This is a genomic window from Nocardioides sp. Root151 (assembly GCF_001427925.1).
Taxonomy (GTDB): domain Bacteria; phylum Actinomycetota; class Actinomycetes; order Propionibacteriales; family Nocardioidaceae; genus Nocardioides.
On sequence record NZ_LMGG01000001.1, the window covers coordinates 165531 to 222542 of the forward strand.

Genomic DNA, 57012 nt, shown 5'->3' on the forward strand with positions numbered 1-57012 from the left:
GCCGAGGTGGAGGCGGTTGGCGGACGAGCCGTCGCGATGCAGTGCGACGTCACCTCCCACGAGCAGGTCGCCGCCCTCGTCACGACCGCGCACGACACCTTCGGTCGGCTCGACGTCCTCTTCAACCACGCCGGCGGCTCCCCCACGGGTCCGCTGCACGAGATCTCGGTCGAGGGCTTCCACCACATCGTCGACCTCAACCTCGGTTCGATGTTCTACGGAGTGCAGGCCGCGCTGCCGATCATGATCGAGCAGGGCGGCGGCACCATCGTGTCCACCACGTCCGGCGCCGGGCTCGGCGCCGTGCGCGGCCTCTCCGTCTACGGCGCCGCCAAGGCGGGCATGATCGCGCTCACCAAGAGCATCGCGGCCGAGTACGGCGGCCAGGGCATCCGCGCCAACGTCATCTCCCCCGGCTCGATGGACACCGCAGGGTTCCGCGGCTGGCTCGACTCGCTGCCCGGGTCAGACCAGGACTACTTCGAGCAGATCCCCTCGGGCCGACTCGGGGCGGCCGAGGACATCGCGAAGGTCGCATGCTTCCTGGCCAGCGACTACTCGGCGTACGTCAACGGCGTGACCGTGCCCGTCGACGGCGGCATCGTCGGGCTGCTGGCGGTCCCCCGCGTCTGACCCGCAGCTCGACTGACCCACAACACACCGCGGGCCGCGTGCCACCCGATACCGGCCGCATCCCTTGGCGATCCACCGCGCTGCAAAGTGAGTCGCCGCACGCGCCATCGAGGCCCTGCCCACCCGGAACAGGCAGGATGGATCAGGCGGTGATGCGGCGCTGGAGGATCAGAGTACGAATCCTGTGCAGGCGCGGCATCAAGGCGTAGATCACGATCGGTACGGCAACGGTCGTCAGGACAAATGTGCGCAGAACGCCAGGCAGGTCGGCGAGGGTGTCGCCCAGCATCAGGTTGATCACCGTCAGCGTCGGGAAGACGGCGACCCAGATCATCAGCGCCAATTGATGCTTGGTGGGCGGCGGGACCGGATTGACTCGATGGGCAGTCCGTGGGTTGGACATGGTGATGCTCCTCGGGTGGACGTGACGCGGCCAGAAGGCCGCTCGGGGCGGAAGGTCGCGACGGCGATCGGCAAGTCCTCATCGACCAGGTCGTTGTTGATCGCGATCGCTGCTGTCGAGCCTTCGCCGGCGGCAGTGATGACCTGGGCGCGCGGGTTGACGGCGTTTCCGGCGGCCCAGACGCCGGACACGCTGGTGCGGCCGGTCGCATCGGTGGCTACCCAACCATTGTCGTGGGTGGCGCACCCCAGGCTCACCAGCAGGTCGTCGTTGGGTAGGAAGTGGGGTCGGACGAACACGGCGGCACGCCGTACGACGTGGCCGGACTCGAGTTCGACCCCGGTCAGCTGGTCGTTCTCGACCACCAACCGGGTGACGGGCTCGTCGACGATGCCGATGGCGCGGGCGACGAACTGCTCACGCTGGTCGACGCTCAGCGCGGAGCCGTTGGCGAAGAACACGACGTCGGCAGACCATTCGCGGATCAGGTGCGCGTGGGCAACCGACTCGGTTGTGCCGCCGAGCACGCCAAGAGGTTGGTCGCGGACCTCCCAGCCGTGGCAGTACGGGCAGTGAAGCAGGTCGCGGCCCCACCGTTCACGTACGCCGGGGATGTCCGGGATCTCGTCGCGCAGCCCGGTCGTGACGAGCACACGCCTCGTGCGCAGCGTGCTTCCGCCCTCGAGCCTGACGTCGAACCAGCGCCGGTGGCCGTTGGCAGCTGACTTCCGACCAATGACGGCGATGTCGGTGACCCGATCCCGGATGAGATCTCCTCCGTAGCCAGTTACCTCCTCACGTCCTGCGCTCAGCAACTCCACGGGTGGGAGGCCGTCGGAGCCGAGGAAGCCCTGCATGTGCGCGGCGGGGGCGTTGCGCGGCTCGCCCGCGTCGACCACTGCGACGCGGCGGCGCGCGCGAGTGAGGACCAGGGCTGCTGAGAGGCCGGCGGCGCCTCCGCCGACCACCGCCACGTCGTATTCGTTCATACCAAGACAGTGAGCGCCCGGGACGCTCTGGGCAACGGTTGTTGCTGTTTCTGGGAACAGCGCGGTGCAATGGGACGGTGGCAGCGCCTCGGAACAACCCCACCAACGACGTCCCGGCCCGCACGGACCCGGGCGGCCCCGTTGCTGCGGCCCTTGACCTGGTCGGGCGCCGATTGCGACGGGTGCGTGAGCAGCGTGGCGTCACCCTCACCGAGGTCGCGCACGTGACCGGTATCTCCAAGAGCACGTTGTCGCGGCTGGAGAACGGGCAGCGGCGACCGAGCCTGGAGTTGCTCCTGCCGCTCGCACAGGCCTACCGGGTGCCGATCGACGACCTCGTCGGTGCACCGGATGTCGGCGACCCGCGTATCCGCTTGAAGCCGCGGCGCGTCAACGGCCGCACCGTGCTGCCCTTGACTCGGCCCGGCGGAATCCAGGCGTGGAAGATCGTGATCGCGACGTCCCAGTCGGAACCGAAGCTGCGCACACACGACGGCTTCGAGTGGCTCTACGTGTTGTCGGGGCGGATGCGGCTCGTGATGGGTGACCAGGACGTCATCCTGGGCGTCGGTGAAGCAGCCGAGTTCGACACGCTGGTGCCGCACTGGTTCGGCAGCACCGGGGAAGGTCCCGCGGAGGTGCTCAGCATCTTCGGTCGCCCCGGAGAGCGGGTGCACACGCACGGACAGCCCGGAACAGCCGAACCGGCGCACTAAGGGCTCGCGCGGCCGGTGCCGAACGGCGCTCTCTCGACTGGCAGCCAGTTCCGTTTTCCCCAGAAACAGGGCTGGCGTCCGGAGCAGGAGGCGAGGACGGTGGGGCGTATGAGCGACCGCACGGTCTGAACCATCGCTCCTCGGGAAGTCCTCGCTTGATCGGGGCAGCGCTTGGGCGCCGAACAGCTCGCATGGCGCGAGATTGCCCTTCACCCGTCCAGATCCTCTGGAGCTCATCATGCTGATTCGCCTCGCCGACCTCTGCTACCGAAGGCGTCGCCTGGTGGTGGTCGTGTGGCTCGCAGCGCTGCTCGGCGCGTTCGCCCTCGCCAGCGCCTTCTCGGGCGAGCTCAAGCAGGACTACCTGCAGCCAGGCTCGGAGTCCAAGGCCGCGTCCGACACACTGGCCCAAAGCTTCCCCCAGGCATCGGGCGACACGATCCAGGTCGTCGTCCATTCCGACTCCGGGGTGTCCTCGCCGGACGTCATGGCCCAGGCGGGGGCAATCTTCGCCACGGTCGCGACCAAGAAGCACGTGGTCGGCGTGGTCAGTCCATTCGCGGCCCAAGGCGCGCGCCAGATCTCCGCCGACGGGACGACGGCGTACGCCGAGGTCGCCCTCGACAAGACCCACTCGGACTTCACGATTCAAGAGGCCAAGGACCTGGTCGAACCGATCCTCGCCAGCGGCGACGACGACCTACAGGTCGAGGTGGGCGGCCAGGTCGCCCTCCTGTCCCAGACGGCCTCGGTCGGGACCGAGGCCATCGGCCTCATCGCCGCGGCCATCATCCTGCTGCTGGTCTTCGGCTCAGCCGTGGCCATGGGACTACCCCTGCTCACCGCACTGTTCGGCCTCGGCACCGCTCTGATGCTCGGCGAGATCCTCCGCCGGGTCGTCGACGTCCCTGACTGGGCCCCACCCACCGCCGCCATGGTCGCCCTCGGTGTCGGCATCGACTACGCGCTGCTCATCGTCACCCGGTTCCGATCCAGCCTCGCCGAGGGACAGGAGCCGCGCCGGGCCACGCTCAACGCCATAGCGACGGCCGGACGAGCCGTCGTCTTCGCCGGACTGGTCGTCATCGTCTCGATGCTCGGCATCCTTCTCGTCGGCCAAGCGGCACTGGACGGCTTCGCCTTCACCGTCTCCCTGGCCGTAATGATCACCATGGCGGCCTCACTCACCTTGCTGCCGGCGATGCTCGGTTTCGCCGGACGCAACATCGAACGCCTCCACGTCCCCTTCGTCGGCAGGAGCCCACGGACGGACGCCCTCTCACGTTGGCACCGCTGGAGCCGGTTCATCCAGCGACGCCCCTGGATCGCCGCCATCGGATCGCTGGCGGTCCTGCTCGCGCTCGCCGCACCGTTCCTCGGCATCCGCTTCGCCTTCCCCGACGCGCAGAACGACCCAGCCTCCTTCACCACGCACAAGGCCTACAACCTCCTCGCCGAAGGCTTTGGCCCGGGCTTCTCGGCACCCCTTCTCCTCACCGTCCAGGGAGCTTCTGGCGATCAGCTGCTGAGCGAGACCGGCGCACTGGCCGACGATCTCGCCGAGGTGGCGGGCGTGGCCCAGGTCTCCCCTGCGTCCATCAACGAAGCGGGTGACACCGCTGTGCTCGGTGTGGTCGCCACCACCTCGCCCCAGGACAAAGCCACCGAAGACCTCGTCGACACCCTCCGCGACACGGCCATTCCGGACGCAACCGCGGGCACCGACCTCGCCGTCGAGGTCGGTGGCCCGACGGCAGTGAACCTCGACGTCACTCGCGGCGTCGCCGACCGGCTCCCCCTCTTCTTCGGCGGCGTCCTGTTGGTCTCGTTCCTGCTCCTGATGCTGGTCTTCCGCTCCCTCGTGGTCCCGCTCAAGGCCGTCGTCATGAACCTGCTCGCCAGCGCGGCGGCCTTCGGCGTGCTGACACTCGCGGTCAGCGGCGGACCGCTCGGCGACCTGGTCGGCATCCCCGAGCGGACGCCGGTTCCGATCCTGCTGCCCCTCGGGATCTTCGCGATCCTCTTCGGCCTCTCGATGGACTATGAGGTCTTCCTGATCTCGCGGATCAAGGAGGAGTACGACAAACACGGCGACAACGCGCTTGCCGTGGCCGACGGACTCGCCAAGTCCGCACGAGTCATCACTGCCGGCGCCGCCGTCATGGTCTCGGTGTTTCTCTCCTTCGTCCTGGGCAAGGACGTCTTTGGGAAGATGTTCGGCATCGGCCTCGCCTCCGCGGTCCTCATCGACGCCACGATCGTCCGCATGGTGCTTGTCCCGGCAACCATGGAGCTGCTCGGCGATCGCAACTGGTGGCTACCCGGCTGGCTCGACCGGCTACTCCCCCATGTCCACGCCGAGGGCCACGACGTCACCGACGACGAAGTCCAGATTCCCGACGACATCGACCGAGAGCCCCCAGTCGCGGCAGGAGCCGGCGCATGAGGACCATCGAGCACACGATCGACACCCCACACCGACAACCGAGCTCTGGGACGTACTGGTCGCGACCGACCGTTTTTGCGAGTGGAACCCCTCGATTCCCCGGCGCGCGCGTCGAGATCGAAGGTCGTGATGATCACGATGGCCAGGGGGTTCTCGGCGCCTGGGCCAGCGAGCTGGCGGGTGGCCTCGACGCCGTCGATGCCGGGCATCCGAATGTCGAAGAGGCAGACGTCGGGACGCAGCTCGCGTGCGAGCTCACCGCGTTCGAGCGTCTCCCGGGCGCGACGCCGGGTGCCGGGCCGCGTCGTTGACCATCGTTCGATAGACGATGTCGGACAGCCGTCGTGTGAGCAGACGCACGGACCCACTCGAGGTCTTCCCGCGGGCCTTGGTGCGGTCGAAGAGCGCACGCCCTTCGTGTCGCGACGCAACTTCGCGACGGCCATGATGTGCAGGACCCGCTTGATCTGTCGGCTCCCACCGCGTGACAGCCGGTGCCGGACGTTGTCACCCGACGATGCGTCGATCGGTGCGGTCCCGGTCCACGACACGACGTGGTTCTTGTCCGGGAACCGGGACCGGGCGCCTGGACCGGGCGCCTGGACCGAGCCTCGCCAGACACCGGTCCTGAGATCAATGAACCAAGTTGCCGCAATGTGCGACGACGAAGCCGCGGCCAGGTGGACACTGACCGTGGCTTCGTCGTCTGACGGACTCAGAGTTGCTGGTCGGAGAGCTGGGGGGCGCTCTGGCTGCGAAGCCCCTCTGCCCGCGCGTTCATGATTCCAGCGCTCATCTCCGGGTGCGTGTGCAAGTAGAACTTGCCGGCGGCAGCGTGGGTGAAGATCTGCTCGGCTGCCTCGCTGGCCGGCATGGCGACTTCCTTGGAGGCAAGCATGGCCTGACGCTCTGCTGATCCGGCCTCGCTGTCTCCCGTCTCCGTGCCGCCGGCGCGATCGAAGATCTGGCTGACGACCGGGCCTGGCACGACCACGGCGACCCGAATGTCGTGTCCGGCCGCGTCGATCTCCAACTTGAGGCACTGGGTCAAGGCGAGCACGGCGTGCTTGGAGACGATGTAGGACGCCTGCCGAGGAGCGACGCCGAAACCGCCAATCGAGGAGACGTTCCAGATGTTCGCCGGCACACCGGCCGCGGCCATCCGCGGAACCAGTGCACGGATGCCGTTGAAGACCCCGGTCACGTTGATGTCCAGCAGACGCCGCCAGTTCTCCACCGGCGTCTCCCACAGGTAGCCGAACTGCTCGATGCCTGCGTTGTTGATGCCCAGCGTGACTGGCCCCAACTCCTCGTAGGCACGGGCGACGAACTCGTCCATGGAGGTGGCATCACGAACGTCGGTGTGTACCGCTATCGCCTCAGTGCCCGCACTGCGCAGGTCGGCGGCCACCGCTTCGGCAGCGGCGAGATCGATGTCGCCGATCGCAATCTTCATGCCCAAGGTGGCGCCATACCGTGCCATCCCCTCGCCCACGCCCGAGGCACCACCTGTCACCGTCATCACGCCGCCACCGAACACCGACTCGTTGTCACTCATTGCTGCTCCTTCCTCTCTGTCAACCGTCTTGCCATTTCACTGACCCATGACGTACTCGACGGTGGGACCAGCGGTCCAGCCGCCGTCCACGGCGAGCTCTGCACCCGTCGTGTACGAAGCAGCGTCGGAGAGCAGGTAGGTGACCGCTCCGACGAGTTCCTCGGGCTTTCCCACACGCCGATACGGGTTGTTGGGAAATGCCCCCTCGTCCGGGACGAGGCCGATGGAGGCGGTCATGGGTGTGAGCACCATGCCGGGGTGCACGGAGTTGACGCGGATCCTCTCGCGCCCCAACTCCACGGCGGCAACCTTGGTCAGTCCGCGGACTCCCCACTTGGCGGCCCCGTACCCGCTGGTCAAGGCCAGACCGATGAGGCCCGCCGCCGACGAGATGTTGACGATGGACCCTCCCCCCGCGCGACGCATCGCGGGCACAGCGAAGTGCATGCCGGTGTGCACGGAGACGAGGTTGAGCTGGATGATGCGCTGGAACGAGTCGAGGGGTTCATCGACGACTGGGGTGCCCGATGCGGTGACGCCGGCATTGTTGACGAGCCCGTCCAGACGGCCGAAGTGCTCCTCCGTCTGGGCCACCACCCGCTCCCAGTTGTCGGCGTCGGTGACGTCGAGGTGCAGGAAGAGCGCGTCGGGCCCGAGGTCCTTCGCCACGGCGCTGCCTTCGACGTCGAGGAGGTCGCCGATGACGACCCTGCCCCCCTCGCGCACGATCCCGCGAGCGAACGCCTCGCCGAGGCCTCTGGCTCCACCGGTGACGATGACGACCTTGTCCTTCAGATTCATGGTGTGATTCCTTCCTTCGGGGCAGCGCCCCGTGTGTTGGTCTGCTTCTCGCGCAGCAGGGGCTGTCGCCGGATCGCTTCGGCGGCCTGGTTCGCGGCGTCGGTCGCGCTGAGACCGGAGCGCACGATGCCCCGCATCGCAGTGACGGCCAACGAGGTCGCCTGGTCCGCGGCGATGCGCGCCTCGAAACTGTCCGTGGGAACGCCGAGTGCGCTGGCCAGGGGTTCGACGAGACTGGCTGCTGTGTCGTCGTTGATCTCCAGCCAGATCCTGCGGTAGGCGGGTGCCTCGACGAGGAGGCGAGCCAACTCGCCGTCGGGGGCGGAGTCCTTTGCGTACGCGACCGCGAACGCAACTGTGACAACGGCCAGCAGCGAGCTGTCCCCACCGTTGCCGCATCGAGAACTGACCTCCGACACGAAACGCCGATATCCGTCCTCGAGAAGGGGACGTATGCACTCTGCCTTGGTCTGGAAGCAGCGGAAGAACGTGCGCTCCGAGAGCCCCGATGCCGCCACGAGCGTCTTCGTGGATGCACCGGCACCATCCCGCGCGAGCACCTGCGCACAACGACGGGACACCTCGAGCAGAGTCTCCGCTGACATCGGTGGGCGTGGCATGGTTTCAACACTACCAATTGTGCGGGTTGCTGCCATTACGTTGGGCAGAGGTCGGCCGGGAACCGCAAAGAGAGCCGACCGTCGGACACCTGGGCGAGTCTGGCCGGACGCCGGCCCTCGCAAAGCGGGCACGATCCGGAACGGCTCAAATGACAAGTGGCCCTCGATCTGCGTTTCCGCAGATCGAGGGCCACTCTTTTGTAGCGGGGGCAGGATTTGAACCTGCGACCTCTGGGTTATGAGCCCAGCGAGCTACCGAGCTGCTCCACCCCGCGCCGGTGAACAGAACCTTACGCGAGGGCATGAGCAGATTCAAAATCGGCTACTCGTCGGCCTTCTTCTCGGTCTTCTGCTCCTGCTCCGACGCGCTCTGGTCGGAGAGTTCCAGGGCTTCTGCCACCAGTTCCTCGGCCCGCTTCGTCGCCGCGGCGTACTTCTGCAGGTTGCCGTCGGCCAGGGCCGCGTTGGCGTCCTTGAACTCCTGGTCGGCGTCGGTGAGCAGCTCACGGATCTGTTCGTCGACGGTGCCAGTGGGCTGCCCCGGGTCTCCTGTTCCCGGGGTCGGATCCGCGTCGAGCTCGACGTCGAGCACCTTCGCCACCGCCTCGGCGACGGTCTGCCCGATCGCGGTCTTCTCCCCGAAGGACACCAGCACCTGGCGCAGCACCGGGTAGTTGGCGGTGCTGGTTCCCTGGCGCACGGCGTAGACCGGTTGCACGTAGAGCAGGCTCTCGCCGACGGGCAATGTGAGCAGGTTGCCATTGAGGATCCGCACGTTCGAGTTGCGGGTCAGCGCCTCGAGCTGGCGCTGGATCTCGTCGTTGGAGCCGAAGCGGTTGGCGGCCAGGCCGGGTCCGTCGACAGCCTTGCCGCTCGGCAGCTCGAGGACCTGGATCTTGCCGTAGGAGTCGAGCGACGCGTCGCTGCCGACGGACACGAACGCGGCCAGGTTCTGCCGGCCGTTGGGCACGTAGGCCGACGTCAACGAGAACGTCGGGTCCGCGCCGCGGCCCGGCGTACGCACCGAGAGGCGGTACGGCGGTTGAAGGTTGCCCTGCGAGTTCGGGTCCTCCGGCACCACCCAGCGGGCCTTGCCCTCGTAGAAGGTGTCGGCGTCCTCGACGTGGTAGGCACCGAGCTGGTAGCGCTGCACCTTGAAGAGGTCCTCGGGGTAGCGCATGTGCTCGAGAAGGTCGGCCGGGATCTCGTCGCGGTCCTTGACCGTGCCGGGGAACGCCTTGCGCCAGGCCTCCAGCAGCGGGTCCTCCTCGTCCCAGGCGTAGAGCGTGACGCTGCCGTCATACGCATCGACGACGGCCTTGACCGCGTTGCGCATGTAGTTGATCTCGTCGGTCGGCAACGTGCGGAACTCGTTGCCGTCGTCGAGGGAGTCGCTGGTCATGTCCTCGAAGGAACCGCGCTCGGACTGGGGGTACTGGTCGGTCGTCGTGTAGCCGTCGAGCAGCCACACGACCTTGCCGTCCACCACGGCCGGGAACGGGTCGGCGTCCACGGTCAGCCAGGGCGCGACCTTCTCGACCATCTTTCGCGGGTCGCGGTCGTAGAGGATCTTGGAGTTCTTGTTGACCCGGCCGGAGAGCACGATGTTGGGCTCACCGAACTTCCACGCGTACATCACCTTGCGGAACGTGTTGTTGACCTTCACACCACCCTTTCCGTCGTAGGTGTTGCGCGCGCCACCGGTCTCGGAGTCGTCGGGCAGGTTGAGCTCGACGTCCTCGGAGTCGTCGCCGGCCTTGCCGACGATGGAGTACTCGGGGCTCTTCTCGCCGTAGTAGATCGCGCCGCGATAACCGCCGGGTGCCATCTTCGACAGCTCACCCGTCGGCGGCAGTGACTGCTCCACCCACTCCGGCTTGTCACCGGTGGACTGCGTGTCGTTGTCGATGCCGCGCTGGTTGCCGAACGCCGCGATCACGCCGTACCCGTGGGTGTAGACCGTGTGCAGGTTGGACCAGTTCTTGGCGTCGTCGGGCAGGCCGTCCTGGTTGAGCTCGCGCACACCGATGACGACGTCGCGCGTCTGGCCACCGATCTTGTAGCGGTCGACGTCGAGGACATCGGCCACCGTGTAGTAGCCCTTCTCCTGCTGCAGCTGCTCGAACGTGGCACGCACCAGAGCCGGGTCGAGGAGGCGGATCTCCTTGGTGTTGGCCAGCTCGGCCGCCTGCTGGGCCGGGCTCAGGTCGGTCTCGCCCTTGAAGTCCTCGACCGCCACGTCCTCCAGGTCGTACGCCGCTCGCGTGGCGTCGATGTTCTTCTGGATGTAGGGCTCTTCCTTCTGCGCCTGCGAGGGCGAGACCTGGAACTGCTGCACGATGCCGGGCCAGATCAGGCCGAGCAGGATCGCGGAGAGCGCCAGGAGGCTGATGCCCACTGTCGGCAGCAACCACGTGCGTCGTACGACGTTGGCGAAGAACAGCACCGCGCAGATCAGGGCGATGAACATCAGGATGTTCTTCGCCGGAAGCACCGCATGGTCGTCGGCGTACCCGATGCCGGTCATCAGCGACCCGGACTCGTTGAGCAGGTCAAAGCGGTCGAGGTAGTAGTCGAGGCCCTTGACCAGGACGAACAGGCCGAGCAACAGCGAGAGCTGGGCAGCGGCCGGCCCGGAGAAACGGTCCTGCGCCGACTGCAGCCGGATGCCGCCGTAGAGGTAGTGCACCACCGCGGCACCGAGCAGCGTCACCACGAGGACGGCCATGGTGAAGTCGACGACGAAGTGCAGCCACGGCAGGTCGAAGATGTAGAACCCGATGTCCTTGTGGAAGTAGGGGTCCTCCTTGCCGAAGGAGCCACCGTTGCGCCAGAGCATGTACTCGCGCCACTTGCCGGAGGCGGTGGCACCGGCGAAGGCCCCGATGGCCAGGGAGACGCCGACCAGCAGCAGGACGCGGATCGGGTTGATCGCCTCGCGGTAGCGGTCGAGGCTGACCTGCTCGGGCGAGGCGGGGCGGAAGATGGGGCGGTACCTGAACGCGGCACCGAGGTTGATCCCGACGGCGAGAGCCATCACCAGTCCGAAGACCAGGAAGAGCCCGATGCGGGTGCGCACGAGCGTGGTGAAGACCGAGCTGTAACCGGTGGAGCTGAACCAGAGGCGCTCGGTCCAGAACGCGGTGAAGCCGGTGAACGCCAGGAACAGCGCGATCACCACTGCCAGGGTGATCCACAGCGCCCGTGCCCGCGAGGGCCGGCGCGGCTCCTCGGTGCGGGTCTCTTCGTCGCCGTCGTCGTACATGTCGCTCATGACCGCATCTCCTCGTCGGGGTCGACCTCGAGGGTCGCCCGCAACAACTCCACCAGCTCAGGGACAAGTTCATTGCCGCCGACGACCGACTGGTCGTCGTCGTGTGCGCGCAGTCGCAGGGCGCAGTACGTCGCGCCGGCCCGGGTGACGCCGGCGACGATGCGCACCTCCTGGCGATCGGGGTGCTCGGCCGCGAAGGCCTGGGCCTCGGCCGCGTCGTCGGGGATCTGGCCGTCCGCGCTCGGTGGGAGGACCAGCCGCTCCACGACGGCGGCGCAGCCGTGCACGGTGTCGGGCCACACGATCGAGGAGAGCACGGTCTCGAACGGCGTGGCCCCGTCGACCTCCTGCTCGATCGGGGTGAAGGATCCTTCGGCGCTCGACTCGTCGAGCCCCATCGCCGCCGCGAGGGCCGGCTCCTTCTCGACCAGCACGGCGGTCTCGACGAGCGCGTAGAGGCGGGACTTCTGGTCCCACCCGTCGACGGCGGCATGCGACTCGATCTCGAGCACGGCCGCGGCCAGGGCCGGGTCGGGAAGCTCGCCGTCGATCTCGCTCACTTGGACTCCTTCTCGCACGAGGGCAGGTCGGCATCGGGGTCTGCGACCCACGTCTTGATCGACGCGATCGCGTCCTTGAGGGTCTTCACGCGAATCAGCTGTACGTCGCCGCGCTCGGCGCCCAACGCCTCTTCACAGTTGTCGGATGGCACCAGGAACACCTGCGCCCCCGCGTCACGCACGGCCGGGATCTTCTGCTGGATGCCGCCGATCGGACCGACCTCGCCGTCGGCCGTGATCGTGCCGGTGCCGGCGATGTGGTGCCCACCGGTCAACGAGCCGGGAGTCAGGGTGTCGTAGATCGCCAGGGAGAACATCAGCCCGGCGCTCGGTCCGCCGATCTTGGGGTCGATGTTGATCGACACGTCGAACGGGAACGTGTAGCCGGCGTTGGGCAGGATCCCGATCCGCAGCCGGCCGTCGTCCTTCACCGGAGTGATGTCGACGCTGACCTTCTTGCGATCGCGGAGCACCACGAACTTCACCGGCTCATCGGCCTTGTGCTGGTTGATCAGCTCCCCCACCTTGGCCGGGTCGCTGATCCTGGTGCCGTCGACGGACAGGATCCGGTCGCGCACCTGAAGCTTGCCCTCGGCCGGGAGGCCCTTCTCGACGGTGTAGACCTCGACGGCCGGCTTGATCGTGTAGCCCATCTCCCGCAGGGACGCGGCGATCGCGTCGTCCTGCGAGGTCGTCATCATGTACGCCGACTCCTGCTGGTTCGACTCGCTGGTCTCGTCCTCGTCGTAGACGGCGGAGTAGGGCTGCACCGCGTCGTCGCCACTGAGCCAGGCCTGGATCGCGGTGAACACGCTGACCGAGTCGCCCGCGCGGGTCACCGACACGGTGGTCATCCGCAGCTCGCCGTCGTCGTAGAACGCCTTGTGCCCGTTGACCTGGATGCGCTCCTGGCCACCGGCCTCGGAGAGCATGTCGACGCTCACGCCCGGGGTGAAGGTCACGTAGGGCACGGGCACGATGGCCGCGGTCAGCCACAACCCCACCATCAGGGGGACGGAGATCGCGATCGCGAGCGTGCGCCGGGTCATGCCGCCAACCTTCTCATCCGCGCGAAATGCGCTCGCCGCGAGGAGGGTGCTGAACGATTCGGCCGTCGCGAGCGTCGTCTGGTGCGTGCGATGGCAAGGCGGAGGAGGGAAGGCGCGGCAGCGCCGCGTTGACCGACGAGAACGCAGCCAGTGTGCGCGCCGGCGGCGCGCAGTAGGCCATGATTGTTCAGCAGTCTCCCAGGGCGTGACGCCCGAAGGATGCTGGCCACTCCTAGGCCGAACGGCGGTCGTCCCGGCTGCCCGAGGGGCGAACCGCGATCCCGGTGCTGCGATCGCGAGGCCGGGTCGAGGCCGGTCCGGGCCGGGTCATCGCGGGGTGGTCCTTGTGCAGGGCGCGGGCGAGACGCTCCACCGCGACGTCGCGGTCGACCTCACCGCGACCCTCGCGACCGAGCCAGTTCACCCAGAGCATCGCGAGCACCGTCACCACTGCCGGGGGTGCCAGCCACCACAAGATCTCCACACCCCAACTCTCGCACGCGCATGCGGATGATCCCCGAAGGCACGAGCGACCGCGGACCTTTCTACGGGGAGCCGACCCACTCCTGGTCGCCGTCGGTGAAGACCTGGTGCTTCCAGATCGGCACCTCGGCCTTGAGCTGGTCGATCAGCGCCCGCGAGGCGACGTACGCCGAGTCGCGGTGAGCGGAGGCCGCAGCCACGATGACTGCAGCATCGCCGATCGCCAGGGACCCGATCCGGTGCACCGCGGAGACCGCGATCACGTCGTGCTCGGCGGCCACGGCGGCACAGACCTCGCGCAGCCGGTCGAGGGCGCTCGGGTGTGCGGCGTACTCCAGGCGGGTCACGCCCCGGCCCCCGTCGTGGTCACGGACCCGACCGACGAAGAGGTTGAGCCCACCCGCCGCGTCGTCCTCGATGCTGGCCAGCACCTCGTCGACGTCCAGCGCTTCTTCGCGCAGTGCAACGAGGCGCACGCGTTCGCCCTCAGCAGAAGCCATGGACCAAACACTAGTAGGCCCTTGGCAGCCACCAGCGACCGAGTAGTTTGGAGGCATGACTGACGACCCCGGCGACCAGCCCGAGAACCCCTTCAAGGGCACGCCGTTCGAGCAATTCTTCGGCGCGGGCGGCATGTCCGGCATGCCTGACCTGGCCGGACTGATGAACCAGATGCAGGCGATGATGGCGCCCCACGAGGGCTCGGTGAACTGGACCCTCGCCGGCGACATCGCCCGGCGGGCGGTGGCCGAGAACCCCGACCCGACGCCCTCGCAGCGCGAGACCGATGCGGTCGCCGACGCCGTCCGGCTGGCCGACCACTGGCTCGACGAGGCGTGCGAGTTCCCCTCCGGCGTGCAGTCGACCGCCGCGTGGAGCCGCGCCGAGTGGGTCGAGTCGACCCGCGAGGTGTGGAAGGTGCTGGTCGACCCGGTCGCCGAGCACGTCGTGGCCGCCATGGGCAACGCCCTCCCGACGGAGGCCCGCGAGATGGCCGGCCCGCTGATGGGCATGCTCGGCAAGTTCGGCGGCGCCATGTTCGGCAGCCAGGTCGGTGCCGCCCTCGGTGGCCTGGCCAGCGAGGTGCTGACCGCCTCCGACATCGGGCTCCCCCTCGGGCCTCCGGGACGCGCTGCCCTCGTGCCGCTCAACATCGAGGCCTTCGCCGAAGGGTTGAACGTGCCGGCCGACGACGTACGCCTCTATCTCGCGTTGCGCGAGGCCGCCCACCAGCGGCTCTTCGCCCACGTGCCGTGGCTGCGTGAGCACCTGATCTCGGCCGTGGCCGACTACGGGCGCGGCATCGCGATCGACACCGAGGGCATCGAGGAGCAGATGCGCAACCTCAACCCCACCGACCCGACCGGCATCCAGGAAGCCCTCGAGGGCGGCCTGTTCGAGCCCAGGAAGACGCCCGCCCAGGAGGCCGCCCTGCTGCGCCTCGAGACCACGCTCGCCCTGGTCGAAGGCTGGGTCGACGAGGTCGTGGGCCAAGCCACCGCCGAGCGCATGCCGACCGCGTCGAAGATGCAGGAGGCCGTACGCCGCCGCCGCGCCGCGGGTGGTCCGGCCGAGGACACCTTCGCCGCCCTCGTGGGCCTGGAGCTGCGTCCGCGTCGCCTCCGCGATGCGTCCACCCTGTGGGGTTCGCTGCGTTCCCGACACGGCACCGACGGCCGTGACTCGGTGTGGCTGCACCCCGACCTGCTGCCCACGGCCGCCGACCTCGATGACCCGCTGGGCTTCCGCGAAGAGGTGGCCGAGCCGCTGACGCCGTCCGGCGACGACTTCGACGCCGAGCTGGCCAAGCTGCTCGACGAGGGCACGGAGGGCGACGCCAGCGGCGAGCCCGGTGCCGACGACCCCAAGGAGTGAGCCGGCTGCACGCCGACGCCGAGCGCGTGCTCGGCGGCTGGACGGCGCCCGACGATCATCAGGAGCGCCACCGCCGCAGGTTCCTGCACCACTTGGCGCAGCACCCCGACGGCATGGCACGGGAGTGCTTCCCCGACCACCTCACCGCCGGCGCACTCGTCCTCTCCGCTGACGGCACCGAGGTGCTGCTCAACCTGCACGGCAAGGCGAAGCGCTGGTTCGCCTTCGGTGGCCACTGTGAGGCCATCGACCAGACCCTGGCCGGGGTCGCGCACCGCGAGGCCCTCGAGGAGTCGGGCCTTCCCCGGCTCGACTTCGACCCGGTGCCGGTGATGCTCGACGAGCACGCAGTGCCGTTCTGCGACCCGCGCGGCACGGTTGCCCACCTCGACGTGCGGTACGTCGCGGTCGCGCCGGCGGGGGTCGGTCACGCCGCGAGTGAGGAGTCCCTCGACGTGCGGTGGTGGCCGGTCGACGCACTCCCCGACGGGCTCGAGGGCGACATGCACCGCCTGGTGGCCCTGGCCCGGGCGCGGGTGCTGGGCTGAGCGCTCAGTCCCGGCAGGTCACTCGACGACGTCGCCGGAGCTGGGTGGCGGCTCCATCTGTGCGGCGGCGGAGTAGCCGAGCAGGAAGCCCTGCGCCCGCTCCGCCTTCGGGTAGTGGGCGACCCAGCCCCAGAACTTGTCGTCGTGGCCGTGCTCGATGAGGTGCGCCAGCTCGTGGATCAACACGTAGTCGACCACCCACGCGGGCATGCCCTGGAGCCGGGTCGACAACCGGATCGACCGGTCCCCCGGCGTGCAGGAGCCCCAGCGCGCGTTCTGGTTCTCCACCCAGCGCACCGAGTCGGGCCGGGCGAGACCCCCTAGGTAGCGCGCCGAGAGGTCCTCGGCCCGCTTGGACAGCTGGGCGTCGGAGGGGCGCTTGCGCTTCTCCTGGCGGTCGAGGCGGGCCACCATCGTCTCGACCCACTCGGCCTCCTGGGCCCGGGTCATGGAGGCAGGGATGAGTACGACGACCTTCTCGCCGTCGCGGTAGGCCGACACGGTGCGACGCCGACGCTTGGAGCGCCGGACCTCGATCTCTGGATCCCCCATGACGATCACGTTATCGGCTCGCCCAGCTCAGGAGGCGCTCCGCGGGCCACGTGTTGACGATGCGCTCCGGATCGATGCTGGCCTGTTCCGCGCGCTCGCAGCCGTAGTCGAGCATGTCCAGCTGGCCCGGGGCGTGGGCGTCGCTGTCGATGGAGAAGAGGCACCCGATGTCGCGGGCCAGTTCGAGCAGCTTGGTCGGCGGGTCGCGTCGCTCGGGTCGCGAGTTGATCTCGACGGCCACGTCGTTCTCCACACAGGCCTCGAAGACCTTGCGGGCGTCGAACTTCGAGCCGGGGCGGACGCCGCGGTTGCCGGTGACCAGCCGCCCGGTGCAGTGCCCGAGCACGTTGGTGAACGGCTGGGCGACGGCGGCCACCATGCGCCGGGTCATCGCGTCGGCGTCCATGGCCAGCTTGGAGTGCACGCTGGCCACCCGCAGGTCGAGCCTGGCCAGCATCTCGTCGGTCTGGTCGAGCGACCCGTCGTCGAGGATGTCGACCTCGATGCCCTTCAACAGCCGGAAGCCCGATCCGCCCAGGTGCTCGTTGACCGCGTCGACCACACCGAGCTGCCGGGCCAGCCGCTCGGCGCTGAGCCCGCGGGCCACCTTGAGCCGCGGCGAGTGGTCGGTCAGCACCAGGTAGTCGTGGCCGACCTCGATCGCGGTGAACGCCATCTCCTCGATCGGTGATCCGCCGTCCGACCAGTCGGAGTGGGTGTGCAGGTCGCCGCGCAGCGCCGCCCGGAGCTCACGACCTCCGGGAGCCAGGGGGCCGGCGTGCTCCTCCTCGAGGACGGCGAGGCGCTCGGGCACCTCACCGTGCCACACATCGGTGATCACTCGCGCCGAGCTGGCGCCGATGCCGGGAAGGTCGGTGAGGGTCCCGGCGGTGACATGTCCGGCCAGCTCGTCGTCGGAGAGCGGCAGGATCGTGGCTGCGGCGCTGCGGAAGGCCTTGACCTTGTAGGTGTCCTCGCGGGCTCGCTCCAGCAGGAAGGCGATGCGGCGCAGTGCGGCGACGGGGGTGAGTTGCTCGCCGGTCATTCTCGTCCTCATTTCTTCTCTCCACAGGTGGTGGAGAAGCATCGTCCCTGCTCAGCGGCGGTCTGCCGGGGTTCCCGACGTGCGTCGTCCACAGGCCCGTCCCCCACCGTTCCACAGCGGCAGGGCCGGAATCCACATCTTGTCCACAGGGTTCTCCACAGGCTGTCGGAACCCGTGCCGCGCCAGGCATTGACCGCACACCCGCGTGCCCCTAGCGTCAACGCCAGATGAGGCCCCCGGTCCACCGTTTCGGCGGGGCAACTCCACACTCGCAAGGGGAAGGCACGTGTGGGACTGCCGGCCAGGGGCCTCTTCTCCCATTTCGGGTGCTGCCCGTCCGAGGTCAGCGGCCGGTGAACTTCGGGTCGCGCTTCTCCTTGGCCGCGGCGATTCCCTCCTGCAGGTCGGCGGTGGCCAGAGTGACCGGCTGGGCCAGTGCCTCCCACTGGAGGGCCGCCTCGATGTCGGGATGTCCCGCGCCGGCCAGTGCCAGTTTCGTGTAGCGACTCGCCACGGGTGCGGTGGCCGCGACCTGGGCCGCCGTACGCAGCACCTCGTCGAGGAAGCCGTCGTCGGGAATCACCCGCGAGACCAGGCCCAGACCGAGCGCCTCCTCGGCGCCGACGATCCGGCCGGTCAGCAACAGGTCCCGCGCGGCCGCGGCTCCGACGACGTCCGGGAAGAGGTACGTCGCCGCCATGCCGGGGTGCATGCCCAGCTTGACGAACGGAGCGCCGACCTTGGCGCCCGCCGCGGCGTACCGGATGTCGCAGGCCAGCGGCATGCAGAGCCCGGCGCCGATGGCGTGCCCGTTGATCGCCGCGATGGTGGGCACCTCGAGCCTCCGGATCGACAACCACGCCCGGTAGAACGCGATCATCCGATGGCGCAGGTGGTCGACGGTGGCGTCCGGCTCGCTGGCGATCCAGCCGATGTCGCCGCCGGAGCAGAACGACGTACCGGCACCGGTCACCACCACGGCCCGCAGGTCGGGGTCGGCGGCGAGGCCGTCGATCGCGTGCACCCACGAGGCGGTCATCTCGTCGGACATCACGTTGCGGCGGGCCGGGTCGTCGAGGGTGATCAGGGCGACGCCGGGGCTGGGCCGTGTGAGGCGGAGGAAGGTCAGGTCTGCGTTCTCGGACATGGCCGCAGACTAACCGTCGGGAGAAACGCCCGAAAAACCCGCTGTTGAGCGCTACGGGGCGCCTCCCGCGCGGGACTTCAGGCGTGAAGTAGGGTTTTGGACGGTTCACATGCCCTGCGTGGGAACCCCGGCGGGCTTCCCCGATCCCCCCGTCGCGACGACCGAGAATCAATTAGGCAAGGAGGCCGTCATGGCGGAGACCTGGAGCGGCGAGTTCTACTGCGTGAAGTGCAAGGCCAAGCGTGAGGCCTCGGGTGAGGTCAAGGTCAACGACAAGGGCACGCGGATGGCGAAGGCCGTTTGCCCCGAATGTGGCACCAACCTCAACCGAATCCTCGGCAAGGCGTAAGAACCCGCCCCACGAGCAGTCGCAGCGGCGTCGTCCCTCACGGGGCGTCGCCGCTGCCTGCATTTTCGGGGCCCGTGGTGCTTCTCGGCCCGTGGATCCCATCGACCTGTGGATGACGTCGGCGGGGCGGCGGCCACCTGTGTGAGAGTGCCTGCCATGTCTCGCGCACACCGTCATCCCGGCTTCCCGGCCAGGCCCCTCCTGCGCCCGGGTGTGCGCGTCTGCCGGCGCGAGGACGGCCGCCTCCAGGTCGGTCTGGTCGCTCACCTGGCGGTGACTGCACCCGACACCGAGGAGATCCGGGGCGTGCTGGCCGACCTGCGCAACGGCGTCCCGCCCGGACCGGTCGCCGGCCTCTCCCCCGCGGTGATGCGCTTCTGCACCGACCTGCTGGCCAAGTCGCTGGTGCTCGACGCCGACCCGTTCCTCCACGCCCTCGGCTCGGCGGAGGCCCCCGAGGACAGGGAGTCGCTCTCGGCGTACCTCAGCGACACGGGACCCGAGGGCCCCGACCTGCTCGATCGTCGACGGGCGACCGTGGTCCAGGTGGCCGACCAGGGCAGCCGTCGCGCCGGCCGCCGGCTGGTCGAGCTGCTGCGCACCGGCGGGGTACAGACCACCACGCACCCGGCCCCGGGCCCGGTCGACGCCGCGGTGCTCGTGGCCCGCGGGGAGCCGCTCCGCTCCGGTGTCGACGAGTGGATCCGCGGCGATGTGCCGCACCTGGTGGTCAGCACCAGCGAGGGCGTGGTGCGCGTGGGCCCGTTCGTCGTACCGGGCCAGACCGCGTGCCTGCGCTGCATCGACGCACACCACGCCGATCACGACCCGCGGAGGCCGCTGATCCTCGCGCAGTACGCCGACCCGGCCGTCGGCACCGACGCCCTCCCCGAGCCGATCCACCACGATCTCTTCGAGATGGCGATCCTGTGGGCGGCCCGCGACCTGCTGAACTGGGTCGACGGCCGACGCCCGCTCAGCTGGGGAACCACCGTCACCTTCGACCCGCACCTCGAGCTGCCACGCACTCCGTGGCGCCAGCACCCGGCCTGCGGGTGCGGGTGGGGCCGGAGCATCGCGGCCGGGTGATCCTTGCTCGTCACCACCACTCGCTGTCGAGCTTGCTCTCCATGGCACGCAGGTGCTCGCGCGAGCAGGTGTCGCAGAACGTACGCCGCCGGCCGTTCTCGACGGCGGTGGTCCAGGTCAACGGCATCGGGTCGGTCTCGGCCACTCGACCGCAGAAGTCACAGGTCGTCACGTCCACCGACCCTACGCCGCCATCCGGGATACTCCCTGACGTTTCGGCCCCGCGCGGGGCGGAAACGTCAGGGAGTATCCCAAATGCGCCGAGCCGGCGTCCGCTGACCATGGTGGTCAACGAACGCCGGCTCGACTGCTTGATCAGAGGCGTCCGAGTGCGAGACGCGCCTCTGCGGCAGCGCGCTCGGCCCGACGGCTCAGGCGGCGGGCGAGAGCAGCCTGCCGGCCCTGATGGGTGCGGTGCGCCTCTCCCAGGCGCGCGGACATTTGTTCGCGTGCCAGTTCTTCGTGCATGAGATTCATGGTGTTGCTCCAGTTCGTGTGTGTGGTCATGGCTGGGTGTCGACTTTCTGGTGCGGGCCGCGTCACGCGGCGTCGGTCTTGCGGGGACGGCCGCGCGGCCGCTTGCGGGGGATCACTACTCCTTGGAGGAAGAGCTCACCGCCCCAAACGCCCCAGGGCTCGCGCCGCTCGAGGGCGCCGGCGAGACAAAGTGCCTGGACCGGGCAGTCCGTGCACAGGGCCTTGGCGTACTCCACGTCGGTGGGTGACTCGGCGAAGAACAGCTCCGGGCTGTTGGCCCGGCAGGGCAGCAGTTCGTCGTCGACGGTGTCGGCCGCGGCATGCAGCTCACCGAGGGTCGGCTCGGCGGGCGGCTTGAGTTCGCTGATGGTCATATGTGTCACCTCCTCTGAGACCTGATCGTGTGTGTTGATCCGGGCCCTCCACCGAAAGTGGTGGAGAAACAAAAGGGCCGCGGATCCCGGTTGTCGGGTTCCGCGGCCTGGAGGCTGCCAAGTTGAGTGTCAGCTCAACAGGGCGGTGGACTCCAGACAAGGGTTCCCGGGGTGGCTCCCGTGAAGAGAGCGATGTGCTTGCGGGCCGGAACATCGGCATCAACGCATGCGGACACGCCAAAGGCGGCATAGGTGGGCATGACAATGCGCGACTGGTTCTCAGCCGGGATTCGAGTCTTGATGCTGTTCACTGGAGCCACCTCCTTCGGTGCCGTTGGGCGCTGATCTTGCCAGGACCGTATGCGCGGGTTGAATGTGCTGATGAGAAAACTATCGCGGCCTGCCTGTAATGGGCAAACGATTTAATGGGTATTTCCTGATTTTTTTCGAGATCACTTCGGGATCACTCGATGAGGGCCAGCAGCTCCTCGCCGTACCTCTCGATCTTGGTCGCCCCGACCCCGCTGATCTTCAGCAGCTGGGCGTCTGCGGTCGGCTTCACCTCGGCGATCGCCTCGAGCGTCTTGTCGGTGAAGACGACGTACGCCGGCACCCCGTCGTCGCTGGCCCGCTGGCGCCGCCACTCCTTGAGCCGGGCGAACAGGTCCTCGTCGTAGGTCGCCGGACAGTCGACGCACCGGCCGACCTTGCGCTCCCCCGCGGTCGAGAGCGGGCGCCCGCAGGTGCCGCACATCGCTGCCCTGGCTGCCTTCTTGGCACGGCGGGGCTCGGGTGCGTTGCCGGTGTCGGGGCGCAGGCCGGTCAGGAAGCGGGAGGCCTTGCGGGTACGTCGACCGCCGGGGTTGCGCGACAGGCTCCACGAGACGGACAGGTGCAGCCGGGCCCGGGTCATGCCGACGTAGAGCAGACGGCGCTCCTCCTCGACCTCGGCCGGGGTCTGGGCGAACGAGATCGGGATCGAGCCCTCCTGGGCGCCGCACACGAACACGGCGTCCCACTCGAGGCCCTTCGCGGTGTGCAGGGTGGCCAGGGTGACCCCGTCGGCCACGGGCGCGTGCTGCTCGGAGGCCCGTCGGTCGAGGTCGTCGACGAAGGACCCGAGGTCAGTGCCCGCCTGGGCGGCGTACGACTCGGCCTGGGAGACCAACGCCTGGAGCGACTCCCACCGGTCGCGGGCCGTGCCCCGGCCCGAGGGCGGCTCGGCGGTCCAGCCCATGCCGCCCAGCGTGCCGCGCACGTCGGCGGCGAGGTCGTCGCCGCCACCGCCGGAGCGGGCAGTGCCGCGCAGCAGGGTGATCGCCTGGCGCACCTCCTGCCGGTCGAAGAAGCGCGCGGCACCGCGGACCACGTAGGCGAGGTTGCGGGCCGAGAGCGCGTCTTCGAAGGCCTCGGACTGGGCGTTGATGCGGAACAGGACCGCCATCGAACCGAGCGGCACGCCGGAGTCGCGCAGGCGCAGCACCTCGGCGGCGACCGCCTCGGCCTCGGCCACCTCGTCGTCGTACTCCCGGTAGTTCACCGCCGGGCCGGAGGGACGCTGTGCGACCAGCTTGACGCCGCGCGAGCTGCTGCCGGCGAGCAGCTGGTTGGCCGAGCCGATCACCTCGGGCGTCGAGCGGTAGTTGCGGACCAGGTCGATCGCGGTGGTGCCCGGGTGCTTGCCCGGGAAGTCGCGCAGATAGTCGGCGTTGGCGCCGGCGAAGCTGTAGATGGTCTGCGCCGGGTCGCCGACCACGCAGATCTCGTCGCGCCCACCCAGCCACAGGTCGAGCAGCGCCGACTGGAGGGGCGAGACGTCCTGGAACTCGTCGACCACGAAGAACTTGTATTGACGCCGGACCTGCGCCGCGACGCGTTCGTCCTCCGCGAGGAGGGCGGCGGTGAGCAGGAGGACGTCTTCCATGTCCATGCGGCCCTGGCCGCGCTTGACGTCTTCGTAGGTGCCGAACACCCGGCCGACCGTCTCGGGGTCGACGCCGTTGACCTCGCGTCCGCGGGTGGGGGCGAGCGCGGCGTACTCCTCGGGGCGGACGTTGCTGACCTTGGACCACTCGACCTCGGAGGCGAGGTCGCGCAGGGTGCCCTGGTCGACGCCGAGCCGTTGCCGGCGGGCCGCGAGTGCCATCAACGGCAGCTTCGACTCGGTCAGGGTCGGCAGCTCGGTGCCGTGGGTGGCCGGCCAGAAGTAGCGCAGCTGCCGCAGAGCGGCGGCGTGGAAGGTGCGGGCCTGGACGCCTGGTGCCCCCAGCTCACGCAGGCGGGTGCGCATCTCGCCGGCCGCCCGCGTGGTGAACGTGACCGCCAGGACCTCGGTCGACTGGTAGACGCCGGTGGCCACTCCGTGGGCGATGCGGTGGGTGATCGCCCGGGTCTTGCCGGTGCCGGCCCCGGCCAGCACGCGCACCGGGCCGCGAAGTGCCTCGGCGACCTGTCGCTGCTCGGGGTCGAGTGAGTCGAGCAGGCTGTCAGGGCGGGCCATCGGGAACAATTCACCTCGGAGTGCAGTTGAGTCGGTCGAACACCAAGCAGCCTAGATGCCCGAGGGGACAATCCGTTGAGCGAGTTCACGATGTACACCACGCCGTGGTGCGGCTACTGCCACCGACTGAAGAGCCAGCTCGACCGGGAGGGCATCAGCTACGACATCGTCGACATCGAGCAGCAGCCGGAAGCGGCCCAGCTGGTCGAGAAGGCCAACGGTGGGAACCAGACAGTGCCGACGCTGGTCTACTCCGACGGTTCGGCGCAGACCAACCCCAGCCTTGCCCAGGTGAAGGCCAAGATCGCCGCCCTGGCCTGACGCGTCACCAGCGGCCGGGGAGCGGGCCGCCGTACCAGTGCTCGACGAGCGAGCGTGAGATCGAGATGCCGCCAGGGAGCACGATGGTGCCCGCCTCGGCCTCGGCCCTCATCTCGGCGCGCGTGAACCATCGCGCCTCGGCCATCTCGTCGCCGTCGAGCACGATGTCGGTGGTCGTGGCGCGTCCGACGAAGCCGAGCATCAGGCTGGTCGGCAACGGCCACGGCTGGTTGCCGAAGTAGTCGACCTGTCCGACCTCGACCCCGACCTCCTCGAACACCTCGCGGCGTACGGCGTCCTCGAGCGACTCCCCCGGCTCCACGAAACCGGCGAGCGTCGAGAAGCGGCCCTCGCCCCAACCGGCGCCGCGACCGAGCAGGCAGCGCTCGTCGTCGGAGCCGGGCTCGCCGATCGCGACCACCATGATCACCGCCGGGTCGGTGCGCGGGAACTGCTCGCGCTCGCACTCGGTGCAGGCCAGCAGGTGGCCGCTCTGGCGGGACTCGAGCCGGCCCCCGCACACGGGACAGTGCCGGGTGCGCCAGTGCCACTCGGCCAGGCCGATGGCGTGGAAGGCCAGCGGCGCCTCGGAGGAGTCGTGGTCCATGAAGTGCGGGGCCAGCGCCCGCAGGCCCACCCACTCCTCGCGTTCGCCGAGCGCGTGCTCGGGATCGATCAGCATCGCGAAGTGCGCGCGACCGGCGTGCTCGCCGAGCAGGATGCGGGTGCCGTCGGGAGCCTCCTCGGGGCTCACCCAGGACGGGCCCGCGCCCGCACTGCGCAACCGGGTGCCGGCCACGAGGAGCACCCGCGTCTTGGGGTCGGCCCACTTCTCGGCCAGCCAGGCGTCGTCGTCGCGTCGTTCGGCCATTCGCGCGTGCGCACCGGCGGCCAGCTCGGCGTGTGGGTAGGTCATGCCTTCGGGCTTCCGTTCATCCAGGCGCGGAACGCCTCGGCGTTGTAGGGGCGACCGAGGAAGTCGGCCACCAGGTCGGCCGCGTCACCGCTGCCGCCTGCGGCCAGCACCTTGTCCCTGTAGGCACGGGCCGGTCCGGGGGCGAGCAGGTCGTCGGGGTCGAAGGCGGAGAACAGGTCCTTCGCGATGACCTGGCTCCACATGTAGGTGTAGTACGCCGAGGTGTAGCCGCCGAGGTGGCCGAACCCGGCGTGGAAGTGGGTGCCGGGAAGCTGCGCGACGAGGTTGTACTCGCGGGCCAGCTCGGCCACCCGCGACGTGATGTCCTCGGGTCGCTCGAGGTGCAGGTAGTAGGAGACAGCGGCGTAGAACATCTGGGTGCGGGCCATGAAGCCCTTGCCGAACTCCTCACCGGCACGCATCCGGGCCACCAGGTCGGCCGGGATCGGAGTCCCCGACTCGTCGGTCGCGAAGCCGGCCAGCACCTCCGCGTCCCAGGCCCACTCCTCGAGCATCTGGCTGGGTGCCTCGACGAAGTCCCACTCGGTGGCGACGCCCGAGAACCGCACCCAGTCGTGGCGTCCGGCGAGCACGTGGTGCACCAGGTGGCCGAACTCGTGGAAGAGCGTGACCACGTCGCCGTGCTCCATCAGCCCGCGCGGGAAGTTGCAGACCAGCACACCCTCGGGGAGCTGCACCCCGCGCACACCGGGCTTCAGGTCGAACTGCGCGGCGTGGTTGTACTTGCCGTCGCGCGGGTGCAGGTCGAGTCGGATCCGGCCCAGCGGCTCACCGTCGAGGGCGACGTCGTACGTCGTGACGTCCTCGTGCCACGACGTGGCGTCGGGCACCTCGGCGTACTCCAGGCCGAACAGGCGACCGGTCACCTCGAGCAGGCCCTGGCGCACCTTCGTGAAGTCGAAGTAGCGACGCACCTCCTGGGCGTCGACGTCGTACTGCTCGCGACGGACGACCTCGGCGTAGTGCCGCCAGTTGGAGGCGTCGACCGCCTCCACCGACGGATCGTCCTGTCGTGCCCGTTCGAGGAGGACCTCGATCTCGGCCCGCCCGGCGGCCTCGGTGTCGTTGGCGATCTCGGTGATGAACGCCGGGATGGCCGGGCCGGTGCCGATCATCTTGACCTCGGCGTCGTACGACGGCCAGTCGGCGTAGCCGAGCATCGTGGCGTGCTCGTGCCGCACTGCCAGGAGGTCGGCCAGCACCCGGTCGTTGTCGGGCCAGGCGATGTCGTACTGCGTGGTCACCACGCGGCGGCGTGCGTCGCCGTCGGTCGCGAACGTCATGAAGGGCACCGTGTCGGGGTATTCGGTGGTCACCTCGAAGGTGCCGTCGTCGCCGACCGGGTGCGCCTCGACCCAGTCCTGCGGAAGACCGGCCGCGGCCTCGGCGGGCAGCTTGGTCGTACGCCGACCGTCCCTGATCCCGCGGGAGAACGCCTGGCCCAGCTCGACTTCGCGCTCGCTGATCTCGCGGAGCCGCTGGCGGGTGGCCTCGTCGCGGTCGACTCCGGCCCGGCGGAAGTCGCGCAGGCTGTGCTCGAGCATCCGGGTGGCCGCCTCGTCGAGGCCGTCCTTCGGCACCGAGTCGAGGGCGGTGAACGCCGCCACGTCGAGCATCAGGCCGGTGTGGAAGCGGTTCGCCTCGACCTCGATCTCCTCGGCCTGCTCGCGGATCGCCTTGTCGGGGTGCACCTGGGCGACCAGGCCGGCCACGGCGAACGCGTTGGCCAGCTCGATGTGCAGCCTGTTCCACACGCCTGCCACGGAGCCGGGGTCGCTCGCGGCCAGCGTGGTGCGCAACTCCTCGGCACGGGCCAGCGCCCCGCGGCAGTGGTCGTCGAGCCAAGGGGCCCAGTCCGCGTCGGCGGCGGGCAGGGACAGTGGTTGGAGCTGCTCTGGTCCGGTCACGCCTTGCAGGCTACCCACCCGGGCACAGGCCCTACGATCGGCCCATGAGCACCCACATCGGCGCCCAGCCCGGCGCGATCGCACCGCACGTCCTGATGCCCGGTGACCCGCTGCGGGCCAAGTGGATCGCAGAGAGCTTCCTCGACGACGTCACCTGCTACAACGAGGTGCGCGGCATGCTCGGCTTCACCGGCACGTGGCGCGGCGAGCGGATCAGCGTGCAGGGCTCCGGCATGGGCCAGCCCTCACTGGCGATCTACGCCACCGAGCTGTTCACCGAGTACGACGTCGCCTCGATCGTGCGGGTCGGGTCGTGCGGTGCCCTGGTCGAGAAGGTCGGGATCCGCGACGTCATCCTGGCCAGTGGCGCCTGCACCGACTCGGGCATGAACCGGGTCCGGTTCGAGGGTCTCGACTACGCGCCGGTCGCCGACTTCGGCCTGCTGCGTGCGGCGTACGACGCGGCGACCGCACGTGAGGACGTGAAGACGTGGACCGGCCTGATCTTCAGCGGCGACCAGTTCTACGCGCCCCGGCCCGAGATCATGACTGCGATGGTGGAGCACGGCGTGCTGGCCATCGAGATGGAGGCGAGTGCGCTCTACACGCTGGCCGCGAAGCACGACCGCCGGGCACTGGCGATCTGCACCGTCTCCGACCACATCGTCACCGGCGCCGAGACCACGGCGCAGGAGCGCGAGCAGACCTTCGGCGCGATGGTCGAGATCGCCCTCGAGGCCGTGCTGGCGTAGTCCCCGGGGTGTCGCGTCACTGCAGGAAATTCGGCGGAATCCGCACGATTTCCTTCATCCATCGAGCACGCTCGGCCTGCGCACGACCAACCGTCCGAGCACGCCCACGGCGAGCACACCGAGCCCGGTGAGCACCGACGCCAGGGGCAGCATCGCCGCCAGCACCAGGCACCCGGCCAGGCCCAGCACCTGGAGCGCCCGCGGCCAGCGTCGCTGCTCGGCCGGCTGGCGGAGAGCGGAGAGGTTCGCGACCGCGTAGTAGACCAGCACCCCGAAGCTGGAGAAGCCGATGGCGCCGCGCAGGTCGACGGTGAGAACGAGCACGACCACGGCGAGACCGAGCGCGACCTGCGCCCGGTCGGGCACCTGGTGCACGGGGTCGACGTGGGCCAGCGGCGTGGGCAGGTCACGCTCGCGTGCCATGGCAAGGCCCGTGCGGGTGACCCCGGCGAGAAGGGCGAGCAGGGCACCCAGGCATGCGGCGGCTGCACCGATGCGCACCACCGGCTCGGCCCAGGCGGCACCGACTGCCGTGACGGCGTCCGAGAGCGGCGCCGTGCTGGTGGCCAGGTCGGCGCCGAGGGCGCGCACGAGGGCCAGGCCGACCGCCACGTAGAGGACCACGGCCACACCGAGCGAAATCAGGATGGCGCGGCCCAGCATCTCGGGTCGGCGTACCTCCTCGGCGAGCGTCGCGATGCGCGCGTAGCCGGCGAAGGCGAAGAACAGCAGACCGGCCGCCTGCAACACGTCGCGGACGCTGTCGGGTGCGCCCAGCGGATCAGGGGCCGACGGTTCACCGACGGAGGTCACGACGAGCGCGAGCAGCAGCACGCCGAGGGTCGCGGTGAGAAGGATGCGTGCCAGCCGCGCCGTGCGGGTGATGCCGCGCATGGTGGCCAGGGTCAGCATCACGACCGCGACCGCCGCCGCAGCCTTCTGCGGCCACCCGCCGCCCGGGACGGCGTACGCCGCGAAGGTCATCGCCATGGCCGCGCACGAGGCGGTCTTGCCGATCACGAAACCCCAGCCTGCGACGAACCCCCACCACGGGCCGAGCACCTCACGACCGAAGAGGTAGGTGCCGCCGGACGACGGATGGCAGGCGGCGAGCTGCGCCGACGCAACCGCGTTGCAGAACGCGATCACCGCGGCGATGCCGAGGCCCACGAACAACGCGGACCCTGCCGCGGCGGCGGCCGGAGCGAACGCGGCGAAGACTCCGGCGCCGATCATCGCCGACAGCCCGACCACGACGGCGTCGCCGGTGCCGAGGCGCCGGGCCAACCGGTCGGAGGTCATGCGGTCATCCTTCCAGCCTGGACCCGATCTCCTGCGCAGCGGCCAGGCATTCCTCGTCGGTGGCGTTGGGGAGGACGTCCTCCCACAGCGGCAGCATCATGCCCTGGGCGTCGAGCATCCCGAGGGGCCGCGGCATCAGCCAGACATGGAAGTGCGCGCCGCCGTCGCCCCAGCGGTAGAGGTGCACCCGGCCCACGTCACCGCGAGCCAGGATCGCGCCCTCGACCTGCGCGACGAACGGCCCGAAAGCGGCTGAGGCTGCGGGCGACAGGTCGACGAAGGAGTCGACGTGCTCGCGACTGGCGATCCAGACCGTGCCGGGCAGGCTGCAGGTGCGCGGTGGGTAGACCGCGAAGTGGTCGTCGGACCACACCGCGTCCGGGGTGGTGCCGGCGCAGACGCTGCACGGCGCGCCGCCTTCCTCCCCGCGACGCGGTGGTTCGGGTACGACGGCGGGCGTGGGCTCACGGGTGGTGAGGGGTTCGAGCCAGGGCAGTTTCATCAGGTCTCCTCAGGACGGCTGGTCGAGACCTACTTTCGTCACGAGGGACAGGGCCCGCTTGATCGAGATTGCGCCGCAGCGAACCAGGTCTTCGGGTCACCGAAGCCGAGGTCGGTGATGCCGCACTCACGTAGTCGCGACAGCGCGAGGAGCCGGTGGTGGGCGGCGAAGGTCAGCACGTGCGCCACCATCGCGCCGAACGACAGCACCTGCGGTGTGGGCGAGAACGCCTCGACGAACGTCTCGTCGAAGCGGCCCTGTGCGGAGAGGAGCGCGACGTTGTCGACGAAATCGGGGCCGACCCGGGACACCCGGCGTTGCATCGAGAGCACCGACTCGTGCTCCTCGACCGAGAAGTCGTAGTCGGTCTCGTGGACCGCGGCGTTCCACATCTCCATCTGCCCGATCAGCCGGGACAGCGACCATCGCAGGGTCTCGCCGTCGATGCCGTCGACGGTGCGGTCATGCGGTTCGTCGAGCTCGGCGTCGCCGAGCAGCGCCGCGCGGCGGACGAGCTCGCCGGTGAGCCACACGTGGTGGGCGACCATCTCCTGGACCAGGTCCACGCTGTCCGTCCTTCGTCGGGCCGGCAGGCGCAGGCCGGCCGGCGGGTGGAAGTGCACGTCGTTCGAGGCGTCGATGCGGAACCCGGTCGGATTGGCGCGCCACGCCGACGGGTTCTCGCCGTACTCGCGGCGGAAGGCGTGCTTGAACGCGGCGTACGACGAGAAGCCCGAGGTGCCGGCGACGTCGCGGACCGTCTCGTCGCCGGTGAGCAGACGGTGGGCCGCACGCTCGAGCAGGACCCGCACCCGGAGCCGGGCAGGCGACTCCCCCGCCACCGCCTTGACCACCCGCTCGAAGTGGCAGCGGGACAGGCCCGCGTCGGCAGCCACCTGCTCGACGCGGTCGGGCAGCGCGTCGAGGTCGACGCCGAGGCGTTCGACGAAGGCGATGAAGTGGTCGTGCGGCGCGGACACCGGGCAGCCCTAGCCGGAGGGATGGAGCAGCTGCTCGAGCTCGGCGCGCCCCGGCAGGTCGTCGGTGTGGTCGACGGTCTCGCCGGTGCGCACGTAGTGGAACGCGGCCCGCACCTTCTCGACCGGCACGCCTGCGAGCTCGGCCCAGGCCAGTCGGTAGATCGCCAGCTGCAGAGGGTCTGCGGTGGCCCGCTGGTTGGTCTTCCAGTCGATCACCACGAAGCCGCCGTCGTCGGTCGTGTAGACCGCGTCGATGCGCCCGCGGACCACCTGCCCGGCAAGCACGAGAGCGAACGGCGGCTCGACGGCGTGCGGCTCGCGGTGCCCGAACGGACCGGCCGCGAACGACTCGGTGAGCGTCTTGAGGTCGGACTCGTCGTCGATGCCGAGGTCGGCGCGGCCGGGCAGCTCGTCGGGGTCGAAGAGGTTCTGCTGCCCGAAGCGGGCCTCGACCCAGGCGTGGAACCGGGTGCCGAACCGGGCCGCCGGCGACGGCTGTCGGGGCATCGGCCGGGCCAGGTCACGGGCGAAGCCGTCGGCGTCGTCGCGCAGCCTGGCCACCGCCGTCGCCGACAACGCGGCCGGCAACGGCACCTCGATCTCGTCGGCACGGTCGCGCCGGGCCTCGGCGAGGAGGCGCTCGATCTCCTCGTCCCAGGTGGCGATCACGGCGCCGCTGAGCGTGTCGATCTCGTCATCGGCGTCGGGGTCGACGCCGCGGACGAACTCGGCCGCCTCGAGCCGGCGCAGCGTCTCAGCGGTGTGCTCGGTGACCGGCCACGGCGCCGTGGTCGAGCCGATGCGCAGGGGATTCTGGGTGTCCTTGTCGGGCTTGTCGAGCCAGGCCTCGGCGTCCTCGCCCCACTCGCGGACCGCCTCGAGCACCACCAGCTGGTAGGGCGAGGGCCCGACCGGGGTCTTGCGCGACTCGTTCCAGAGGTACGACGACACCGACAGCAGGTGTCGGGCCCGGGTGAAGGCGACGTAGCCGAGTCGGAGCTCCTCCTGCTGCTCCTTCGCCTTGGCCGCCTGCACGAACGCGGTGAGCTCGGGCTTCTCGTAGCCACCGAGCGCAGCCAGGTCATGGCGGTCGCCGCGGAGCTCGTTGGGCAGCACGGCCGGCCCGTAGACCCACTGGGTGCGGGACCGCGTGGTCGGGAACTTCTCCTCGCAGACGCCGACCACGAAGACGGCGTCCCACTCGAGGCCCTTGGCGCGGTGCACGGTCAGCAGCTTGACCGAGTCGGCCTCGGACGGCGTCGCCACGTCGAGGCCGGTGCCCATCTCGTCCTCGGTGGCGAGGTAGGCCAGCAGTGCGGTCAGGCTGACCGCGCCGTCGATGGCCTGGAACTCGGCGACGGCCTTGACGAACAGGTCGAGGTTGTCGCGACGGGCAGCGGCCGCGGGACTGACGGACGACGCCAGCTCGATGTCGATGCCGGTGGTGTCGATGATGCGCCGAACCAGGTCGAGCAACGGCTCGCCGGCGTGTGAGCGCAGCGAACGCAGCTCGGAGCGCAGCAGGGCGAAGCGGTCGAGGGCCGCCGCGGAGTACGCCGCGTCGCCCGGGTCGTCGAGCGCGTCGCACAACGACGTGATCTCGGTGGGGTCGGCGCCCTCGACGGCGCCGGTCAGCTGCTCGTCGAGCGACTGCGTGGACGCCTGCCCCTGGTCGCCGGCCAGCTCGCGGGCCCGCTTGCCGAGCAGGGCCAGGTCACGCGGCCCGATCGACCAGCGTGGGCCGGTGAGCAGGGTGAGCAGGGCGGCGTTGGCGGTCAGGTCGTGCAGCAACGTCAGGGTGGCCACCACCTCGGCCACCTCGGGCAGCCGGAGCAGCCCCTGGAGTCCGACGATCTCGACCGGGATGTCGTGGGCTGACAGCACGTCGAACACGTCGGCGGCGTGCTTGTTGTCGCGGGTCAGCACGCCGATCTCGTTCCACCTCGGCTCGGCCATCGCGTCGTGCACGCCGGTGACCTGGCTGGCCAGCCAGGCCAGTTCGGCGGCGTACGTCTCGTGCACGGAGGTGCGCACCGCACCGGGGCCGGCGGAGTCGTCGGGCTCGAGCGCCTTGACCTGGGGGAACTCGTCGAGCAGCGGCCCGGCCAGCCGGTTGGCGACCTCGAGGATGCGCTGGTCGGAGCGACGGTTGACGGTCAGCGGGAAGGTGCGCACCTCATGGCCGTCGGCACGCGGGAAGTCGCGGCCGAAGCCGAGGATGTTGGACACCGAGGCCCCACGCCAGCCGTAGATCGCCTGGTTGGGGTCACCCACCGCGGTCACCGGGTGGCCGCCGGTGAAGAGCTTCTTCAGCATCAGGGCCTGGGCCACCGACGTGTCCTGGTATTCGTCGAGCAGCACGATGCGGAACTTGGCGCGCTCGGCCTCCCCGACCTCGGGGTGCGCGTCGGCCAGCTGGGCGGCCAGGGCGATCTGGTCGCTGAAGTCCATCAGACCCAGCTCGGCCTTGAGCCGCCGGTAGGTCTCGACGAGGCCGAGGATCTCCTCGCGCCGCTGCATCGCGTTGACCACCTTCTTGGGCTCGGTCTTGGCCTTCGCGTTGATCGCGGCGTCCTGGAACCGCGGCAGCTCCCGGGCCTGGAAGGCGCGTACGTCGGCCACCGTGACGAGGTGCTCGCTCATCGCGCCCTCGAGCCCGAGGATGTAGTTGACCACCGTCTCGGGGTGGTCGCTGAGCAGTTCGATGCCTCGGCCGTGACGACTGATCGCCCGCGCCGCCAGCTGGTAGCGCGAGGCGTCGGCCATCACCCGGGTGTCGGGCTCGTGCCCGATCCGCAGGCCGTGCTCGGTGAGCAGCGAGCTGGCGTAGGCGTTGTAGGTCGCCACGGTCGGTTCGAGGTTCTCGGGTTCGTCGGCGGCCGGGTCAGGTGCGGTCTCGACACCGTGACCGGCGCGGACCAGGGAGTCGCGGATGCGGGTGGCCAGCTCGCGGGCCGCCTTCGTGGTGAAGGTGAGGCCGAGGATCTCGTCGGGTCTGACCTGCCCGGTCGCGACGAGGTAGACCACGCGGGCCGCCATCAGGGCGGTCTTGCCGGACCCGGCACCGGCGATGACGACCGCGGGCTCGAGGTCGGCGGAGATCGCGGCCCACTGCTGTGGGCTGACCGTGAAGTCGGTGCCCATGACCCGGCGCAGGTCGTCGGGTGAGGTGATGTTGACCGGGTCGCTCATGACAGCACCGTCCCGGCACCCTGGATCGGGCAGATCGCGACGAACGCACAGCGCTCGCACTGCTTCCCGGCGATCGCGGGGAACTCCTCGGCCCGGATCCGGGCCACGGCCGACATCAACTGGACCTCCACGGGACGGTGTCCCTCGTCGTCTGCGGACTGTGGTTCCTGCGGCTGCAGGCTGACCTTGCCGTGGGCGCCGTGGCGCAGCTGCACCAGCTCGGCGCCGCCGGGCCGCGCGGGTGCGTCGTCGACCAGGTCGTCGACGGCCCCGTGCTCCACGGCGAGCTGGTAGAGCCCGAGCTGGGGGTGCACCTTGACCTCGTCGCCGGTCGGCTTGTACTTCCCGGTCTTGAGGTCGATCACCCAGACCTGGCCGTCGGCGTCGAGCTCGAGCCGGTCGGCGAAGCCGTGCAGGGTCACCTGCTGACCGTCGGGCAACGTGACCTTCGCACGCAGCTCCTTCTCGGTGGCCAGCAGCGTGCGCCCCCGCTTGGGGTCGCCGTGCCAGACCAGGAAGCGCTGGAGGGCAAGGCGCATCTCCTCGCGCTCACGGGTCGCCGACCACGGCGTGCGGAACGACAGTCGCTCCCAGACCGTGTCGACGTGGGCCATCAGCTCGTCGAGGCGCTCGGGGTCGGCGGAGAGCTCTCCCTTGGCGACGCGCTCGGCGAGGGCGTGCACGAGCAGGCCGAAGCCCTGGGCGGACGTCGCCGCCGACGAGCCGCCGGCCTCGCGCTCGAGGAACCACCGGGCCGGGCACTCCTCGATCGAGGTCAGGGCCGAGGCGGACAGCGAGATCGGCTTCTCCTCCGGCCTGACGGGTACGTCGGACAGGGTCGAGGAGCGGGTGCCCCACCAGTTGGCAGGGTCGGCGGCCGGCACCAACGCACGGTCGCCGACCCGCTCGCGGGAGAGCAGCACGAGGCGCCGAGCAGCGGCAGCGCGGAGCTGCTCGTCGGACTCCGGGTCGACCAGCGTGCGGCGCAGCTCGGCGACGAGCCCGGCGAGCGAGAGCGGACGCTTCGGCCGGCCCTGGACATGGGGCGGCGTGCGGTCGGGGACGCCGTCGGGCCCGGGTGGCAACAACTCGGTGATGAAGCGCGAGGGCTGCTCGCCGTCGTCGTCGGGCGACCGGACCGCGGTGACCACGAGCCGCGACCGGGCCCGGGTGCAGGCGACGTAGAAGAGCCGGCGCTCCTCCATCAGGAGCTCCCGTGAGGAGACCGGCGGTTGCAGCCCGTCGGTGCCGATGCGGTCGGCCTGCAGCAGGGTGGCGCGGCGGCGCAGGTCGGGCCAGCCCTCCTCCTGCACGTGGGCCACCACGACGAGGTCCCACTCGAGGCCCTTGGAACGATGGGCGGTCAGCAGCCGGACCGCCTCGCCACGGATGCCGCGGTCGGCCAGCGTGTCGCCGGGCAGGTCCTGGGCCTCGAGGGTGGCCAGGAATGCCGCGACGCCGGTGTGGCCGCGCTGCTCCTCGGCGCGGGCCGCGGACTCGAACAGGGCGCAGATGGCGTCGAGGTCGCGGTGGGCGCGACGGGCCGATGCTCCGCCGAGGTCGACCTGGGCCCGCAGTCGTCGTGGCCAGTCGGTGGACGACCACAGGTTCCACAGCACCTCTTCGGCGGTGGCACCCGCTTCGAGCAGCGCCCGCGAGGAACGGAGCAAACCGGCCAGCGCAGCGGCCCGTCGGGGTGCGCTTCCGTCGAGCCCCTCGAGGGTGGACGGGTGCACCACCGCCTCGCGCAGCAGCTCGGGCGACGGGCGCGGGGTGCCGCCGTCGCGGGCCACCACCTCCTTGTCGCGCACGCGCAACGCCCGCGCGAGACTGCGTACGTCGGTGGCGTCGAGCCCGGCCAGTGGTGAGACCAGCAGGTCGTGGGCGGCCTCGGGGTCGATGTGCCCTGATGTCTCCGGGTCGTCGTTGTCGAGGTTGACCACGGCCCGCAGCGCCGCGAGCAGGGGTGCCACGGCCGGCTCGCGCACCAGGGGCGTGTCGTCGCTGGACACCTCGACCGGCACCCCCGCGGCCCCCAGGGACCGACGCAACGCCGGGATCGACGTACGGCCGGAACGCACCAGCACCGCCATGCGCGACCAGGCCACACCGTCGGTCAGGTGGGCGCGACGCAGGATGTCGGCGAGGTGCTCGGTCTCGGCGCGGGCGGTGTCGAAGGTGAGCACGTCGACCCGGCCGTTGCCGAGGTCGCCGGCCTCGGAGACGGGCGCGAGGAACGACTCACGCGCCTCCGCGGGAATCGTGCCGGCCAGCGAGAGCCGGCGGGCGACGCGCTGGGAGGCGAGCAGGAGGTGTGGCCCGAACCGCCGGGTGGTGCGCAGCGCCACCACGTCGGCGGGCGCACCGCCGCGGTGCGGGAACTCGGTCGGGAACTCGAGGATGCCGCGCACCTCGGCGCCCCGGAAGCCGTAGATGGACTGGTGCGGGTCGCCGACCACGGTGAGGTTTCCGCCGTCGCCGATCAGGGCCCGGAGCAGGGCGACCTGGCCGGGATCGGTGTCCTGGTACTCGTCGACGAAGACATGGGTGAAGCGGGCGCGCAGCTCGTCGCGGTGCCTCTCGGCCTCCTCGACGGCGCGCCGGATCAGGTCGGGGTAGTCGATGGCGCCCTGGAAGTCGAGGACCTCGAGGTACTGGTCGAGGAAGAGCCCGGCGGCCACGAACTCCGGCAGCCCCTCGGCCAGGCCGAGCCGGCGCAGGTCGTCGCCGTCGAGGCCCTTCTCGCGGGCGCGGGCCAGCACGGCGTGCACCTCCCGGGCGAACCCGCGGGTGGCCACCGCCCGACGCAGGCCCTCGGGCCAGGCAACCGACTCGGGCGCGTCGGTCAACAGCTCCTGCAGGACGACGTCCTGCTCCGGCGCCGAGAGCAGGCGCAGCGGCGCCTCGTAGAGCTCGGCGGGTGCGTATCTGCGGATCAGCCCGTAGGCGAACGAGTGGAACGTGGCCGACATCGTGGAGGACGTCGTGCGGCCCAGCCGCGCGGTCACCCGGTCACGGAGCTGCTCGGCCGCCTTGCGCGAGAACGTCAGGGCCAGCACCGACTCCGGGCTCACGCCACGGCCCTCGATGCGCTCGACGATCGCCTCGACCAGCGTGGTGGTCTTGCCGGTGCCCGGCCCGGCCAGCACCAGCAGCGGCCCGCTCGCGTGGTCGACGACGCGCTGCTGGAACTCGTCGAGCATCGGCACCGCGCCACCCGTCTGCGGGGCGGCGAGGTGGTACGTCGGCGTGCGCGGCGTCGTGGGTGCGGTCGAGCTCATGACGACAGCCAATCACCCGGCACCGACAGGCCGGCGGGCAGATCGGGCCGGGCCACGGGATCCGGGCCCGGGCTCAGTTCCACGTGGCGCCGGGTGGGAGCGGGTCGTCCTCGTCGGCCTGCTCACGGAGCACCTGGAGCAAGGTGGTCGCGGCCCGGCTGCGCTCACGTCGCGGGTCGGTCAGGACCCCGATGTGCCGACTCACCACCGGATCGACCAGGGGGACGCTGGCCAGGCCGGCGAAGCCCATCAGGGGCAGCACGAAGGCCGGTACGGCGGATACGCCCAGGCCGGCCGCGCACAGTCCCGCAACGGTCGCGACATTGCGCGCGCTGACGCGACGTACCGGCTCGACGTCGCGCGAGGCGAAGATCGCCTCCACGATCGCGCGCACCGAGCTGGCGCCGTCGAAGGAGACGAACGCCTCGCGGCTCAGCTCCTCCCAGGCCACCGAGGTGCGGCCCGCCAGATGATGGTCGGGCGCCATCAGGCACCGGAACGTGTCCGTCGCGAGCGCGGTGAAGGGCAGCCCGTCCACGGTCGCGGGCGGTGCCACTCCCAGCACCGGCGCCGCGGTCAGGGCCAGGTCGACCTCGCCGCCCCGCACCTTCTCGACGACGTCGCCGGCCAGCACGTCCTCCACCTCGACGCGCACCTGGGGGCGCTGCCTGCGCAGGCGGATCACGGTGCCGGGCAACAGGGTGGCCGCCAGCGAGGGCAGGGCCGCGATGCGCAGCACGCCCACCGTTCCCTCCAGGTATCCGGAGAAGTGGGTCATCCCCTCGTCGTACGCCGCGAGCACCCGCTCGGCGATCGCCACGAACGCGACGCCGTCCGGAGTCACCTCCACGTGGCGGGTGGTGCGTTCGAAGAGCGCGGCACCGACCGAGCGCTCGACCTCCGCGACGGTTCGGCTCAACGACGACTGGGCCACGAGAAGCCTCTTGGCGGCCCGGCTGAAGTTGCGCTCCTCGGCCACCACGACGACCACCCGGAGCTGCGCCAACGTGGGATTCATGCTCACAGCCGATCAATATATCGGTTATTGATGTTGGACGTCGACAGGTGTTCGACCCCAGACTCGTCGAGGACTTGCTCATCGATCTTGGAGGACCTCGTGGTTGCTGCACTCGGCTTCGCCACCGTCGGACTGTTCCTGGTGCTGACCCTGACCCGCCGCGTCTCGGTGCTGCTGTGCCTCGTGCTGGTGCCGATCGGCTTCGCCCTCATCGGCGGCTACGGAGAGGACCTCGGCACCTTCATCGGCGACGGCATCCTCACCGTCGCACCGGTGGCGGTGATGATCGCCTTCGCGATCCTCTACTTCAGCCTGATGGTCGACCAGGGCCTCTTCGACCCGATGATCCGCACCGTGGTGCGCTGGGCGGGCGGCGACCCGATGAAGATCACCGTCGGCACCGCCGTGGTCACGCTGATGGTGGCCCTCGACGGCGACGGCGCCTCCACGTTCCTGATCGCCGTGTCGGCCTTCCTGCCGATCTACAAGCGGCTGGGCATGCGGCCCGTCGTACTCACCGGGGTCGTGGCGCTGGCCGCCGGCGTGATGAACATGATCCCGTGGGGCGGTCCCACCGTCCGGGCGATGGCCGCGCTCGACCTGAAGAGCTCCGACATCTTCCTGCCCGTCGTGCCGGCCATGGTCGTCGGGATCGTGTGGGTGCTGTTCGCCTCCTACGTCATCGGCCGGCGCGAGCGCGCCCGCATCGCGGTGCTCGACCCCGAGCTGGTCGGCGTGGCGGCTGCTTCGTCGGGAGGCACGGACACCGGGCACGGACACACCGACGACGGCGGCCTGGCTCCCTCGTCCGATCCGGGCGACCTGCCGACCCGCGAACGGGTCGGCCGTGAGGGCCGCTGGGTGCAGGTGTTCAACGTCGCGCTGACGCTCGCCCTCGTGGTCGTGCTGCTCTTCCAGCTGATGCCGCTCGAGGTCGCGTTCGTCGTCGCGTTCGCCTGCGCCCTGGCCGTCAACCTGCCGCGGTGGGAGGACCAGCAGGAGCTGTTCCAGCGCCACGGCGGCAACGTCGTGATGGTCGTCGCGATGATCTTCGCCGCCGGAGTCCTCACCGGAGTGCTCGGCGGGACCGGCATGATCACCGCCATGGCCGAGGGCCTGGTCTCGATCATTCCCTCCGGTGGCGGCAACTGGCTGCCGGTGCTCACCGCGATCACCGGCATGCCGTTGAGCCTGGTCTTCACCCCGGACGCCTACTACTTCGGCGTCGTACCGGTGCTGGCCGAGACGACCGCCTCCTTCGGGGGTGACCCGGCCGAGATCGGCCGGGCCGCGATCCTCGGCCAGATGACGACCGGCTTCCCGCTCAGCCCGCTCACCGCCGCCACGTTCATCCTCGTGGGGATGAGCAAGGTCGACCTGGGCGCGCACCAGCGCCACATCTTCGGGTGGGCGTTCGCGACCACCCTGGTGATGACGGCGACCGCCCTGGTCACGGGAGCGCTGAGCGTATGAGCGCGTCACCGAACACCGTCCGGATCGGGTCGGGCGCCGGGTTCGCCGGCGACCGCATCGGGCCCGCGGTCGACCTACTGCGCGACGGTGGGCTCGACGACCTCGTGCTCGAGTGCCTCGCCGAGCGCACCATCGCCCTGGGCCAGCAGCGCCGCCGCCTCGACCCCACCAGCGGGTACGACGAACGCACCCGCGAGCGGTTCGCCGCACTGCTCCCCCACGCCCTGGCCCGCGGCACCCGGCTGATCAGCAACCTCGGTGCGGCCAACCCGCTGGGCGCCGGTGAGGTCGTCCTCGAGGTGGCCCGCGGCCTCGGGCTCGCGTGCACCGTGGCCGTCGTGACCGGGGACGACGTCCTGGCCCAGCTCGACCTCGACCAGCCGTGCCTCGAGGACGGCCGCCCCCTCCACGAGCGCGGCGAGATCGTCTCCGCCAACGCCTACATCGGCGCCGAGACCCTGATGCCGGGGTTGCGGGCCGGTGCCGACGTCGTGATCACCGGACGGGTCGCGGACCCGTCGCTGTTCGTCGCCGCGCTGGCCGACCGGCACGGCTGGGACCTCGACGACACGGACGTCATCGCCGCAGGCACGCTGGTGGGTCACCTGCTCGAGTGCGGCACCCAGGTGACCGGCGGCTACTTCGCCGACCCCGGTCGCAAGGACGTGCCCGGGCTGGCCGACCTCGGCTACCCGTTCGCCGACGTCGCCGCCGACGGCAGCGTCGAGCTCGGCAAGCTGGCGGTCACCGGCGGCGTGCTCGACCGGCGCACCGTGCGCGAGCAGCTGCTCTACGAGATCAGCGATCCCGGCGCCTACCTGACGCCCGACGTCTCCCTGGGCCTGTACGACGTCCGCATCGAGGAGACCGGCGCCGATCGGGTGCGGGTGCACGGAGCCCGTGGCGCCACCCGACCGGAGCAGCTCAAGACCAGCGTCGGCTACCGCGCCGGTCACCGCGCCGAGGCAGGCATCTCCTACGCCGGCCCGGGATGCGTCGACCGCGCGCGCCTGGCCGCGTCGGTCGTGCGGGAACGGCTCGCGGCCTCCGGCACCCCGATCAGGGTCGAGCTGACCGGCAGCCTCAGCGAGGGCGACGGGCACCACGGCGAGATCGAGCATGCCCGGTTGCGGGTCGCCGGCATGGCCAGCTCGCTGGACCAGGCCCAACACATCTGCCACGAGGTGGAGTCGCTCTACACCAACGGGCCGGCCGGTGGCGGCGGCGTACGCACCAGTGCCTCCGAGGTCATCGGCATCGTCTCGACGATGGTCGACCGCGACCGGGTCACGCCCACCACCACGATCCTGGAGGCCTGATGAACGACGTACTCCTGCACGACGTCGCCCACGCCCGGGCCGGCGACAAGGGCGACACGTCGATCCTGTCGCTCTTCCCCCTCGACGACGCCGACTACGAGTGGCTGGTCCGGGAGGTCACCGCCGAGCGGGTCGAAGCCCACTTCGCCGGGGAGTTCGGCGGGCGGGTGCAGCGCTTCGAGCTGCCGAACGTGCACGGCCTCCAGTTCGTCTGCCGCCAGGCCCTGGCCGGTGGCGTCACGACGTCCCTGGCGATCGACACGCACGGCAAGTCGCTGAGCAGCCGGCTGCTGTCCCTTCGGATCGCGCGCTGACCTGCCCGACCCCTATCCGAGGTCGACGATCGCGGCGACCGGGCCGCCGCCCTCCGGGCCCTGATGTGCGGCCGACACCGACACGAACACCGCCGGGTCACCGGTCACGGCGGCCGTCACGCCACCGACGGCGGCCTTGATCTGGCGGTGCCAGTGAACGTCGGAGTCGTCGAGCATCGCGTTGCGCCGCCCGCGGACCATGCCGTCCTGCGAGGCCTCGCACTTGAGGAACAGGTTGACCAGGCGTCCGTCGAGGTCTGTGTGGTGCGGGCGCTCCGGCAGCTCGAGGCCGGCGTCCTTGATCGCCTCCCAGAGACCGTCCTGGTCGAGGGCGTCCTTCATCACCGAGTGGCCGATGCGGTAGCGGCCACCGACCCCGGGCGCGTTGCCGACCACGACCACCTGCGCCACGTCGAGCTCCACCCCCGACGAGCACGAGGCGACCGCCGAGAACAGCTCGCGGTTGTGCATCACGTCGGCGTCGGTGGGCATCTCGATCTCGCCCAACGCGAGGGCGACGCCCAGCGCCGTACAGCCGTTGGAGAGGTCCATCGACTCGTGGGTGTGCTCGGTCCAAACCGTCTTGCCGCGCGACTTCGCGTCGCGGATCGTGTGGATGGTGAGCAGGGGCGTCTTGGTCTGCACGTAGTGGACGTCGGACGGATCGGTGATGCCGGCCTTCTCCATCGCGACCTTCACGGCCGCGGCGACCTTGCTGACCATCGGCGTACGCCCGATCTCCTCGGGCAGCAACGGCTCGCTCATCGCGAACCCGACGGTGAGGCGCGGTTCGTCGGTCTGTACGGCGTCCTCGTCGGGCACCGTCGCGAAGATCGTGGCGTGCGGGCTGATCACGCCGTCAGTGCCGCCGGACCACACGATCGGGATCTGCTTGACCTGGTCGGCGGGGGCACCCTTCTCGACGAGCACCTCGCGGAACGCGCGGTCGGAGATGATGCGGGTGTAGTCGTTGACTCCCCCGTTGCCCTCGGTCTTGCCGATGATCGCGATCACCCGGTCGGCGTGCATGACGCCGTCGTCGATCAGTTTGGCCAGCTCGCTGGCGTCGGCGACGGAGTGGATCGGGACCTTGCGTACTTCGATGGCGGGCATGGCCGTCCTTTCTTTGGTGGGTGATTTCGAGACGGTCGCTGCGCGACCTCCTCAACCACCGTCTTGGGCTGGGGTCTGGTCGGGTACGACGACGGTGCCGGCGGCGCCGGCGACGGCGTCGAGGATGTGCGCGAGATCGCTGATCACGGAGTAGCGGCCGCCGTTCTCGACGAACCGGCAGGCCGCGTCGACCTTGGGGCCCATCGACCCGCTCGCGAAGTGGCCCTCGCCGGCCATCGCGCGCAGGTCGGAGACCGTGACCCGGCCGATGGGCTCGGCCTGCGGCGTACCGAACCGGAGCACGGCGTGGGTGACGTCGGTGGCGATGACCAGCACGTCGGCCTCGACAGTCGCGGCCAACAGCGCCGCGCCGAGGTCCTTGTCGATGACCGCCTCGACACCGACCAGGCCGGCTTCCGAGCGGATCACCGGGACACCTCCACCACCGTTGGCGATCACGATGAATCCGGCATCGACCAGGGCGCGTACGGCGGCGGCGTCGAGGATCTCGCGCGGCTCGGGCGAGGCGACGATGCGGCGCCAGCCCTTCTCGCCGCGGTCCTCCCAAGTCTCCCCGTGCTCGACCAGCAGCGCCGCCGCGTCGCGGTCGAGGAAACGACCGATCGGCTTGCTGGGATGCGTCAGCCCGGGATCGTCGACGTCGACGCGGGTGCGGGTCACGACCGTGGCGCTGCGCCGGTCCGCGCCCCGGCGGGCGAGCTCGTCGTCGAGCGCGTCCATCAGCACGAAGCCGAGCGTGGCCTGGGTCTGTGCGCCGCACCAGTCCAGCGGCACCGGGGGTACGACGGCCGCGGCCAGCTCGTTCTTGACGAGGAGGTTGCCGACCTGTGGCCCGTTGCCGTGGGTGATCACCACGTCCACCGGGTCCGTCGCGCGCGTGACGAGATCGGCCACGGCTGTCATCGCCACCCGGGCGGCGGCGATCTGGTCACCGGGCCGGGCGCTGCCGTCGGCGGCGGTCATCGCGTTGCCGCCCAGCGCGAGCAGGACCCTCATGGCTGTGACCCGACGAAGTCGACGTCGGCGGAGTCTGCGCCGCCGGACAGTCGCGCGTAACCGGGCCCGCGGTCGAAGAACGCGTCGCTCGGGGCCGGCCGTGCGGCGCGCTCGGTGGCCGTGGCTGCCGGGTCGTGGGCGAGGGTGTCGTCGTCGACACTGCCGGTGAGCACCACCCCGTAGTCGGCCAGCGCGGCTTCTGGCGAGACCTTCTCCCAGACCACGTCGCGCACGACCAGCTCGGGGTCCCGGTCGAGCGGGTTGCCCCAGCCACCGCCTCCCGTCGTGCGGATGCGGATCACCTCGCCGGCCTTGACCGGCTCGGCGTCGGCCAGGGCGTCGACCACCCGCTCGGCGGGCCCGCCCGGGTCGACGACCACCTCGAACGGCCTGCCGGCCAGACCGCCCTTGACTCCCCAACAGGCGAGGATCGAGCGGTCGGCGATCGACATGAAGTGGGCGTCCTTGAGCATGCGGATGTGCTTCTCGTAGCCGAGTCCACCGCGGAACTGGCCGGCCCCTCCGGAGTCCTTGGCGAGGCCCAATCGCTCGACCAGGAAGGGAAAACGGCTCTCGGTGAACTCCGAGGGCAGGTTCCGCGAGTCGGGCACGACGTGGATGGTGTCCTCTCCGTCGGCGTAGTAGCGGCCCCCGGACCCGCCGCCGAGAACCTCGCGCATGAGGTACGGCGCGCCCTGCCGGTCCTCGCCGTACACCCCGGTGTAGCGGATCGTCTCCTGGTCGGCGGGCATCCGGCCGTCGACCGCCTTGGCGAGTACGCCGGCCAGCACGCCCAGCAGCCTGAGGATCACGAAGGTGCGGGCGTTGGTCGGGGCCGGGAAGACCGGGGTCAGCAACGTGCCCGGTGGCGGGAAGCGCATCTCGATCAGGGGTACGACGCCCTCGTTGACGTCGAGCTCGGCCATCCGTTCGGGCGACTCGGCGAGGTTGCGCAGGATCGGGGCCAGCCACTTCTTGAGGAAGTTGCCGTCGCTGTAGTCGCCGCAGTGGTTGATCGGTCCCTTGGCCTGCGGCGAGGTGCCCTCGAAGTCGAGCACCAGGCGCTCGCCGTCCGGATCGTCAGCGCCGGTGCGGGTCATCGTGATCCGCTGGGCGAAGAGCCGCGGCTCGTCGACGCCGTCGTGCTCGGCGTAGTCCTCCCAGACCCACTGGCCGATCGGGATCTGCGAGAGGATCTCGCGCCGGTAGGTCTGCGTGGTCCGGTCGATGATCGCGTCGAAGCAGGACTCGACGGTCTCCTTGCCGTACCTCGCGAACAGCTCGCCCAGTCTGCGTGCGCCCATCAGGCAGGCCGAGCACTCGGCGTCGAGGTCGGCGGCGAGGCTGTCGGGCATGCGTGAGTTGCGGGTCATGATCGCCAGCGCCGACCTGTTGGGTACGCCGGCGTCCCAGAGCTTGATGGGCGGCACCATCAGGCCCTCTTCGTAGACCGAGGTGGCGCCACTGGGCATGGAGCCGGGCACGCAGCCGCCGATGTCGTCGTGGTGCCCGAAGGCCTGGACGAACGCGACGACCTGCCCGTCGTGGAAGACCGGCACCGTGACGCAGAGGTCGGGCAGGTGGCCAATGCCCCCTTCGGACCGATAGACGTCGTTGTGGAAGAACACGTCGCCCTCGCGCATCTCCGTGATCGGGAAGTCGCGCGCGACCGGGTGCACCAGTGCGGAGTAGGAGCGGCCGGTCAGCTTGCGGAGCAACCGGTCGTGGATGCCGGCGCGGAAGTCGTGGGCGTCGCGGATCATCGGGCTGCGACTGGTGCGGCCGATCGCGGTCTCGACCTCCATCTCGACGGCGGCCAGGCTGCCCTGAACGATCTCCACCACCACCTGCTCCGCGCTGGCGCCGGCGTCGTCGGTCAGGGTGCCGAACGGGAAGTCCGTCGGCGCCCGACGGCTCCCCCCAGACCCGGTCGAGGCCATCAGTCCTCCCTCGTCACGATGATGTTGAGGAACCGGTCGACGGTGGCCCGGAACCCGGGGTGCAGCGGCACCGTCGAGCCGAACTCCTCGATGATCGCCGGCCCGGTCAGGGTCTGTCCCGGCGCGAGGTCCGGTCGCCAGAAGACCGGCGTGTCGACGTACCCGTCGGACACCTCGAAGCAGACCGCCCGCCTGCTCGCCGGACGAGCCTCCGCTGGTTGAGGCGGTTGCTCTGCAAGCGTCTCGAAACCAGGTTGCCGGTGGTTTCGAGACGGGCCTTGGCGGCCCTCCTCAACCAACGGCGTGCCCCGGCCCTCCTCATCCAACCGCAGGGCGAGTGGGTGCTCACGGATCTCCGGGCGCTGGATCGGGCCCACCCCGGAGACCCGCAGGTTGACCCACTCGACCCGTTGCCGCGGGTCGCCGGCGAAGTCATAGCCGTAGAGCACCCGGTGCTCGTCGTGGAAGCGGGTCGCGACCTCGTCGAGGAGTGCGGCGTCGACCGCGCCCTCGGGCAACGGCACCCTGACCTCGAAGGCCTGCCCGAAGTAGCGCAGGTCGGCGGTCCTGAAGAACCGGTGCTGTTCCGGGCCGAAGCCCTCCTTGGTCAGCGCCGTGCGGGCCCGATCGCAGAGCTCGTCGTAGACCGTCTGCAGGTCCGCGGGCTCGAGGTCGTCGTGCATCCGGACGTGGGTCTGGACGTAGTCGTTCTTCACGTCGACGGTGAGCAGGCCGAACGCCGACACGTTGCCGGGGTTCGGCGGCACCAGCACCGACCGGAGCCCAAGGATGTCGGCCAAGCGGCACAGCAGCAGGGATCCGGACCCGCCGAACGTGGTCAGCGTGAAGTCGCGTACGTCGAGGCCTCGCTTGACGGTCACCGCCCGCAGCGCGTTGGCCTGGTTCCATGCCGAGATCTCGAGTACGCCGGCGGCACAGGCCTCCGGGGTGAGGTCGAGGTCGCCGGCCAGCTTGCGGATCCCTGCGTCAGCCGCTGCGACGTCGAGCGGGATCTCGCCGCCCAGCAGGTGCGGAGGCACCCGGCCCAGGAAGACATGGGCGTCGGTGATCGTGACCGCGTCGCCGCCCTTGGCGTAGCACAGCGGGCCGGGGTCGGCGCCTGCCGACTGGGGCCCGACCTTGAGCGCGCCCTCCGGTGAGAGCCACGCGATCGAGCCGCCTCCGGCCCCCACCGTGACCACGTCGATCATCGGGATCTTCGACGGGAAGGCGCCGACGCTGCCTTCCGTGGTGAGGGTCGGCTCGCCGTCGATCACCACGCTGACGTCGGTCGACGTACCGCCGCCGTCGCTGGTCAGCACCCGGTCGAAGCCGGCGACCTTCGCGATCAGCGCGGCGCCCAGGGCACCGGCGGCCGGGCCGGACAGGACGGTGGTGATCGGCTGGTGGACGACCTCGTCAGCGCTCAGCACGCCGCCGTTGGACTTCATCACGTAGAACGGCACGTGCCGGGCGCCGTCAGCCGACGCGTAGGCGTCGAGCCGGTCCTTGATGTTGGTGACGTAGCTGCCCAACCGCGGTTTCACTGCGGCGTCGACGAGCGTGGTCATCGCGCGTTCGTACTCGCGGTACTCGCGCAGCACCTCGCTGCTGAGGGAGACGACTGCGTCCGGGTGCTCCTCGCGGAGCACCGCGAGCATGGCCTCCTCGTGGGCGGAGTCGGCGTAGGAGTGCAGGAAGCAGACGGCCAGGGTGTTGATGTCCCGGTCCCGGAACCATCGCGCGACACGGCGGGCGCCGTCCGCGTCGAACGGCCTCACCTCGGTGCCCGTGTGGTCGAGCCGACCGCCGACCCCCTTGACGAGGTGCCGGGGCACGATGCGGTCGGGCTTCACCCAGAAGTAGGAGTTGCCGTAGCCGTCGGGCACCGACTGCCGGGCGATCTCGAGCAGCGCCTCGTAGCCCTCGGTGGTGATGAAGCCGAGCGCCTCGACCTTGCCCTCGAGGAGCTGGTTGGTGGCCACCGTCGTGCCGTGGCTGACCGAGGTCAGCGCGTCCCCGCGCCCCTGCGGCAGGCCCAGCAGTCCGAGCACCTTCTCGATGCCGGCCATGAAGCCGTCGGCCGGGTTGCCCGGCGTGGAGGGCGTCTTGGTGGTGACCAGCTCACCGGTCTCCTCGTCGAGCGCCACCACGTCGGTGAAGGTGCCGCCGGTGTCGATGCCGACCCGGATCCGACGCGCGCTCTGATCGGCCATGACCTTGATTCAACCGGTGTGCGGCCACCGGGGCGACGGCACAATCCGCCAACGGGGGCCGGGTTCGTTGGCACTTCGTGCCAGCCCGTCGCACGGCGGCATCGGCGCTGCTGCCTGCGAGCGACGTTCGGACGGCAGTCCCGTCGAGAACTGCGGCAGTTCGCTCGTACGGCGGGCGCCGGCCCGCTCAGCGGACGAGCACGAGGGGCGAACTGCCGCAGTTCCCAACCGGATCCGCTCGGAGCCGCGGTCAGTCTCTGCCGCGAGGCGAGCTCAGCTGTGCGCCCGGGCGGACTCGAACGCGGCGGCGACCTCGAGGAGGCGGCGGTCGGCTCCGTGGGGAGCCACGACCTGGATGCCGACCGGCAGGCCGTCGGCGGTGAGGCCGGCCGGGACGGAGATCGCCGGACAACCGGTGACGGTGATGAAGTACGCCGAGCGCATCCAGTCGAGGTAGCCCTCCATGGGCCTGCCGTTGATCTGCGTCGGGAACTCCTGGTCGGCCGGGAACGGCGGCACCTGGGACACCGGGAGCACCAGCACGTCGTGGTCCTCGAAGAAGAGCCGCATGCGCTCGGCCAGCGTCGTGCGCTGTGCGTAGGCACGGGCCACGTCGCCACCGGTCAGCGACTCTCCCGCCCGGATGTTGTCGGCCAGCGACTGCTTGAACGCATCGGGGTGCTCGGCGAGCAGCGCCCCGAACTTCGCCTGGAAGTGCCAGGCCCGCAGGATGCGGAACGTGTCGTCCGCCTCTGCCAGGGAGGGGTACGTCGACTCGACGCGCGCCCCCGCTCCTGTGAACGTGGCTGCCGCGGACTCGACGATCGCGGCCACCTCGGCGTCCACCTCGAAGGCGCCGCCCAGGTCGACGGACAACGCGACGCGGAGGCCGGCCAACGAGCCCGAGAGCGGCGGCGCGAAGGCGGAGCCCGGTTCGCGCAGGGCCAGCGGCGCCCGCGGGTCGGGGCCGGCCAGCACGGACAGCAGGAGCGCGAGGTCGCCGACGTTGCGCGCCAACGGTCCACCGACGGACGTCGACTCCCACTGGTTCGCGCTCGGCCACTCCGGCACCCGCCCGAGGGAGGGGCGAAGGCCGACGACACCGCAGAACGACGCGGGGTTGCGCAGGGACCCGCCCATGTCGGACCCGTCGGCCAGCGGCACCATGCCGGAGGCCAGCGCGCAGGCGGCACCACCGCTCGAGCCGCCCGCAGACCTCGATGGGTCGTGCGGGTTGAGGGTGGTGCCGAAGACCGTGTTGAACGTGTGCGATCCGGCCGCGAACTCCGGCACGTTGGTCTTGCCGATCAGCACCGCACCTGCACCGCGGATGCGTTCGACGATCAGGTCGTCACCGTCGGACACGTGGTCGGCGAAGAGCGGCGACCCGTACGTCGTACGCCATCCAGCGACTCGGTGGGTGTCCTTCACCGCGAACGGCAACCCGTGCAACGGACCGGGTGCGGCACCGGCGGCGAGCGCCTCGTCGGCGGCCGCGGCACCGGCCCGAGCCCGCTCCTCGTCGAGCGACACGATCGCGTTGAGCTGCGGGTTGCGGGCGCGGATGCGGTCGAGGTGGAGCTCGAGCAGCTCGCGCGCCGAGATTTCACGAGAGCGTACGGCGGCGGCCTGCTCGCGGGCCGTCGAGTCGACGGTCAGCGAGGTCATCGTCGGCGTCCGAACCTCGAGCCGAGGACCACCCCGAGCGCGACCAGCCCGGCACCGACCGCGATGCCCTTGACGAACTCGGAGAGGTCGCCGGACCCTCGCGTCGGAGCGGTGAAGACATTCCTCGGCGCTACCGAACGGTCAGCAGGTTCCGCGGCCAGATTTCCTGCTGACTGTTCGGTAGCGGGTGTCGAGCCGGCGAGTGGCGGCGGCACCCCCGGCACTCCCTGGGCGATCGTCCGCTCGATGTTGGTGAAGAACTCGGTGGCCATCCGCCTGCTCACCGAGGTCAGCATCCGCTGGCCCACACCACCGACCATGCCCCCGACCACGGCGTCCGCGTCGTAGAGCAACGTGGTGGTGCCGTCGTCGTTGCACTCGAAGCGGACGTCGACCGTGGCACCGATCGTGCCCGGTGCGCCGGCGCCCTGCACAACGAGGACCAGCGACTGGTGCTCGACCAGGTCGCTCAGCGTGCAGGTGCCCGTGTAGGTGCCGCGGATCGCCGCGACTCCGGCGGTCACGGTCATGTCGTAGGCGTGCTCACCGGTCTCCTCGAGCCGCTCGCAGCCGGGGATCGCGACGACCAGGACGTGTGGGTCCAGGACCGCGTTCCAGACCTTCTCGATCGGTGCGACCAGGGTGGCTTCGCCGGCGATCCTCATGACGGGTCCTTTCGGTGCTGGGCGGAGGTTTCGAGACGGCGCTGGCGCGCCTCCTCAACCACCGGGTGTCCCCTTCTGTGGTGCTCGCGCAGGTCGAAGAGCTGCGACGGCGAGATCGGCATCGCGGTGACGGCCAGGTTCCCCGGGTCGAGTCGCTCGGCGTCCTCGATGGCCGAGGCGAAGACCGCCGCCGACGGGATCACGCCCGCCTCACCCGCGCCCTTGAGGCCCAACGGGTTCAGCGGGCTCGGCGTCTCGAGGTGGTCGATCTCGATACCGTCCGGCACCTCGGTCACGTAGGGCATCAGGAAGTCCATGAAGGATGCGTTGAGCAGCTGCCCGTTCTCGTCGTACTCCATCCGCTCGTAGAGCGCGCCGCCGACACCCTGCGCCACCCCGCCGTGGATCTGCCCCTGCACGATCATCGGGTTGATCAGGTTGCCGCAGTCGTGCACCACGGCGTACCGGAGAATCTCGATCTCGGCGGTGTCGGGGTCGATCTCCACGATCACCGCGTGCATGCCGGCCGCGAAGGTCGAGCGCTCCGGCGAGTAGAAGTCCTTGCCCTCGAGTCCGGGCTCCTCCCCCTCGGCGACCGGCGGCTTGCCCGGGTCGCCGACGCTGAACTGGGTGGCCGCACCCGACGCCTCGTCGAAGGCGTAGCGCAACGGGTTGGACAGGACGGCGATCGTGCCGAGTGCGATCGAGCTGTCGGGGGCGCCCTTCACCCGCACCGACCCGTCGACGATCTCGAGGTCGTCGACCGAGGCCTCGAGCGCGTCGGCCGCGATCCGGAGCGCCTTCTCCTTCACCTTCCGGGCGGCCAGGTGGATCGCCGACCCGCTCATCACGGCCGCCCGCGAGGCGAACGTGCCCACGGCGTACGGCATCCGCCGGGTGTCGCCGGTGACCACCTCCACGCTCTCGAAGGGGACGCCGAGCTCGTCGGCGACGATCTGCGCGAACGCGGTCTGGTGCCCCTGGCCCTGGGTGGTCAGGCCGGTGGCGACCTTGACCTTGCCGCTGGTCTCGACGTGGATGTGCGCGCCCTCGTAGGGCCCCACCCCGGTGCCCTCGACGTAGCAGGCCAGGCCGAGGCCGAGTCGTCGTCCCTGCGCCGCGGCCTCGGCGCGGACCGTCTCGAAGTCGTCCCAGCCGATGAGGGCCTTGAGCTTGTCGAGCAGCTGCGGGTAGTCGCCCGAGTCGTAGACCAGCGGCCGACCGTCCTGGAAGGTCATGTGGTGGTCGAAGGGAAACTCGTCGGGTTGGATGAAGTTGACCGCGCGCACGTCGGCGCGGTCCTTGCCGAGGTACGCCGCGATCGCGTCCATGGTGCGCTCCATCGCGTAGACGCCCTGCGGACGACCGGCCCCGCGGTACGGCGTCACGATCACGGTGTTCGTGTAGAGACTCTCGAAGGTGACCCGGTAGTTGTGCGGCTTGTAGGGCCCGAGCAGCTGGGTCGAGGTGATGATCGGGACGATCAGGCCGTACGGCGTGTAGGCGCCGTTGTCGTGCCAGAACGCGACGTCGAGGCCGAGCAGCCTGCCGTCGTCGTCGAAGCCGACCTCGACGTGCTGCACCTGGGCGCGTTCGTGGGCCGAGGAGATGAAGTGCTCGCGGCGGTCCTCGATGAACTTCACCGGCTGCCCGAGCGCCCTGGCGGCCAGCGGAACCAGGAGCTCCTCCGGCCACGGGTGCACGATCTTCACGCCGAAGCCGCCGCCCACGTCGGGGGTGATCACGTCGACGTGGCCTAGGTCGAGACCGAGCTTGGCGGCGATGGCGGCACGGACGCCGGTGGAGGTCTGGGTGGAGGTCCAGACCTGCATCCGGCCCGAGTCCGTGTCCCAGCGTGCCAGGGTGCCGCGCCCCTCCATCGGGGTCGACGCGCTGCGCTCGATGTCGAGGTCGAGGCTGAGCCGGTGCGGTGCCGCGGCGATGGCGGCCGGGGCGTCACCGACGTGCTGCTCCAGGCGCGCGGCGACGTTGCCGGGCACGTCGTCGTGCACGAGCCGCTCGGCCGCGCGTGCGGCGGCCAGGCCCACCACGGGCGGCAGGAACTCGTAGGTCACCACGATCTTGTCGACGGCGTCCTCAGCGACGTAGCGGTCATCGGCCACGACGAACGCGATCGCCTCTCCGACGTGGTTCACCTCGTCCTTGGCCAGGGCGTACTGCGTGCGTCCGTGGGTGAGCGCCGGGTGCGGGATGAGCAACGGCAGCGGTTCGGCCATCGGGCCCTGCAGGTCGTCGTAGGTGAAGACGGCGTGCACTCCGTCGACGTCGAGCACGCCGGACACGTCGATGTCGACGATGCGGGCGTGGGCGTGCGGGCTGCGCAGCACCGCCGCGTGCAACGCGTCGGCACCGAGATCATCGACGTACCGCCCGGCACCGCGGAGGAACCGGTCGTCCTCGACGCGGGCGACCCGTTCGCCGAACATGCGTGTCGTCACGGCGACTCCCCCTCCCCGGCGATCAGCTCGGCGGCGCGCTCGACCGCGGAGACGATGTTCTGGTAGCCGGTGCAGCGGCACAGGTTGCCGGCGATCATCTCCTTCGCCTCGTCGTGCGTGGGGCACGGGTTGTCGCGGAGCCCGGCGGTGATCGTGGTGAGGAAGCCGGGGGTGCAGAAGCCGCACTGCAGCCCGTGGCAGTCCTTGAACGCCTGCTGCACCGGGCCGAGTGACCCGTCGGCGTTGGTGAGTCCCTCGACGGTGGTCACCTCGGAACCGGAGACGGTCACCGCGAGCAGCAGGCAGGAGCGCACGGGGGTTCCGTCGAGCAGCACCGTGCAGGAGCCGCACACGCCGTGCTCGCAGCCGACGTGGGTGCCGGTCAGCCCGAGGTCGTGGCGCAGGGCATCGCTGAGCAACCGGCGAGCGGGCACGCCGAGGTCGTGCGGCACCCCGTTGACCACGAGGCGGACGTCGTGGAGCTCCTCGCTCATGGTTCCTCCGTGCGTCGACGCGCGTCGTCGTACGCCGCCCGCAGCGTGCGGCCGGTCAGCACCCGCACCAGCTGTGCGCGGTAGGCGGCGGTGGCGTGGATGTCGCCCTGCGGGTCGAGCGCGGCCAGTGCCAGCTCGCCGGCGGCGGTGAGCGCTTCGTCCGAAGGGGCTTCGCCGCCGGCCAGCGCCGGAGCCAGGTCGACGACCGTGGGCAGGTCGCTGACCGAGAGGTAGCCGGCCCGCGCCTCGACGATCTGGCGGCCTTCGAGTCGCACGAGGACGGCCACGCCACACAGGGCGTAGTCGCCGTGCCTTCGGGCCACTTCACGGAACGCGACGCCGGAGCCCTCCGCGAGGGCCGGGAAGAACGCCTCCACGGCGATCTCGTCGTGGGCCAGTGACGACTCGAGCGGGCCGAGGAACAACGCGTCGCCAGCGACCGTACGCCGACCGCCCGGCCCCACCACGTCGACGGAGCCACCCAGCAGCGCAAGGACCACCGGCATCTCGGCGGCCGCATCGGCATGCACCAGGGAACCCACCGTCGTGCCCCGGTTGCGGATGGTGGCGTGGGCGACGTTGGCCAGGGCCATCGCCAGCAGGGGTTGGACCCGTCGGGCCTCTTCGTCGGCGAGCACCGCCGCATGCCGGGCCAACGCCCCGACCCGCACCCCCGATGCGTCACTGGTGACGTGGTCGAGGTCGGGCAGCCGGTTGATGTCCACCAGCAGGGCCGGTGCCGCGAGCCGCATGGAGAGCAGCGGCACCAGGCTCTGTCCGCCGGCCAGCACCTTCGCGTTCGTGCTCCCGGCGAGGGCCTCGACGGCAGCCGCCAGGTCGGTGGGCCGGGCGTACGCGAACGGCGCGGGCTTCACCGGTGGCCACCGCCTGAGGTGCGTCGGGGGTGACCGGCGCTCCGGGTGCGTGCTGGGCCAGGCGGAGAAGCGATGGCGGGCCGGAGGCCCGTCGAGTCTTCGAGAACGCGGGCCAGCGCGTGCCCGGGGTGTCGGGCACACGACGGACCTCCGGCGGTGGCCACCTAGTCCCGGTGCCTTCCCGGGGCTGCGCCGGAGTCCGTCTCGTCGCCCTCGGGGCTCGCATGGGTGCCGGTGCCGCCGACCGCGATGATCGTGCCGTCGTCGTTGACGCGGGGCGCCACGAGGCGGGCCAGGTGGTAGCCGATCACGGTGACCAGCGTGCCCAGCGCGATGCCGTTGAGGGAGAAGTCGTCGGTGATCTTCAGGCTGGCATCGCCGATGGCCAGGATGATGCCGGCCGCAAGGGGCACAAGGTTCACCGGATCGGCGAAGTTGACGTCGTTCTCCTTCCAGATCTTGGCGCCGAGCAGGCCGATCATCCCGTAGAGCACCAGGGTGATCCCGCCGAGCACGGCGGGAGGCGTGTGGTTCACGATCTCGCCGAACTTCGGCACCAGGCCAAGCAGGATCGCCACCACCGCGGCCACGTAGTAGGCGGCCGTGGAGTAGACCCTCGTCGCCGCCATGACGCCAATGTTCTCGGCGTACGTCGTGGTGGGTGAGCCGCCGACCGCGGACGCGATGACGGTGCCGACGCCGTCGGCCGCGACTGCCCGGCCCATCACCGGGTCGAGGTCGGTCTCGGTCATCTCGGCCACGGCCTTGACGTGTCCGACGTTCTCGGCGACCAGTGCGATCACCGCCGGCAGCACGAGGAGCGCGAAGGTCAACGAGAAGTCCGGGAGGTGCCAGCCGACCGCGCCGAGGTTGTTCAGCTCGGTCTGGTTGCCGACCAGGCCCTCGGCGGTGTGCTTGGGGAAGCCGAACCAGTCGGCCTCCTTCACCGCACTCCAGTCGACCCGCCAGTGGGCGCCCGGCTCCGGGTTGCCCGGCACGGGCAGCGAGGTCTTGCCGAAGACCTTGTCGACCACGACCGAGAGGACATAGCCGAAGATCAGGCCGAGGAAGATCGCGATCCGCCCGAAGAACCCGCGCAGGCCCACGGCCATCAGGATCACCGCGGTCATGGTGATGATCGCGACCCACGGGTCGGCCGGCATGTAGGTCTGGGTGGCCACCGGGGCCAGGTTGAAGCCGATCAGCATGACCACGGCACCGGTCACGACCGGGGGCAGCACGGCGTTGACGACCCGCGCCCCGAAGAAGTGGATCACCAGGCCGACCAGGGCGAGGACGACGCCGGCGACCAGGATCGCGCCGGTGACGTCTTCGGGCCCGCCGCCCTGTGCGTAGACCGCGCCCGCCCCGCCGACGAAGGACGCCGAGGTGCCCAGGTAGCTGGGCACCTTGTTCTTCACGATCAGCAGGAAGCAGATCGTGGCGATGCCGCTCATCATGATCGCCAGGTTGGCGTTGAGGCCCATGACGATCGGGAACACGAAGGTCGCGCCGAACATGGCGACCACGTGTTGTGCGCCGAGGCCGGCCGTCTTGCCCCAGCCGAGCCGCTGGTGTGGTGCCACCGCCTGGCCCGGCGCCGGATCGACCACGTCCCACCTGAACATCGACATGCTGCCTCCTCGACGCGGGCCGCAGCCCGGATTTCCTCCGCAGGTTGCCGAACCTAGTGGGCCCGATCCTGCCGAACACCGGCGACTTGTGCTGAACGGCACATCCTTCCAGTGGCAGATCTTGTTCGCGAGCCCTTTGGTACGGCGCGTCGGTGCGGCGCGCCGTACCAAACCCGTCAGTCGGCGATCTCGAGGACCCGCAGGGCGACCGCGACGTCGAGGCGCAGGTGCGGGTCGGAGGCCACCGGCCCGAGCAGCCGCTCGAGCTTCCCGACCCGGTAGCGCATCGTGTTGTAGTGGAAGAACTGGAGCCGCGCGGCCTCGGCCACGTTGAAGTTCGTGTCGAGCAGCACCTGGAGGGTCTCGCGCAGGTCGGCCACCTCCGCGGACGTGCCGGCGAGCTCGCCGAGGACGTCGCGGGCGAAGGAGTGCAGCTCGTCGTGGTCGGGCACCAGCGCGATCAGGCGGTGCACGCCGAGCTGGTCGAAGTACGTCGTCGAGCCACCGCCGTGCACCCGTCGTCCGACCTCCACCGCTCGACGGGCCTGCGCGTAGGCCTCGGGGAGGCCCTCGATGTCGGCGGCCACCCGGCTCACGCCGACGGAGAAGGGACGTCGCCCTCCGCCCTTGTCGCCGGCCACGTCGGAGACCAGCTGCCGCACCACCGAGGCGCCACCGTCGACGGCGTCCTCCGGCACCGGCACCAGGGTCACCACCTCCGAGGAGAAGTCGACGCTCGGCACGCCCGGGTCGAAGGTGTGGCTGACCTGGCGCCAGGCAGCGGAGAAGCGCTCCTGCCACCGCCGGCGGATCCGGTTCGAGGTGGCCGGCTCGTCGGCCGGCGCGGGATCGATCTCGGCGGCGACCACCACCATCGGCCGCGACAGGTTCCAGCCGAACGCCTCGACGTGCTCGACGACGTACTCCTCGGCCCCGGCCCGTCGCAGCAGCACGTCGCGCAGGAAGTCGCCCTGGTACTTGTTCTCGACCGCGCCGACCGCCTCCTCGCGGGTGATCAGCAGCGCGGCGACTGCCGCGGCGCGTTCCATCGCGTGGACGTCCCCGGAGGAGATCTCCGAGGCCTCGCGGAAGCAGACCAGACGGGCCAGGTCCGCGCCACCGGCGACGATGCGCAGCATCCTGACCTGTCCCCGGCCGACCCCGACGCCGTCGGCCCCGGCCCGCTCGACCCGGAAGCGTCCGGTCGGATCGAAGAGCTCGGCGTCGTCCATCAGGCCGCGCAGTGCGTCGGACAGCTCCGCCGCTCGTTCACGCCCGTCCGTGGAGGTGAGGAGTACGCCGACGTCGAGGACGCGCGCCACCTCGGCGGCGATCTGGCGCAGGTTGCCACCCTCGAGGACGATCTGGGTCAGGGCGGTGTGCAGCGCGTCGACCCTGGCCAGGGCCTTGATCGCGTCCTGGCTGCTGGTCTGGCTGCTGGTCTGGTCCGGCACTATCAACTCTTGCACCTCGTTCCGGCGTTCCGTTGGCACAACCTCACATCGGCAAACCGTACTGCGTCCCACTAGCGTCGGGAGGGTGATCGCGACAGCGCCCTCCACAGGCACACCCGCAGCGGCACCGACCCGGGTCCGGGAGCGGTTGGCCGCGGCGAGGGGCCCGGTGGGGTTCCTCCATCGCGGTCCGCTGGCGCTCTACCTCGAGGTCGAGGGCTGGTGCGTCGGCGTGGTCGGCACGTCCGCGGCCGCCGTCCCCTGCGCGCTGCGTTTGGCCACCCCCGGCATCGGGGAGCTCGCCACGGCGCGCACCGCGCGGGTCGCCGACGGTGCGCTGTTCCTCGACGACACCGAGGTCAGGGTCGGCCGCGTGGTCGACGTGTCGGCACCGCGGCTCACCCTCGGCGTGGCCGCGACGGTCGACGTGGCGCGCCATCGCGCCGTTCTGTCCGACGAGCTCCCGGAGCACGCCCTGGACGCCCTCGTGCGCACCGACCCGGCCTCCGTCGCGCACCTGGTCGGACGAGGCAGCGGCCTCACCCCGTCCGGGGACGACGTGCTCTGCGGCTGGCTGGCCACGCACTGGGCGGCTGGAGTCGACGTACCCGGGTTCGCGCGCGCGCTCGCCCAGACCCGGCACCGCACCACGACGCTCTCCGCGACCCTCCTCGACTGCGCCCGGCACGGC

49 protein-coding genes, 1 tRNA gene and 1 pseudogene (2 of these 51 running past the window's edge) are annotated in these 57012 nt (G+C 70.5%); 14 read left to right on the forward strand and 37 right to left on the reverse strand.

The genetic code is table 11. From position 1 onward, the window contains the following. On the forward strand, window positions 1–633 hold the 3' portion of the coding sequence (locus tag ASD66_RS00825) for an SDR family NAD(P)-dependent oxidoreductase (RefSeq protein WP_056889768.1). Its footprint begins 144 nt before the window's first position; 633 of the gene's 777 nt are visible here — the last part of the coding sequence; the start codon falls outside the window, past its left edge; it ends in the stop codon at window positions 631–633. Between the two features lie 142 nt (window positions 634–775). Here the strand turns inward: ASD66_RS00825 and ASD66_RS00830 are convergent, their stop codons facing one another. Both ASD66_RS00830 and ASD66_RS00835 read right to left on the reverse strand, forming a co-directional pair. Then, the gene (locus ASD66_RS00830) at window positions 776–967 is read right to left on the reverse strand and encodes a hypothetical protein (protein ID WP_235529993.1); all 192 of its coding nucleotides are present in this window, start codon (window positions 965–967) and stop codon (window positions 776–778) included. Beyond that, window positions 967–2010, reverse strand: a complete 1044-nt coding sequence (locus ASD66_RS00835; RefSeq protein ID WP_235529919.1) for an NAD(P)/FAD-dependent oxidoreductase — start codon at window positions 2008–2010, stop codon at window positions 967–969. Before ASD66_RS00835 ends, ASD66_RS00830 begins: the two co-directional genes overlap by 1 nt. A gap of 92 nt (window positions 2011–2102) precedes the next feature. Here ASD66_RS00835 and ASD66_RS00840 point away from each other — a divergent pair, with 92 nt between their 5' ends. The 3 genes from ASD66_RS00840 (at window position 2103) to ASD66_RS25670 (ending at window position 5498) form a co-directional block, all read left to right on the forward strand. Beyond that, window positions 2103–2741, forward strand: a complete 639-nt coding sequence (locus ASD66_RS00840) for a helix-turn-helix domain-containing protein (RefSeq protein WP_082599270.1) — start codon at window positions 2103–2105, stop codon at window positions 2739–2741. Window positions 2742–2979: 238 nt separating this feature from the next. After that, window positions 2980–5187, forward strand: a complete 2208-nt coding sequence (locus tag ASD66_RS00845; protein ID WP_056889770.1) for an MMPL family transporter — start codon at window positions 2980–2982, stop codon at window positions 5185–5187. Then, on the forward strand, window positions 5184–5498 hold the full coding sequence (locus ASD66_RS25670; protein WP_162254235.1) for a hypothetical protein: 315 nt from the start codon (window positions 5184–5186) through the stop codon (window positions 5496–5498). The genes ASD66_RS00845 and ASD66_RS25670 overlap by 4 nt, the downstream gene beginning before the upstream one ends. 120 nt (window positions 5499–5618) lie before the next feature. Here the strand turns inward: ASD66_RS25670 and ASD66_RS25675 are convergent. The 10 genes and pseudogenes from ASD66_RS25675 to ASD66_RS00890 form a co-directional block, all read right to left on the reverse strand. After that, window positions 5619–5906 (reverse strand): annotated as a pseudogene (locus ASD66_RS25675) (transposase); the annotation flags it as partial. Then, window positions 5903–6745 (reverse strand): SDR family NAD(P)-dependent oxidoreductase, encoded by an 843-nt coding sequence (locus ASD66_RS00850; protein WP_056889771.1) that lies wholly within the window; start codon window positions 6743–6745, stop codon window positions 5903–5905. The gene ASD66_RS00850 and the pseudogene ASD66_RS25675, both read right to left, overlap by 4 nt. 36 nt (window positions 6746–6781) lie before the next feature. Continuing rightward, window positions 6782–7546, reverse strand: a complete 765-nt coding sequence (locus ASD66_RS00855) for a glucose 1-dehydrogenase (RefSeq protein ID WP_056889772.1) — start codon at window positions 7544–7546, stop codon at window positions 6782–6784. Next, window positions 7543–8166 (reverse strand): TetR/AcrR family transcriptional regulator, encoded by a 624-nt coding sequence (locus ASD66_RS00860; RefSeq protein WP_156388485.1) that lies wholly within the window; start codon window positions 8164–8166, stop codon window positions 7543–7545. The genes ASD66_RS00855 and ASD66_RS00860 overlap by 4 nt, the downstream gene beginning before the upstream one ends. 201 nt (window positions 8167–8367) lie before the next feature. Then, window positions 8368–8441, reverse strand: a tRNA-Met gene (locus ASD66_RS00865). A 47-nt stretch (window positions 8442–8488) separates the two neighbouring features. Then, a complete protein-coding gene (locus ASD66_RS00870) occupies window positions 8489–11440 on the reverse strand; it encodes a UPF0182 family protein (protein ID WP_056889774.1) in 2952 nt (983 codons plus the stop codon). Beyond that, entirely contained in the window at window positions 11437–12000 is a 564-nt protein-coding gene (locus ASD66_RS00875; protein ID WP_235529920.1) for a PPA1309 family protein, read from the reverse strand. The genes ASD66_RS00870 and ASD66_RS00875 overlap by 4 nt, the downstream gene beginning before the upstream one ends. Next, window positions 11997–13049, reverse strand: coding sequence for a PDZ domain-containing protein (locus ASD66_RS00880; RefSeq protein ID WP_056889775.1), 1053 nt, complete (start codon window positions 13047–13049; stop codon window positions 11997–11999). The genes ASD66_RS00875 and ASD66_RS00880 overlap by 4 nt, the downstream gene beginning before the upstream one ends. 232 nt (window positions 13050–13281) lie before the next feature. Continuing rightward, a complete protein-coding gene (locus ASD66_RS00885; RefSeq protein WP_056889776.1) occupies window positions 13282–13533 on the reverse strand; it encodes a hypothetical protein in 252 nt (83 codons plus the stop codon). 61 nt (window positions 13534–13594) lie between these two features. Next, window positions 13595–14032, reverse strand: coding sequence for a molybdenum cofactor biosynthesis protein MoaE (locus ASD66_RS00890; RefSeq protein WP_056687308.1), 438 nt, complete (start codon window positions 14030–14032; stop codon window positions 13595–13597). 55 nt (window positions 14033–14087) lie between these two features. Between ASD66_RS00890 and ASD66_RS00895 the strand changes: the two genes are divergently transcribed. Beyond that, on the forward strand, window positions 14088–15407 hold the full coding sequence (locus ASD66_RS00895; protein ID WP_056889777.1) for a zinc-dependent metalloprotease: 1320 nt from the start codon (window positions 14088–14090) through the stop codon (window positions 15405–15407). After that, complete coding sequence (locus tag ASD66_RS00900) at window positions 15404–15955, forward strand: NUDIX hydrolase (protein ID WP_056889778.1); 552 nt, start codon at window positions 15404–15406, stop codon at window positions 15953–15955. The genes ASD66_RS00895 and ASD66_RS00900 overlap by 4 nt, the downstream gene beginning before the upstream one ends. Before the next feature lie 18 nt (window positions 15956–15973). On the opposite strand, the gene ASD66_RS00905 is transcribed toward ASD66_RS00900, so the two are convergent. The 3 genes from ASD66_RS00905 to ASD66_RS00915 all read right to left on the reverse strand — a co-directional run bounded on the left by ASD66_RS00905 (window position 15974) and on the right by ASD66_RS00915 (window position 18699). Further along, the gene (locus ASD66_RS00905) at window positions 15974–16507 is read right to left on the reverse strand and encodes a M48 family metallopeptidase (RefSeq protein ID WP_056687415.1); all 534 of its coding nucleotides are present in this window, start codon (window positions 16505–16507) and stop codon (window positions 15974–15976) included. Between the two features lie 10 nt (window positions 16508–16517). Further along, window positions 16518–17552 carry a PHP domain-containing protein gene (locus ASD66_RS00910; protein WP_056889779.1) on the reverse strand — a complete coding sequence of 345 codons (1035 nt, stop codon included), beginning with the start codon at window positions 17550–17552 and terminating at the stop codon, window positions 16518–16520. A gap of 343 nt (window positions 17553–17895) precedes the next feature. Further along, entirely contained in the window at window positions 17896–18699 is an 804-nt protein-coding gene (locus ASD66_RS00915; protein ID WP_056687318.1) for an enoyl-CoA hydratase/isomerase family protein, read from the reverse strand. 190 nt (window positions 18700–18889) lie between these two features. On the opposite strand from ASD66_RS00915, the gene ASD66_RS24850 reads away from it, so the two are divergent. Continuing rightward, window positions 18890–19048: a DUF5679 domain-containing protein gene (locus tag ASD66_RS24850; protein WP_168618186.1), complete on the forward strand. Its 159-nt coding sequence runs from the start codon at window positions 18890–18892 to the stop codon at window positions 19046–19048. A gap of 156 nt (window positions 19049–19204) precedes the next feature. Then, window positions 19205–20137 carry a hypothetical protein gene (locus tag ASD66_RS00920; RefSeq protein ID WP_056889780.1) on the forward strand — a complete coding sequence of 311 codons (933 nt, stop codon included), beginning with the start codon at window positions 19205–19207 and terminating at the stop codon, window positions 20135–20137. A gap of 10 nt (window positions 20138–20147) precedes the next feature. Here ASD66_RS00920 and ASD66_RS24855 read toward each other — a convergent pair whose 3' ends face one another. The 3 genes from ASD66_RS24855 to ASD66_RS00935 all read right to left on the reverse strand — a co-directional run bounded on the left by ASD66_RS24855 (window position 20148) and on the right by ASD66_RS00935 (window position 23488). Continuing rightward, entirely contained in the window at window positions 20148–20309 is a 162-nt protein-coding gene (locus ASD66_RS24855; protein ID WP_200949969.1) for a hypothetical protein, read from the reverse strand. A gap of 367 nt (window positions 20310–20676) precedes the next feature. Further along, window positions 20677–20988 carry a WhiB family transcriptional regulator gene (locus ASD66_RS00930; RefSeq protein WP_056687327.1) on the reverse strand — a complete coding sequence of 104 codons (312 nt, stop codon included), beginning with the start codon at window positions 20986–20988 and terminating at the stop codon, window positions 20677–20679. A 463-nt stretch (window positions 20989–21451) separates the two neighbouring features. Beyond that, window positions 21452–23488, reverse strand: coding sequence for an ATP-dependent DNA helicase UvrD2 (locus ASD66_RS00935; protein ID WP_056889781.1), 2037 nt, complete (start codon window positions 23486–23488; stop codon window positions 21452–21454). Between the two features lie 75 nt (window positions 23489–23563). Here ASD66_RS00935 and ASD66_RS00940 point away from each other — a divergent pair, with 75 nt between their 5' ends. Beyond that, a complete protein-coding gene (locus ASD66_RS00940) occupies window positions 23564–23809 on the forward strand; it encodes a mycoredoxin (RefSeq protein WP_321163484.1) in 246 nt (81 codons plus the stop codon). Window positions 23810–23813: 4 nt separating this feature from the next. On the opposite strand, the gene nudC is transcribed toward ASD66_RS00940, so the two are convergent. Together nudC and ASD66_RS00950 are read right to left on the reverse strand one after the other, a co-directional pair. Beyond that, window positions 23814–24725 (reverse strand): NAD(+) diphosphatase, encoded by a 912-nt coding sequence (nudC, locus tag ASD66_RS00945; protein WP_056889782.1) that lies wholly within the window; start codon window positions 24723–24725, stop codon window positions 23814–23816. Beyond that, entirely contained in the window at window positions 24722–26653 is a 1932-nt protein-coding gene (locus tag ASD66_RS00950; protein WP_056889783.1) for a M3 family metallopeptidase, read from the reverse strand. The genes nudC and ASD66_RS00950 overlap by 4 nt, the downstream gene beginning before the upstream one ends. A 44-nt stretch (window positions 26654–26697) precedes the next feature. Between ASD66_RS00950 and deoD the strand changes: the two genes are divergently transcribed. Continuing rightward, on the forward strand, window positions 26698–27405 hold the full coding sequence (deoD, locus tag ASD66_RS00955; protein WP_056687337.1) for a purine-nucleoside phosphorylase: 708 nt from the start codon (window positions 26698–26700) through the stop codon (window positions 27403–27405). A 54-nt stretch (window positions 27406–27459) separates the two neighbouring features. Here deoD and ASD66_RS00960 read toward each other — a convergent pair whose 3' ends face one another. The 6 genes from ASD66_RS00960 to ASD66_RS00985 form a co-directional block, all read right to left on the reverse strand. Continuing rightward, a complete protein-coding gene (locus tag ASD66_RS00960) occupies window positions 27460–28707 on the reverse strand; it encodes an APC family permease (protein WP_056889784.1) in 1248 nt (415 codons plus the stop codon). A 4-nt stretch (window positions 28708–28711) separates the two neighbouring features. Then, window positions 28712–29209, reverse strand: a complete 498-nt coding sequence (locus tag ASD66_RS00965) for an HIT family protein (protein WP_056687343.1) — start codon at window positions 29207–29209, stop codon at window positions 28712–28714. Between the two features lie 38 nt (window positions 29210–29247). Then, the gene (locus ASD66_RS00970) at window positions 29248–30189 is read right to left on the reverse strand and encodes a helix-turn-helix domain-containing protein (protein ID WP_056889785.1); all 942 of its coding nucleotides are present in this window, start codon (window positions 30187–30189) and stop codon (window positions 29248–29250) included. A 9-nt stretch (window positions 30190–30198) separates the two neighbouring features. Next, complete coding sequence (locus tag ASD66_RS00975; RefSeq protein WP_056889786.1) at window positions 30199–33381, reverse strand: ATP-dependent helicase; 3183 nt, start codon at window positions 33379–33381, stop codon at window positions 30199–30201. Further along, window positions 33378–36662 (reverse strand): ATP-dependent helicase, encoded by a 3285-nt coding sequence (locus ASD66_RS00980; RefSeq protein ID WP_082599271.1) that lies wholly within the window; start codon window positions 36660–36662, stop codon window positions 33378–33380. Before ASD66_RS00980 ends, ASD66_RS00975 begins: the two co-directional genes overlap by 4 nt. A 73-nt stretch (window positions 36663–36735) precedes the next feature. After that, window positions 36736–37680 carry a LysR family transcriptional regulator gene (locus ASD66_RS00985; RefSeq protein WP_056889787.1) on the reverse strand — a complete coding sequence of 315 codons (945 nt, stop codon included), beginning with the start codon at window positions 37678–37680 and terminating at the stop codon, window positions 36736–36738. 99 nt (window positions 37681–37779) lie between these two features. On the opposite strand from ASD66_RS00985, the gene ASD66_RS00990 reads away from it, so the two are divergent. Genes ASD66_RS00990 through ASD66_RS01000 form a run of 3 tightly spaced genes read left to right on the forward strand, consistent with a single transcriptional unit; the run spans window position 37780 to window position 40786 of the window. After that, window positions 37780–39153 (forward strand): CitMHS family transporter, encoded by a 1374-nt coding sequence (locus tag ASD66_RS00990; protein ID WP_056890527.1) that lies wholly within the window; start codon window positions 37780–37782, stop codon window positions 39151–39153. Then, window positions 39150–40472 (forward strand): acyclic terpene utilization AtuA family protein, encoded by a 1323-nt coding sequence (locus ASD66_RS00995; protein ID WP_056889788.1) that lies wholly within the window; start codon window positions 39150–39152, stop codon window positions 40470–40472. Before ASD66_RS00990 ends, ASD66_RS00995 begins: the two co-directional genes overlap by 4 nt. Continuing rightward, entirely contained in the window at window positions 40472–40786 is a 315-nt protein-coding gene (locus ASD66_RS01000) for a hypothetical protein (protein WP_056889789.1), read from the forward strand. The genes ASD66_RS00995 and ASD66_RS01000 overlap by 1 nt, the downstream gene beginning before the upstream one ends. Before the next feature lie 12 nt (window positions 40787–40798). Here ASD66_RS01000 and ASD66_RS01005 read toward each other — a convergent pair whose 3' ends face one another. From ASD66_RS01005 to ASD66_RS01055, 11 genes are all read right to left on the reverse strand, one after another. Then, window positions 40799–41899 carry a ring-opening amidohydrolase gene (locus ASD66_RS01005; RefSeq protein ID WP_056687351.1) on the reverse strand — a complete coding sequence of 367 codons (1101 nt, stop codon included), beginning with the start codon at window positions 41897–41899 and terminating at the stop codon, window positions 40799–40801. Window positions 41900–41950: 51 nt separating this feature from the next. Continuing rightward, on the reverse strand, window positions 41951–42916 hold the full coding sequence (locus ASD66_RS01010; RefSeq protein ID WP_056687353.1) for a carbamate kinase: 966 nt from the start codon (window positions 42914–42916) through the stop codon (window positions 41951–41953). After that, window positions 42913–44856, reverse strand: a complete 1944-nt coding sequence (locus ASD66_RS01015; RefSeq protein ID WP_056687355.1) for a hydantoinase B/oxoprolinase family protein — start codon at window positions 44854–44856, stop codon at window positions 42913–42915. The genes ASD66_RS01010 and ASD66_RS01015 overlap by 4 nt, the downstream gene beginning before the upstream one ends. Beyond that, window positions 44856–47072 (reverse strand): hydantoinase/oxoprolinase family protein, encoded by a 2217-nt coding sequence (locus ASD66_RS01020; RefSeq protein WP_056687357.1) that lies wholly within the window; start codon window positions 47070–47072, stop codon window positions 44856–44858. The genes ASD66_RS01015 and ASD66_RS01020 overlap by 1 nt, the downstream gene beginning before the upstream one ends. 273 nt (window positions 47073–47345) lie before the next feature. Next, window positions 47346–48740 (reverse strand): amidase, encoded by a 1395-nt coding sequence (locus ASD66_RS01025; RefSeq protein WP_056889790.1) that lies wholly within the window; start codon window positions 48738–48740, stop codon window positions 47346–47348. Then, window positions 48737–49405, reverse strand: a complete 669-nt coding sequence (locus ASD66_RS01030; RefSeq protein ID WP_056889791.1) for an SRPBCC family protein — start codon at window positions 49403–49405, stop codon at window positions 48737–48739. Before ASD66_RS01030 ends, ASD66_RS01025 begins: the two co-directional genes overlap by 4 nt. Then, window positions 49402–51864 carry an aerobic carbon-monoxide dehydrogenase large subunit gene (gene cutA, locus ASD66_RS01035; RefSeq protein WP_056889792.1) on the reverse strand — a complete coding sequence of 821 codons (2463 nt, stop codon included), beginning with the start codon at window positions 51862–51864 and terminating at the stop codon, window positions 49402–49404. Before cutA ends, ASD66_RS01030 begins: the two co-directional genes overlap by 4 nt. Then, the gene (locus ASD66_RS01040; protein WP_056687368.1) at window positions 51861–52358 is read right to left on the reverse strand and encodes a (2Fe-2S)-binding protein; all 498 of its coding nucleotides are present in this window, start codon (window positions 52356–52358) and stop codon (window positions 51861–51863) included. Before ASD66_RS01040 ends, cutA begins: the two co-directional genes overlap by 4 nt. Continuing rightward, entirely contained in the window at window positions 52355–53233 is an 879-nt protein-coding gene (locus tag ASD66_RS01045) for an FAD binding domain-containing protein (RefSeq protein ID WP_056889793.1), read from the reverse strand. Before ASD66_RS01045 ends, ASD66_RS01040 begins: the two co-directional genes overlap by 4 nt. 164 nt (window positions 53234–53397) lie before the next feature. Next, window positions 53398–54867, reverse strand: coding sequence for a uracil-xanthine permease family protein (locus ASD66_RS01050; protein ID WP_056889794.1), 1470 nt, complete (start codon window positions 54865–54867; stop codon window positions 53398–53400). Window positions 54868–55043: 176 nt separating this feature from the next. After that, window positions 55044–56321 carry a PucR family transcriptional regulator gene (locus ASD66_RS01055; RefSeq protein WP_056889795.1) on the reverse strand — a complete coding sequence of 426 codons (1278 nt, stop codon included), beginning with the start codon at window positions 56319–56321 and terminating at the stop codon, window positions 55044–55046. A gap of 85 nt (window positions 56322–56406) precedes the next feature. Here ASD66_RS01055 and ASD66_RS23985 point away from each other — a divergent pair, with 85 nt between their 5' ends. Further along, a protein-coding gene (locus tag ASD66_RS23985) for a DUF2877 domain-containing protein (protein WP_200949821.1) crosses the window boundary here: on the forward strand, window positions 56407–57012 show its 5' portion. Its footprint extends 231 nt past the window's final position; the window shows 606 of its 837 coding nt (coding positions 1–606); the start codon lies at window positions 56407–56409; its stop codon lies off the right edge, out of view.

What these genes read in the sequence shown, in the direction of transcription:
- ASD66_RS00830 (WP_235529993.1), bottom strand. Translation starts at nt 967, where the DNA reads ATGATCTGGGTCGCCGTCTTCCCGACGCTGACGGTGATCAACCTGATG.
- ASD66_RS00845 (WP_056889770.1), top strand. Translation starts at nt 2,980, where the DNA reads ATGCTGATTCGCCTCGCCGACCTCTGCTACCGAAGGCGTCGCCTGGTG.
- ASD66_RS25670 (WP_162254235.1), top strand. Translation starts at nt 5,184, where the DNA reads ATGAGGACCATCGAGCACACGATCGACACCCCACACCGACAACCGAGC.
- ASD66_RS00850 (WP_056889771.1), bottom strand. Translation starts at nt 6,745, where the DNA reads ATGAGTGACAACGAGTCGGTGTTCGGTGGCGGCGTGATGACGGTGACA.
- ASD66_RS00855 (WP_056889772.1), bottom strand. Translation starts at nt 7,546, where the DNA reads ATGAATCTGAAGGACAAGGTCGTCATCGTCACCGGTGGAGCCAGAGGC.
- ASD66_RS00860 (WP_156388485.1), bottom strand. Translation starts at nt 8,166, where the DNA reads ATGCCACGCCCACCGATGTCAGCGGAGACTCTGCTCGAGGTGTCCCGT.
- ASD66_RS00870 (WP_056889774.1), bottom strand. Translation starts at nt 11,440, where the DNA reads ATGAGCGACATGTACGACGACGGCGACGAAGAGACCCGCACCGAGGAG.
- ASD66_RS00880 (WP_056889775.1), bottom strand. Translation starts at nt 13,049, where the DNA reads ATGACCCGGCGCACGCTCGCGATCGCGATCTCCGTCCCCCTGATGGTG.
- ASD66_RS00890 (WP_056687308.1), bottom strand. Translation starts at nt 14,032, where the DNA reads ATGGCTTCTGCTGAGGGCGAACGCGTGCGCCTCGTTGCACTGCGCGAA.
- ASD66_RS00895 (WP_056889777.1), top strand. Translation starts at nt 14,088, where the DNA reads ATGACTGACGACCCCGGCGACCAGCCCGAGAACCCCTTCAAGGGCACG.
- ASD66_RS00905 (WP_056687415.1), bottom strand. Translation starts at nt 16,507, where the DNA reads ATGGGGGATCCAGAGATCGAGGTCCGGCGCTCCAAGCGTCGGCGTCGC.
- ASD66_RS00910 (WP_056889779.1), bottom strand. Translation starts at nt 17,552, where the DNA reads ATGACCGGCGAGCAACTCACCCCCGTCGCCGCACTGCGCCGCATCGCC.
- ASD66_RS00915 (WP_056687318.1), bottom strand. Translation starts at nt 18,699, where the DNA reads ATGTCCGAGAACGCAGACCTGACCTTCCTCCGCCTCACACGGCCCAGC.
- ASD66_RS24850 (WP_168618186.1), top strand. Translation starts at nt 18,890, where the DNA reads ATGGCGGAGACCTGGAGCGGCGAGTTCTACTGCGTGAAGTGCAAGGCC.
- ASD66_RS00920 (WP_056889780.1), top strand. Translation starts at nt 19,205, where the DNA reads ATGTCTCGCGCACACCGTCATCCCGGCTTCCCGGCCAGGCCCCTCCTG.
- ASD66_RS00930 (WP_056687327.1), bottom strand. Translation starts at nt 20,988, where the DNA reads ATGACCATCAGCGAACTCAAGCCGCCCGCCGAGCCGACCCTCGGTGAG.
- ASD66_RS00935 (WP_056889781.1), bottom strand. Translation starts at nt 23,488, where the DNA reads ATGGCCCGCCCTGACAGCCTGCTCGACTCACTCGACCCCGAGCAGCGA.
- nudC (WP_056889782.1), bottom strand. Translation starts at nt 24,725, where the DNA reads ATGACCTACCCACACGCCGAGCTGGCCGCCGGTGCGCACGCGCGAATG.
- deoD (WP_056687337.1), top strand. Translation starts at nt 26,698, where the DNA reads ATGAGCACCCACATCGGCGCCCAGCCCGGCGCGATCGCACCGCACGTC.
- ASD66_RS00960 (WP_056889784.1), bottom strand. Translation starts at nt 28,707, where the DNA reads ATGACCTCCGACCGGTTGGCCCGGCGCCTCGGCACCGGCGACGCCGTC.
- ASD66_RS00965 (WP_056687343.1), bottom strand. Translation starts at nt 29,209, where the DNA reads ATGAAACTGCCCTGGCTCGAACCCCTCACCACCCGTGAGCCCACGCCC.
- ASD66_RS00975 (WP_056889786.1), bottom strand. Translation starts at nt 33,381, where the DNA reads ATGAGCGACCCGGTCAACATCACCTCACCCGACGACCTGCGCCGGGTC.
- ASD66_RS00980 (WP_082599271.1), bottom strand. Translation starts at nt 36,662, where the DNA reads ATGAGCTCGACCGCACCCACGACGCCGCGCACGCCGACGTACCACCTC.
- ASD66_RS00985 (WP_056889787.1), bottom strand. Translation starts at nt 37,680, where the DNA reads ATGAATCCCACGTTGGCGCAGCTCCGGGTGGTCGTCGTGGTGGCCGAG.
- ASD66_RS00995 (WP_056889788.1), top strand. Translation starts at nt 39,150, where the DNA reads ATGAGCGCGTCACCGAACACCGTCCGGATCGGGTCGGGCGCCGGGTTC.
- ASD66_RS01000 (WP_056889789.1), top strand. Translation starts at nt 40,472, where the DNA reads ATGAACGACGTACTCCTGCACGACGTCGCCCACGCCCGGGCCGGCGAC.
- ASD66_RS01005 (WP_056687351.1), bottom strand. Translation starts at nt 41,899, where the DNA reads ATGCCCGCCATCGAAGTACGCAAGGTCCCGATCCACTCCGTCGCCGAC.
- ASD66_RS01010 (WP_056687353.1), bottom strand. Translation starts at nt 42,916, where the DNA reads ATGAGGGTCCTGCTCGCGCTGGGCGGCAACGCGATGACCGCCGCCGAC.
- ASD66_RS01015 (WP_056687355.1), bottom strand. Translation starts at nt 44,856, where the DNA reads ATGGCCTCGACCGGGTCTGGGGGGAGCCGTCGGGCGCCGACGGACTTC.
- ASD66_RS01020 (WP_056687357.1), bottom strand. Translation starts at nt 47,072, where the DNA reads ATGGCCGATCAGAGCGCGCGTCGGATCCGGGTCGGCATCGACACCGGC.
- ASD66_RS01025 (WP_056889790.1), bottom strand. Translation starts at nt 48,740, where the DNA reads ATGACCTCGCTGACCGTCGACTCGACGGCCCGCGAGCAGGCCGCCGCC.
- ASD66_RS01030 (WP_056889791.1), bottom strand. Translation starts at nt 49,405, where the DNA reads ATGAGGATCGCCGGCGAAGCCACCCTGGTCGCACCGATCGAGAAGGTC.
- ASD66_RS01040 (WP_056687368.1), bottom strand. Translation starts at nt 52,358, where the DNA reads ATGAGCGAGGAGCTCCACGACGTCCGCCTCGTGGTCAACGGGGTGCCG.
- ASD66_RS01050 (WP_056889794.1), bottom strand. Translation starts at nt 54,867, where the DNA reads ATGTCGATGTTCAGGTGGGACGTGGTCGATCCGGCGCCGGGCCAGGCG.